This window comes from Undibacterium sp. JH2W (assembly GCF_049340425.1).
GTDB lineage: Bacteria > Pseudomonadota > Gammaproteobacteria > Burkholderiales > Burkholderiaceae_D > Undibacterium.
In genome coordinates this window covers 1-57,671 of record NZ_JBMPOT010000006.1, presented here as the reverse complement: position 1 = coordinate 57,671, position 57,671 = coordinate 1, and the positions used below count along the sequence as shown (strand labels likewise).

Annotated in this window: 47 protein-coding genes and 1 riboswitch (1 of these 48 running past the window's edge); of the genes, 25 read left to right on the top strand and 22 right to left on the bottom strand. The window is 49.7% G+C overall.

Translation table 11 applies throughout. The features are described 5' to 3' along the window. The 5 genes from ACO0LC_RS09880 to metE form a co-directional block, all read right to left on the bottom strand. Positions 1-797: the 5' portion of a CoA-acylating methylmalonate-semialdehyde dehydrogenase gene (locus ACO0LC_RS09880; protein WP_423002496.1), read on the bottom strand. 715 nt of this gene lie to the left of the window's left edge; the window shows 797 of its 1,512 coding nt (coding positions 1-797); it begins with the start codon at positions 795-797; the stop codon falls past the left edge of the window. Between the two features lie 282 nt (positions 798-1,079). Next, a riboswitch (cobalamin riboswitch) is annotated at positions 1,080-1,360 on the bottom strand. 115 nt (positions 1,361-1,475) lie between these two features. Further along, positions 1,476-2,351: a nucleotidyl transferase AbiEii/AbiGii toxin family protein gene (locus ACO0LC_RS09875; protein WP_423002495.1), complete on the bottom strand. Its 876-nt coding sequence runs from the start codon at positions 2,349-2,351 to the stop codon at positions 1,476-1,478. 3 nt (positions 2,352-2,354) lie between these two features. Further along, complete coding sequence (locus ACO0LC_RS09870; RefSeq protein ID WP_423002494.1) at positions 2,355-3,269, bottom strand: type IV toxin-antitoxin system AbiEi family antitoxin domain-containing protein; 915 nt, start codon at positions 3,267-3,269, stop codon at positions 2,355-2,357. A 794-nt stretch (positions 3,270-4,063) separates the two neighbouring features. Continuing rightward, positions 4,064-5,782 carry a serine hydrolase domain-containing protein gene (locus tag ACO0LC_RS09865; protein ID WP_423002493.1) on the bottom strand — a complete coding sequence of 573 codons (1,719 nt, stop codon included), beginning with the start codon at positions 5,780-5,782 and terminating at the stop codon, positions 4,064-4,066. Positions 5,783-6,236: 454 nt separating this feature from the next. Next, positions 6,237-8,540 carry a 5-methyltetrahydropteroyltriglutamate--homocysteine S-methyltransferase gene (metE, locus tag ACO0LC_RS09860; protein ID WP_423002492.1) on the bottom strand — a complete coding sequence of 768 codons (2,304 nt, stop codon included), beginning with the start codon at positions 8,538-8,540 and terminating at the stop codon, positions 6,237-6,239. A gap of 115 nt (positions 8,541-8,655) precedes the next feature. On the opposite strand from metE, the gene ACO0LC_RS09855 reads away from it, so the two are divergent. The 4 genes from ACO0LC_RS09855 to ACO0LC_RS09840 all read left to right on the top strand — a co-directional run bounded on the left by ACO0LC_RS09855 (position 8,656) and on the right by ACO0LC_RS09840 (position 12,120). After that, positions 8,656-9,579: a LysR substrate-binding domain-containing protein gene (locus ACO0LC_RS09855; protein ID WP_423003031.1), complete on the top strand. Its 924-nt coding sequence runs from the start codon at positions 8,656-8,658 to the stop codon at positions 9,577-9,579. Positions 9,580-9,681: 102 nt separating this feature from the next. Continuing rightward, positions 9,682-9,933, top strand: a complete 252-nt coding sequence (locus ACO0LC_RS09850; RefSeq protein ID WP_423002491.1) for a hypothetical protein — start codon at positions 9,682-9,684, stop codon at positions 9,931-9,933. A gap of 60 nt (positions 9,934-9,993) precedes the next feature. Beyond that, positions 9,994-10,926 carry a zeta toxin family protein gene (locus ACO0LC_RS09845; RefSeq protein WP_423002490.1) on the top strand — a complete coding sequence of 311 codons (933 nt, stop codon included), beginning with the start codon at positions 9,994-9,996 and terminating at the stop codon, positions 10,924-10,926. Between the two features lie 174 nt (positions 10,927-11,100). Further along, on the top strand, positions 11,101-12,120 hold the full coding sequence (locus tag ACO0LC_RS09840) for a DUF5694 domain-containing protein (RefSeq protein WP_423002489.1): 1,020 nt from the start codon (positions 11,101-11,103) through the stop codon (positions 12,118-12,120). 141 nt (positions 12,121-12,261) lie between these two features. Here ACO0LC_RS09840 and ACO0LC_RS09835 read toward each other — a convergent pair whose 3' ends face one another. From ACO0LC_RS09835 to ACO0LC_RS09790, 10 genes are all read right to left on the bottom strand, one after another. After that, positions 12,262-13,485 carry a DUF2325 domain-containing protein gene (locus ACO0LC_RS09835; protein ID WP_423002488.1) on the bottom strand — a complete coding sequence of 408 codons (1,224 nt, stop codon included), beginning with the start codon at positions 13,483-13,485 and terminating at the stop codon, positions 12,262-12,264. Between the two features lie 73 nt (positions 13,486-13,558). Further along, on the bottom strand, positions 13,559-13,831 hold the full coding sequence (locus tag ACO0LC_RS09830) for a hypothetical protein (protein ID WP_423002487.1): 273 nt from the start codon (positions 13,829-13,831) through the stop codon (positions 13,559-13,561). A 55-nt stretch (positions 13,832-13,886) separates the two neighbouring features. Beyond that, entirely contained in the window at positions 13,887-14,759 is an 873-nt protein-coding gene (locus ACO0LC_RS09825) for a ChaN family lipoprotein (protein ID WP_423002486.1), read from the bottom strand. Then, positions 14,752-15,591 (bottom strand): ATP-binding cassette domain-containing protein, encoded by an 840-nt coding sequence (locus ACO0LC_RS09820; RefSeq protein WP_423002485.1) that lies wholly within the window; start codon positions 15,589-15,591, stop codon positions 14,752-14,754. The genes ACO0LC_RS09825 and ACO0LC_RS09820 overlap by 8 nt, the downstream gene beginning before the upstream one ends. Before the next feature lie 21 nt (positions 15,592-15,612). Then, positions 15,613-16,710 (bottom strand): FecCD family ABC transporter permease, encoded by a 1,098-nt coding sequence (locus ACO0LC_RS09815; RefSeq protein WP_423002484.1) that lies wholly within the window; start codon positions 16,708-16,710, stop codon positions 15,613-15,615. After that, complete coding sequence (locus tag ACO0LC_RS09810; protein ID WP_423002483.1) at positions 16,707-17,642, bottom strand: heme/hemin ABC transporter substrate-binding protein; 936 nt, start codon at positions 17,640-17,642, stop codon at positions 16,707-16,709. The genes ACO0LC_RS09815 and ACO0LC_RS09810 overlap by 4 nt, the downstream gene beginning before the upstream one ends. Next, positions 17,630-18,742: a hemin-degrading factor gene (locus ACO0LC_RS09805; RefSeq protein WP_423002482.1), complete on the bottom strand. Its 1,113-nt coding sequence runs from the start codon at positions 18,740-18,742 to the stop codon at positions 17,630-17,632. The genes ACO0LC_RS09810 and ACO0LC_RS09805 overlap by 13 nt, the downstream gene beginning before the upstream one ends. Positions 18,743-18,754: 12 nt before the next feature. Further along, positions 18,755-20,953: a TonB-dependent hemoglobin/transferrin/lactoferrin family receptor gene (locus ACO0LC_RS09800; RefSeq protein ID WP_423002481.1), complete on the bottom strand. Its 2,199-nt coding sequence runs from the start codon at positions 20,951-20,953 to the stop codon at positions 18,755-18,757. Positions 20,954-21,381: 428 nt separating this feature from the next. Continuing rightward, complete coding sequence (locus ACO0LC_RS09795; protein WP_423002480.1) at positions 21,382-22,599, bottom strand: hypothetical protein; 1,218 nt, start codon at positions 22,597-22,599, stop codon at positions 21,382-21,384. A gap of 269 nt (positions 22,600-22,868) precedes the next feature. Then, positions 22,869-24,071, bottom strand: a complete 1,203-nt coding sequence (locus tag ACO0LC_RS09790) for an FAD-dependent oxidoreductase (protein ID WP_423002479.1) — start codon at positions 24,069-24,071, stop codon at positions 22,869-22,871. 94 nt (positions 24,072-24,165) lie between these two features. Between ACO0LC_RS09790 and ACO0LC_RS09785 the strand changes: the two genes are divergently transcribed. Beyond that, positions 24,166-24,969: an AraC family transcriptional regulator gene (locus ACO0LC_RS09785; protein WP_423002478.1), complete on the top strand. Its 804-nt coding sequence runs from the start codon at positions 24,166-24,168 to the stop codon at positions 24,967-24,969. Here ACO0LC_RS09785 and ACO0LC_RS09780 read toward each other — a convergent pair. Next, a complete protein-coding gene (locus tag ACO0LC_RS09780) occupies positions 24,960-28,508 on the bottom strand; it encodes a CHASE domain-containing protein (protein WP_423002477.1) in 3,549 nt (1,182 codons plus the stop codon). The genes ACO0LC_RS09785 and ACO0LC_RS09780 overlap by 10 nt on opposite strands. A gap of 790 nt (positions 28,509-29,298) precedes the next feature. Here ACO0LC_RS09780 and ACO0LC_RS09775 point away from each other — a divergent pair. The 19 genes from ACO0LC_RS09775 to ACO0LC_RS09685 all read left to right on the top strand — a co-directional run bounded on the left by ACO0LC_RS09775 (position 29,299) and on the right by ACO0LC_RS09685 (position 45,164). Further along, positions 29,299-30,669 (top strand): hypothetical protein, encoded by a 1,371-nt coding sequence (locus ACO0LC_RS09775; RefSeq protein WP_423002476.1) that lies wholly within the window; start codon positions 29,299-29,301, stop codon positions 30,667-30,669. After that, entirely contained in the window at positions 30,666-30,941 is a 276-nt protein-coding gene (locus ACO0LC_RS09770) for a hypothetical protein (protein ID WP_423002475.1), read from the top strand. The genes ACO0LC_RS09775 and ACO0LC_RS09770 overlap by 4 nt, the downstream gene beginning before the upstream one ends. 3 nt (positions 30,942-30,944) lie before the next feature. Beyond that, positions 30,945-31,229 carry a hypothetical protein gene (locus ACO0LC_RS09765; protein WP_423002474.1) on the top strand — a complete coding sequence of 95 codons (285 nt, stop codon included), beginning with the start codon at positions 30,945-30,947 and terminating at the stop codon, positions 31,227-31,229. Then, positions 31,226-31,801, top strand: a complete 576-nt coding sequence (locus ACO0LC_RS09760) for an aspartyl/asparaginyl beta-hydroxylase domain-containing protein (protein ID WP_423002473.1) — start codon at positions 31,226-31,228, stop codon at positions 31,799-31,801. The genes ACO0LC_RS09765 and ACO0LC_RS09760 overlap by 4 nt, the downstream gene beginning before the upstream one ends. Next, entirely contained in the window at positions 31,798-32,253 is a 456-nt protein-coding gene (locus ACO0LC_RS09755; RefSeq protein WP_423002472.1) for a hypothetical protein, read from the top strand. The genes ACO0LC_RS09760 and ACO0LC_RS09755 overlap by 4 nt, the downstream gene beginning before the upstream one ends. Before the next feature lies 1 nt (position 32,254). Next, positions 32,255-33,889 carry a hypothetical protein gene (locus ACO0LC_RS09750; RefSeq protein WP_423002471.1) on the top strand — a complete coding sequence of 545 codons (1,635 nt, stop codon included), beginning with the start codon at positions 32,255-32,257 and terminating at the stop codon, positions 33,887-33,889. Positions 33,890-34,324: 435 nt separating this feature from the next. Then, positions 34,325-34,600, top strand: a complete 276-nt coding sequence (locus ACO0LC_RS09745; RefSeq protein WP_423002470.1) for a hypothetical protein — start codon at positions 34,325-34,327, stop codon at positions 34,598-34,600. Beyond that, positions 34,593-35,075 carry a glycoside hydrolase family 108 protein gene (locus ACO0LC_RS09740; protein WP_423002469.1) on the top strand — a complete coding sequence of 161 codons (483 nt, stop codon included), beginning with the start codon at positions 34,593-34,595 and terminating at the stop codon, positions 35,073-35,075. Before ACO0LC_RS09745 ends, ACO0LC_RS09740 begins: the two co-directional genes overlap by 8 nt. After that, positions 35,068-35,490, top strand: coding sequence for a hypothetical protein (locus ACO0LC_RS09735; RefSeq protein ID WP_423002468.1), 423 nt, complete (start codon positions 35,068-35,070; stop codon positions 35,488-35,490). The genes ACO0LC_RS09740 and ACO0LC_RS09735 overlap by 8 nt, the downstream gene beginning before the upstream one ends. Positions 35,491-35,564: 74 nt before the next feature. Beyond that, positions 35,565-35,810: a hypothetical protein gene (locus ACO0LC_RS09730; protein WP_423002467.1), complete on the top strand. Its 246-nt coding sequence runs from the start codon at positions 35,565-35,567 to the stop codon at positions 35,808-35,810. Between the two features lie 200 nt (positions 35,811-36,010). Further along, positions 36,011-37,594, top strand: coding sequence for a pesticin C-terminus-like muramidase (locus ACO0LC_RS09725; RefSeq protein ID WP_423002466.1), 1,584 nt, complete (start codon positions 36,011-36,013; stop codon positions 37,592-37,594). A gap of 2 nt (positions 37,595-37,596) precedes the next feature. Then, positions 37,597-38,109, top strand: coding sequence for a hypothetical protein (locus ACO0LC_RS09720; protein WP_423002465.1), 513 nt, complete (start codon positions 37,597-37,599; stop codon positions 38,107-38,109). Between the two features lie 669 nt (positions 38,110-38,778). Next, entirely contained in the window at positions 38,779-39,177 is a 399-nt protein-coding gene (locus ACO0LC_RS09715; protein ID WP_423002464.1) for a hypothetical protein, read from the top strand. A gap of 156 nt (positions 39,178-39,333) precedes the next feature. Next, complete coding sequence (locus ACO0LC_RS09710; RefSeq protein ID WP_423002463.1) at positions 39,334-40,335, top strand: hypothetical protein; 1,002 nt, start codon at positions 39,334-39,336, stop codon at positions 40,333-40,335. A gap of 125 nt (positions 40,336-40,460) precedes the next feature. Next, positions 40,461-41,009, top strand: coding sequence for a hypothetical protein (locus tag ACO0LC_RS09705; protein WP_423002462.1), 549 nt, complete (start codon positions 40,461-40,463; stop codon positions 41,007-41,009). Between the two features lie 658 nt (positions 41,010-41,667). After that, positions 41,668-43,404, top strand: coding sequence for a hypothetical protein (locus ACO0LC_RS09700; protein ID WP_423002461.1), 1,737 nt, complete (start codon positions 41,668-41,670; stop codon positions 43,402-43,404). 8 nt (positions 43,405-43,412) lie between these two features. Beyond that, on the top strand, positions 43,413-43,817 hold the full coding sequence (locus ACO0LC_RS09695) for a hypothetical protein (protein ID WP_423002460.1): 405 nt from the start codon (positions 43,413-43,415) through the stop codon (positions 43,815-43,817). Between the two features lie 99 nt (positions 43,818-43,916). Beyond that, a complete protein-coding gene (locus ACO0LC_RS09690) occupies positions 43,917-44,321 on the top strand; it encodes a hypothetical protein (RefSeq protein ID WP_423002459.1) in 405 nt (134 codons plus the stop codon). 291 nt (positions 44,322-44,612) lie between these two features. Beyond that, the gene (locus ACO0LC_RS09685) at positions 44,613-45,164 is read left to right on the top strand and encodes a hypothetical protein (protein ID WP_423002458.1); all 552 of its coding nucleotides are present in this window, start codon (positions 44,613-44,615) and stop codon (positions 45,162-45,164) included. A gap of 166 nt (positions 45,165-45,330) precedes the next feature. Here ACO0LC_RS09685 and ACO0LC_RS09680 read toward each other — a convergent pair whose 3' ends face one another. Genes ACO0LC_RS09680 through ACO0LC_RS09670 form a run of 3 tightly spaced genes read right to left on the bottom strand, consistent with a single transcriptional unit; the run spans position 45,331 to position 48,414 of the window. Beyond that, positions 45,331-45,927 carry a hypothetical protein gene (locus tag ACO0LC_RS09680; protein ID WP_423002457.1) on the bottom strand — a complete coding sequence of 199 codons (597 nt, stop codon included), beginning with the start codon at positions 45,925-45,927 and terminating at the stop codon, positions 45,331-45,333. A gap of 40 nt (positions 45,928-45,967) precedes the next feature. Next, positions 45,968-47,383 carry a peptidylprolyl isomerase gene (locus tag ACO0LC_RS09675; RefSeq protein WP_423002456.1) on the bottom strand — a complete coding sequence of 472 codons (1,416 nt, stop codon included), beginning with the start codon at positions 47,381-47,383 and terminating at the stop codon, positions 45,968-45,970. Between the two features lie 8 nt (positions 47,384-47,391). Then, positions 47,392-48,414: a phospholipase gene (locus ACO0LC_RS09670; protein WP_423002455.1), complete on the bottom strand. Its 1,023-nt coding sequence runs from the start codon at positions 48,412-48,414 to the stop codon at positions 47,392-47,394. Positions 48,415-48,961: 547 nt separating this feature from the next. On the opposite strand from ACO0LC_RS09670, the gene trmB reads away from it, so the two are divergent. Then, positions 48,962-49,678 carry a tRNA (guanosine(46)-N7)-methyltransferase TrmB gene (gene trmB, locus ACO0LC_RS09665; protein WP_423002454.1) on the top strand — a complete coding sequence of 239 codons (717 nt, stop codon included), beginning with the start codon at positions 48,962-48,964 and terminating at the stop codon, positions 49,676-49,678. Between the two features lie 29 nt (positions 49,679-49,707). Here the strand turns inward: trmB and ACO0LC_RS09660 are convergent, their stop codons facing one another. The 3 genes from ACO0LC_RS09660 to ACO0LC_RS09650 form a co-directional block, all read right to left on the bottom strand. Continuing rightward, positions 49,708-53,562, bottom strand: a complete 3,855-nt coding sequence (locus tag ACO0LC_RS09660) for an EAL domain-containing protein (RefSeq protein ID WP_423002453.1) — start codon at positions 53,560-53,562, stop codon at positions 49,708-49,710. A gap of 286 nt (positions 53,563-53,848) precedes the next feature. Next, positions 53,849-56,362, bottom strand: a complete 2,514-nt coding sequence (locus tag ACO0LC_RS09655) for a DEAD/DEAH box helicase (protein WP_423002452.1) — start codon at positions 56,360-56,362, stop codon at positions 53,849-53,851. Further along, positions 56,349-57,137 carry a fumarylacetoacetate hydrolase family protein gene (locus tag ACO0LC_RS09650; RefSeq protein ID WP_423002451.1) on the bottom strand — a complete coding sequence of 263 codons (789 nt, stop codon included), beginning with the start codon at positions 57,135-57,137 and terminating at the stop codon, positions 56,349-56,351. The genes ACO0LC_RS09655 and ACO0LC_RS09650 overlap by 14 nt, the downstream gene beginning before the upstream one ends. Positions 57,138-57,671: the final 534 nt, after the last annotated feature.

Here is a 57,671-nt window from a genome sequence, read left to right as displayed (position 1 = left end):
GCATCTGGCAGGACGATGGCGTGGTTCTTGGCACCCATCATGCACTGTGCACGTTTGCCTGCCAGTGTCGCGCGGTTATACACATGCGTGCCTACGCGGGTAGAACCGACGAAGGACACCGCCTTGATATCAGGATGGTCGCAAATCGCATTGACGATGTCTTCACCACCATGCACCACATTCAGTACGCCAGGTGGTACACCAGCTTGCATAGCCAGTTCAGCCAGACGCATGGTGACCATGGGGTCTTGTTCGGATGGTTTCAGGATGAAGGTATTGCCGCAGGCAATCGCCATAGGGAACATCCACAGCGGTATCATCGCCGGGAAGTTGAAAGGGGTAATGCCAGCGCACACGCCCAGCGGCTGGTTCAAAGTATAGGTATCAACACCGCTGGCGACGTTATTGGCAATTTCGCCCATTTGCAGGTTGCCGATATTGGCGGCATGCTCAACCACTTCCAGGCCGCGGAAAATATCGCCTTCAGCATCGGCCAGGGTCTTGCCCTGTTCGGCTGTCAGCAGCGCAGCCAGCTCGGCCATGTTTTCACGTATCAGTTGCTGGTATTTCAAAAAGATACGGGCGCGTGTACCTATCGCTGTCTTGCGCCAGGTCTTGAAAGCGGCCTTGGCAGCATCGACTGCAGCCTGCATTTCATCTGGCGTGGCAAACGGCACATGGGCCAGCACCTGTTGCGTGGCCGGGTTGATCACATTGCGCCATTGCGTGGATTTGGAGTCTATCAGTTCGCCGTTGATGAGCAGTTTGACGTTGGGAACCTGGGTAAGAGTTGCCATGGTGATTTCCTGTACCTTCCTGATTGTGCACGGACAGACGGCGGGCTTTGCCCGCAACAACGGCCGCACTGATGCCTGAAAACAGAATGGCCACTGCATACAAAAACTTGCCGCAGCAACGATCCTGACCATGGGCATACACCGTGTGGGCGCACACCCGCCACGCACCTTCCGTACGTGACCAGACCTTGGGAAAACAGTGAAAGACCAGTAATGAAGATAAGCACACGCCCGCCATCAGGCGTGCCATGCCATATCCCAAACATAGCCTTCCGCAATGTTTTTCTCAGCGATCAACAGGCCGGTATCCGGGCTTGCAAGTCTTGTTACATCGCCTTCCCAGTCATGCATGACCAGTGGCGTGGATGATGTAACCGCACTCGCTTACCGTTGCGGAGGCAGCAGGGGCTTGGAACATATTTACTATCTTAAGCGCGAGCGTAAATACGTTTTTAGGTCTTGATAGCTACTGTCACTAGCCAGTGACAACGATCAGGACGACCACTTTCCCGTTTAACACAACCCAAGAGATTGGGGTGTGCACCTGTTATTTTTAGAATAGCACAAGAATTGACGTTAACGTAAACGTTAATTGGTGAAAAAAATTCAAGAAGAGGAAGTGATAGACAGGGAGTCAATATAGTATGCGCGCTGACTCAAGATCAATTTTCGATCAGCTTAACTATTATCAGCCCATGGTAGCGTCTCATAAAATTTTTTGAGAGCATCAAATGCCAAGTTGAAATCTGGCAAAACACCATCAATTTCATCTTCCAACTGTAGATAGCGTTGTTTACTTCTTTCTTTAATCTCCGGATTGCTCATGGAATTTTTGTTAACTATTAGGTCGCGGTCTTTTGATTTTGAAATCAAGAGACTTAACAAGTATGTATATTCCTCTGGATTAACTGGATATTCGGTCAAAATGGTATGCAAATCAAAAATATCTTGCCCTCTTGGTGATCCTTTGCGACGCCCCCCATTACCTGAAGTTTGTTGTAGAAGAGCTCTAAATTTCTCTGCAATAACAGTTAACTGACCATATGTTCGAAGATCCTCACCTCCTGCGTCAACAAGGCCGATATCGCCGACCTTTTCGTTAAAACTGTAATCAATCGATACGACCTTCGCCGATGAGCCGGCATTCAATTTTGCCATTTCATTTTTTTGACTCTTCAAAGCATATCCGATATTAAGATGCAAAGTCTGATAATTACCCTCAGACCCAGGTTTAAGTTCTCTTTTCTGTATTCGGCATGCTAATCCAAAGGGTAAAATTTCTGCGGAAATCTTTATAGCATTTTCTAAATTTCGGATAAATTCATCCTCTCCATTTTGAAACTCTTTGTAATGCTTGGGAGTGGAAAAGTCTATATCCTTTGTATAGCGACCTGTTCGATAAATAATTGCAAGCAAAATACCGCCCTTCATGATCATTTCTGGCTGTAATTCATGATGAGATGAAATGGCGTGAAGAACAATATGAACTACTCTGCGAAAATTTAATTCAGTATTGTCTTTCGATAAATTTACCCACTCTTCAATCTGATTCATAACTTAATTGCTCACATTAATTGACAGACACCATTTCTCTGAAAAAGTAGACCAATATGGCGCCGATGGATCAAGAACGCGGGATCCTCCACGCTGAGCGAATTGAATCCATGACTCGATTTTAGGATTGCCAATGATGTTACAGCGCTCTTCAAGTATGTAGCCAGCACGGACCTTTTCAATTTTTTCTCCATGGCGATCTATTTCAGAAATGATGAGAGGGAGATAAGTTTTAGCTTGTTCCGTGAAGACATCAATTACATGGTTCATTCCGCCGCATAATTCTGACTTACGTAGCATATCTAAAAATGTTCTCCCAATACTTGACACTCGTATTGGTCTGTCTGAAGGGCTGATGTAGGCACCCTGATCAGCAAGTTTTGTTACCAAATAATTGACATTCGATTTGTTGAAATTGTCGAAAGAGTGCCTATTAAGAACAGGAAAGGCCAAATTTTTGAATAGCTCATAGTTTTCGCCTAGGTCTTTGACCATTTTTGCTTCCGCTCTTTCTTTCCAAATGGGTGTTGTTGGTGTCGTTAAAAATAATCTTTTGGGGAATCTATCGGTTAAGCCGTGATATGACATTGCTGATAAGTGTGAGATGTAGCAAAACGAATCAAGACCGCAAGCAAGATCAAAGGGATCTTTGAATGGACTAGCCGTTAGTAAAAAACAGTTTCTGGGGAAATCATTCCTTGCTTCTAATATCCCATTTTCCATCATGGAGTTGCGAAATTTAACAATATTGTCGCGTCTTGGTGCTTCAGCGCGAATGTTTTTGATTTTATCCCCCGCATACTCTTTGCGCGCATACAGGCGTAACGCTGCCACGCTTAGGTCATATAGTGACACGACTGGGGAGCGATGCTCTTTCAGTAGATAGAGACCTAATGCGCCAACAATTGACAGTTGCATAATATAATATTTAAATTAAACTATAAAAGTAATGCTTACGTCCTGAGGACGTAAGCATTACTTTTAACATAAATATTTTTCTTTGTCAAGATTGGAGTAATTAATTTAAATGTTAGGTTGTGTTAAATAAAAATAAGTTTTAATTTTACTTATTCCGATGTATAATGCGTCCTCAGGACGCATTATACATCGGCTTGTAATGTTGATTGTTTAGTTGTCAGATTTCATTTTCACCAATTAGCATAGTCTGGGTAGCATAGCCCGGCAAGATGGTTTCTGGGATGAATGGTGATATAGGTAGAGTATCCTTAATTTGCCTGGTCTGATTGCGATAACCCTAGTTAACATAAAATATGGTATAGGGCTTTAGCGAGGCTGACACCAACTGTCAGAGATGTATAAAGCAAGTATAAAACTGTTGTTGGCAAGTCGTGCAAGGATGTGATCCATATAATCAATTTGAACCAGCTATGCTGGCATAGAGCCCTATGCCAGCTTGATCTTGGCTGGTAGTTTTAGTAATAATTTGATGCTCATCATCATCCACCTCCGTAGTCGCTCTTAACAACTTGGCAGCCTATGCCATGTTCTCCAGTAGTGCAAATCAGCAATCTATGTCCGAGCGAAAGGTCTCTATGGTGAACGTCCGCATTCATGGCGGCTATCCAGGGCGGGATGTCGTGGAATCCTGAATGGCACATCTGTGTAATTATTCCTGAGGACAGCAGAACTCAGCTTGAAGGTGCGTGCTACCAGTCAAAATAGGCAGTCAATCTTGCTGTTTCAGCGTAAGCCTATTTCCCACCGACACGCTGCATCTTTATTTCATGCCCACCCTGGCGCAAGATGACGTTTTCTGCGAGCGGCCCTTGGGCATCAAATTCCAGGCTTGCATCAACCACGGTGAGCTTGAATTTATTGACATCGGTAGCCACAATCTCGGCACTGGGTTGGCCTTTGGCCTGGACTTCCAGGCCGCCCTTGGCGGTACGCCTGATGTCGACACTGAACGCTGGGCTGGTGTATGAACCGACAAGTCGTGCGAGTTGTACTTCGCTTAATGTGGGGGCTGCTGTTTCTGCTGGCAGGTCACCCTGACGTGCCCATAGCTCACTTGCAGAACTGCCTTGTGGGTAAAAGTTGAGACCGGTAATTTTTTTCTGTCCATCGCGTACCAATTCCATCCAGGTGAGCGCATCTATGTCAAAGCCTAGTCGCTCCTGCGTTGCGGTAATGAGTGCCAGGTCTTGTCCGCCCTGGCGTCGGGAATAGAGTTTTCCATCCTGGAATTTGATGGCGCGTGTCACGCCATCTTTGGCGTAGATGCCTTGCACATTTTTCATGCTTTCTTCTGTCCATTTTTCACGCGTGAGAACAACAAAGGGATCGCCTATGACTTGCGCCGCCAATTGCATCAAATAAGGCTTGGGAGGGCCTTCAAGGTTATTCAGTTGCACGACCGTGGTGCCACTGTCCGGTATATACGTCAAAGCAGTGACGAAGCCATTAATGCCGCCGTTATGCCACAAGGCAGCATGACCGCGCACCTGATTGTTAAGTATGCCAAAGCCGTAACGTTCTTTTGCTGCCGCCCCTTGTGGCGTCGTCATTTGCTGATACGATGCTGTCGACAGTATGTGCCCGCCATGCAGGGCTTCGTTCCAGTGCCACAAGTCATTGACCGTGGAGATCAGGGCACCGGCACCTTGCGGTACGGTCATGCTCATCGGGCTGGCAGGGGCATAGCCCCCCTGGGCGTTTTTCTGGTAGCCACGCACCAGCCCAGGCCAGACTTGCTCCGGGTTTTCCCAGCCAGTATCCTTGAGATTGAGTGGCTTGAAGAGTAATTCGTCCAGCGCGAGATTCCAGCTTTTTCCGGTAATTTTTTCGATCACGGAACTCAACAGAATATAGCCAGAATTGGAGTATTTCCATGAAGTACCTGGTGCAAAGTCTGCCGGTAATACGCTGATCAATTTGACCAGGTCTTTACTGGTGGTATCTATCCTTTGGGTTGTCTCTGCAAAATTGGGAGCGTTGGTGAGGTCGCTGACACCCGCTGTGTGATTGAGTAACTGCAGCAAGGTGATTTTGCTGGCATCAGGAAAATCGCTCAGGTACTTGGATAAGGGATCGTCCAGCCTGGCTTTACCTTGATCTACCAATTTTAATAGCGCAACGGCGGTGAACTGCTTGGTGATGGAACCTATCCGGAATTTCTGCTCAGGCTTCAATGCCAGACCTAGTTCCATGTCAGCCATGCCTCGTGCTGAAGTGCAAATAAGCTCACCTTTGCGCGCGGCAAGTACCACGGTGCCTGGCCCAGTATCAGACATCCCTTGCAGTATGGCGTCACATTGCCCTGCCAGCGACTTCATGCCTGGTAGTACCGACGTAGCCGCAGCCGTTCCTGCATAAGCACTTGAGCCCGCAAGAGAAAATGCAATCAGGCTAAGTAATATTAAGGATGTGGTAGCTGGACGGGATGATGCTGGCTGACGGTATGCGCGCATGATGGATTTTTCAAAAAGGGGTTGATGAATGAAACGACAGCATAAGGAATTGGCAAGGAAATTACCTTGGCAAAGCGACAGAATCCATTGTTGCAGTCATGAAACGCAATATGTGCATGCTCAATCGACCATGGCGTAGGGTGGGGGCTCGCGCTGATCGGACCGGATCACTGATTCTGGCGCTATTTTCGCTCTCAGCGATTTGCAGCTTGTACCGTGTTTTCACTCAGTATCTGAATGAATGGTTTGCCGCATGCTGTGTAGATATTGACTTGAACTAGCTTTTTTCAGTTAGATTTTGTTTGCAATTTTCCTGTCACTCAACACTATCATTCAGCGTTCATGTGCCCATGATGTAAGGCGCAGGACATAAGTTGTAGAGCACAAAGGCACAAGCTCACAATAAAGTGAGCATGTGCCCGTACATCAATTCAAACCAACTTACTAAGACCTATCAACAGCAATCCTGATGCTCTTCATCATCCGCTGCCACAGTCGCTCTCAACAACTTGGCTGCCTGCACCATGTTTTCCAGGGCGGCTATCGTCTCTGGCCAGTCGCGGGTTTTGAGGCCGCAGTCGGGGTTGACCCAGAGGCGGGCGTCGGGGAGTACGCTGCGGGCTTTTTGCAGTAGCCTTTGCATTTCTGTGACCTTGGGTACGCGTGGTGAGTGGATGTCATACACGCCGGGGCCTATGTCATTCGGGTAGGCGAATTCGCCGAAGCCGTCGAGCAATTCCATGTCCGAACGTGAGGTTTCTATGGTGATGACGTCAGCATCCATGGCGGCTATCCAGGGTAGGATGTCGTTGAATTCTGAATAGCACATGTGGGTGTGGATTTGCGTATCATCCCTGACGACGGCAGAACTGAGTTTGAAGGCGCGCACTGCCCAGTCGAGGTAGGCGGACCAGTCTTGCTGTTTCAGCGGCAGGCCTTCGCGGAAGGCGGGTTCGTCTATTTGTATCATGCCTATGCCCGCTTTTTCAAGGTCGGCGACTTCATCACGCAGGGCCAGGGCGATTTGCAGGGCGGTGGTGGAGCGGGGCTGGTCGTCGCGCACGAAAGACCATTGCAGCATGGTGACTGGGCCGGTCAGCATGCCTTTCATGGTTTTGTCAGTCAGGCTCTGGGCGTATTCGCTCCAGCTGACTGTCATGGCTTCCGGGCGATAGACATCGCCATAGATGAAGGGTGGTTTGACGCAGCGTGAGCCATAGCTTTGTACCCAGCCATTCAGGGTGAAGCCATAGCCCCACAGTTGTTCGCCGAAATATTCAACCATGTCATTGCGTTCTGGCTCACCGTGGACGAGTACGTCGATGTCGAGCTTTTCTTGCTGTTCTACGACCAGGCGGATTTCTGCGCGCATGGCTTCGAGGTATTCGAGATGAGACAAGTCACCACGCTTATAGGCGGCGCGGGCCTGGCGTATGGTCTTGGTTTGCGGGAAGGAGCCTATGCTGGTCGTAGGGAATAGGGGCAGCGCAAAACGTTTTTGCTGTTCGCTGATGCGGCCTGCAAAAGCATTATGGCGGGTGACATCCTGTTCTGTAACCGCAGCCAGGCGTTTTTGTACAATGGGGTTGTGGATGCGTACTGAGGTGCGTCGACTGCTGACAGCCTGCTCGGCAGCCTTGAATTGCTGGGCGACGCTGGCGGCATTGCCATTCAGGGCTTGCTTCAGGGCGGTGATTTCATCGAGTTTTTGGGTGGCAAAGGCCAGCCAGCTCAGGGTTTCTGCATCGAGTGCGGTTTCTGCTGCCAGGTCTACTGGCACATGCAGCAATGAGCAACTGGCGGCCAGCCACAAGTTGTCGCCCAATTGCGCATGGGCAGCTTGCAAGTCGGCCAGCAAGGCTGTCAGGTCGGCGCGCCAGATATTGCGGCCATCAATGACACCGGCAGACAAGACACGGTCTTGTGGCCAGTTGACCAGCAGGGCAGGTAATTGCTGGGGTGCACGTACCAGGTCCAGATGGACGCCAGTAACAGGTAAGGCATGCAGCAGGGCGGCACGTTCCTGTACTGATTCAAAATAAGTCGACAGCAAGATTTTTGGCGTGTTTTGTGCCAGGGCATTGTAGGCCAGCACAAAGGCATCCAGCCAGGCATTGTCGAGGTCCAGTGCCAGGATGGGCTCATCTATCTGTACCCATTCCACACCTTGCTCTTGCAGGCGTGCCAGCAGGCGCTGGTAGGCGGGGATGATCTTGGGCAGCAAATCCAGCTTGATCGTCAGGCCGCTCTTGATTTTACCGAGGTAGAGCAAAGTCAGCGGGCCAACCAGGGTAGCTTTGGCCTTGTGGCCCAGGGACTGGGCTTGTGCCAGTTCTTCAAACAGCCAGTCTACCCCGCCATCAAAGCTGGTATCTGCAGTCCATTCTGGGACGAGGTAATGGTAGTTGGTATCAAACCATTTGGTCATTTCCATTGCGAAATGCTGGGGGTTGCCGCGGGCCGCGACGTAGTAGTCTGCCAGACTCAGTTGCCTGGCATCAAAGCCAAAGCGTGCAGGCAGGGCACCCAGCAGGGCCAGGGTGTTCAAGACCTGGTCATACCAGGCAAAATCGCCGACGCTGACAAAATCCAGGCCAGCCTGCTTTTGCAAACCCCAGTGGCGGGCGCGCAAGTCGCTGCCGGTTTCGTGCAGGGTGGCTTCGGTGATATCGCCGCGCCAGAAGGATTCTTGTGCGAATTTTAATTCTCTTTGGGCGCCTATGCGGGGGAAGCCCAGGGTGTGTGCTGTGGTTGTCATTTTCATTCTCCTATCTTGGTTTTAGTATGATGGGTTAGAATTAACTATGATTCAAACGACATATTTTAAGAATCATCTTGAATTTTATTCATAATGGAGCCTGCAAGGCTCAGAGATCATGCAATCCATACTAGAGCTACGCCACCTGAAAACCCTGCATGCCCTGCGCGAATCCGGCAATTTATTGCGGGCTGCGGTCTTGCTGAATCTCACCCAGTCTGCCCTGTCGCACCAGATCAAGTTGCTGGAAGAGCATCATGGCATGCCGCTATTTGAGCGCAAGACCACGCCCATACGCTTTACACCAGCCGGTGAGCGCCTGCTGCAACTGGCCGACAGCATCTTGCCGCAAGTCGCCAATTGCGAGCGCGACTTGGCGCGCCTGGCCCAGGGCGTGGCCGGGCAATTGCGTATTGCGGTCGAATGCCATACCTGCTTTGACTGGCTCATGCCAGCCATGGATGTATTCCGCCAGCGCTGGCCTGAGGTGGAGCTGGATATCGTGTCCGGCTTCCAGGCTGACCCTGTAGGGCTGCTGTATAGTCACAAGGCGGATGTGGCGATTGTGTCGGAAATGGATGCCGATGAAAGCGTGGCTTATCACCCCTTGTTCCGTTTCGAGATCATTGCCTTGATCGCCAAAGACCATGTGCTGGGGACGCGGGATTATCTGGTGGCACAAGACTTTGCGACTGATACTCTGATTACTTATCCCGTGCCAGATGAAATGCTGGATGTGGTACGTCAGGTCTTGAAACCAGCCGGCGTGGATACTGTCAGACGCACCACCGAATTGACAGTCGCCATGCTGCAACTGGTGGCCAGCAAACGCGGCATCGCCACCTTGCCGGTGTGGGCCGCACAAAATTATGTGAACCGCGATTATGTACTGCCCAAGCGTATTACAGCAGATGGCTTGACTGGCAGGTTGTATGCGGCTTGCCTGCCGGATTTGTCTGCCAAGGCTTATCTCAGTGATTTTGTGACGACGATACGGGAGAGTAGTTATTTGAATTTGCAGAGTATAGAGTTGATTTGAATTGGCGGATCCAAGCTCGAAGCGCATCGATGCACTGATGCACCCACGTATCGAAATTTGCAAATCGACTATAATAAAAATGTTAGATACAGGAGTTTTATCATGACTGCCAAAACGTCTGGCCGCTTTAGCTCACCGACTCGCTTGGATGGCGAGACTACTATCATTGGGGCTACTGCAAAACAATGGGATGAGGCCTTGACTGGCGACATGAAAAATTCCCTCGACATCATCAAAGAAAAAGTACAAGCCCTGAAGCATGAAGATGTTACAACCCAGATAGCCATGCAGCAAATGTCATCTGGCGATCTGGCGAGTGCAATTAAGCATCGCAAAACACCCACTGCGGCTTGAGCAAACAGCACCCAATAAACTACCTATCAACAAACAAGGCTGCTGACTGCTTTTTTTATGATGACTACTCAACATCGCTTGAACCAAGATACACCTTATGTGATGGTATTTGCTGGCCCCAATGGTAGTGGGAAGACCACGCTCATCGAAGAAGTGAAGAAGACAGGCTTGGCTGCACTTGGTGACATCTTTGCGACCCCACATTATTTTATCAACCCGGACCAGTTTGCCAAAGACATGGCGGGCGATTTTGCTACCCAGGATGAACGTGACTGGGCGGCGTTCAATGCCGCCGTTTCCATGCGCACCGCGGCAATAGAAAAGCACCAGACATTTGCATTTGAAACGGTGATGTCGCACTCATCCAGAATCAATGAGTTGGTGAAACTGAAAAACCAGGCGTACCGGGTTTTACTGATATTTATCGCGACTGATGATCCTGAAAAAAATGTGGCGCGGGTCACGAATCGTTTCAAAACAAAAACCACGACCGGGCATTTTGTCGCACCTGATAAAGTGAAAGAGCGTTACCACAGGACGCTGGCGCTACTGCCAAAAGCCGTAGAAATCGCCGATGCTGCTTTTATCTATGATAACTCTGTGGATTTTGAAAAAGCCAGTTTGCAGGCTGTGACTGATATGGATACATTTGCGCTTGATGATCAGGCCAGGTCATGGACAATGAAAAAATTAGTCGCCCAGCTGCAATCCAGGGAAAGGCAACAGTGTGAGATAGACCATGAATTTGCGCAAGCAGGCCAAGCAGCTTTACACGATGCCGATGTATTGAATGGGCAGTACACTGGTCGTATTACCAAGATCACTGAAGATTATATTGTTCAGTTGGATAACAAGTCGGGTCATGTGATTATCCATGACCGTTTGATGTTGGATACTTCAAGAGAAACAGCGTCGGATTATAGTATTACTGATGAATTGCGTATTATTTATAGCGCTGAAAATGCGCCAGAAATTGTTAAGCTTGATCATTAAGCATACTTGAGTTTCTGGTTATGCTTTGATTTTTGCATTCCATGCAGCGATAACTGCATTCTGTCCATTTCTTCTTGTTCATACCTAAGGCATACCCTACATTCTCAAGATTTATTCGACTGGAGGTAAGGTATGGGGCTATGGGTAAAACGGATTCTGTTTGCAAGTGTAGCGATGCCGGTTCTGGCACAGGCGCAGCTTGATCTGACGACGCTGGATCGTGACATGGCGGGGCCGCGTGCCCAAGTGCTGGTGTTGGGGACTGTGCATTTGCGTGGCATGCCAGCCAGCTTCAAACCTGCGTCGCTGGACGGTGTGCTCGACAAGCTGGCGAAATTCAAACCAGAGATCATTACGATAGAAACTGAGTCTGGTGAAGAATGTGATATGGCCGCCCGTCATGTCGCCAGATATGGTGCTGACTATTGCGCATCGGTCGAAGCAGCCAGGCTGGCGACGGGCCTGGATGCGCCTGCGGCGATGGCTGAGGCGGACAAGTTGCTGAAAGCCTGGCCAAAGCAGACAATGCAGGTAAAGCCAGCGCAACGCCGTCGTCTCGCGGCCTTGTTCATGGCTTCGTATGATACGGCATCGGCCTATGTGCAATGGCTGCAATTGCCAGAAGCGGAGCGCCATGCGGGCGATGGCTTGAATGAGGCGCTGGTAGAAAAGCTCATGCAGGCTGGAAAACGCAATAATGAAAACTACCTGATCGCTGCGCAACTGGCAGCACGCCTGGGTTTGCAGCGCGTTCATGCCGTGGATAACCATACTGGTGACCGTATTGATGTGGCCGATATCAAGGCTTTTGTACGCTCCATTGAATCTGCCTGGGCGGCAGGTAATCAAGACCAGAAACTGCGTAAGAAGCGGGAAGAGGAATTGATGCTGGCCACCGACCTTTTGCCTTTGTACCGCTATATCAGCGAACCAGAAGGCTTGCGGATTTATGCCGAGACGAATGTGGTACCGGCTATGCGCGCCAAGTCTGCAGAAGGTTATCCGCAGATCTGGGTGGCTGGCTGGGAGATACGCAATATGCGCATGGTTGCCAATATCCGTGAAACTTTCCGTGAGCGCCCGGGGGCACGTGTGTTGTCTGTCGTCGGTGTTTCACACAAACCCTGGTTTGATAGCTGGCTGGGGCAAATGCAGGGGGTGGATATCGTGAATGTTGCGGATGTCCTGAAGTGAGGTGCTCATTGCAGTAAGTGCTGGTTTTTCGTAGGAGCGGCTTTAGCCGCGAATGTTCTGCTGCGTCGGCTGTGCGTGATGTTGGCATTGCTGCATTTGCTGTTCGCGGCTGAAGCCGCTCCTACAGAGGGAATTACGTTTTTATTGACTGGCCATTTCTGTATTTACTGTTTCATCTTCCGAGAATTTTTCCAGTCCGCGTGCCAGTGATGAGACGCTGGGGTTTTCTACGAAGACGCAGCGTTTGCCGGTGCGTTTGCAGAAATCCTTGACGCGCCAGTAAGCGGTGTGGCTGATGCAGCCGGTCTGGCAGATGACGAGGTCGGCGGCGGCCAGGCTGGCGTCGAGCAGGCTTTGGTTGTCTTCGAGGCCGCCATCATGGTGGGCGAAGCGGCCTCCTATGCGTTCTATGAGGTCGCGGTAGGTGGGTACATTGCCGCTGCGGCCACCTACACACAGCACGGTCTTTTGCTTCAGGTGCAGGGTGATGGGGTAGACTTTTTCTTCTGGCTGTTGCCTGCTTTGCTCGGCTGCCTGCTCTTGTATGTCGGCGGCGGCTTTGCTGGCTTCTGCGAGTTTTTGTTTCAGCTCGCGCACCTGGTTTTCTGTTTCGGTCTGGCGCTCAGCCATTTGCTCGATTTTCTTGAGCAGGCGCTGGCGGGTTTCCAGTTCAGGGATTTCTGCTTTTAGCGCGGCGAAGTCGCAACTGAGGAAATGGATGCTGCTGTCCTTACCTATGCTTTCTGCACGCAGTTGTATTAGCTGGGTATTTTGTTTTTCTATTTCGCGGGTTTTTTCTGCCAGGGCGCGGTTATGTCTTTCTTGCACGCGGCCCAGTTCGCGGGTCAATAATTTGTTTTGTTCAACCAGGGCATTGAAGCGGGCGATGTCTATGCGTACGCTGGCACCGGCCTGGTGCTGCAGCATATGCATGTCGCGGCATAAGCCGTCTTGCAAATCAGCGTCGCAACGTGGGTGTGTCAGTGCGGCCCAGAAAGCACCGGCGACATCGCCTTTGTCGATGGCGGCCAGCCACAGGCGGGTGACGGCTTCTACTGTTTTTGCCGCACGAAATTCCTGTATGGTGCGGGCATAGCGCTGTTCCAGTTCTTGCTGTATGGCTTCTGACAGACGGTTGCGGCGGCCACACTCAGCAATCGCGCCGACATGGATTTCATAGTCTTCGGCTATGGCCTGGCCATTCATGGCCTTGTTGACGATACGTCGCAAGGTCGTCAGTGGGATGCAGACACCGACGACGGGGCAATGGCATTCATGCGTCAAATCCCAGATGCGGCGACGGCGTGAACCTGCCGGTGTCGCTTCTGGTGTTAATGCAATACTATGTTTGTCATGTTCACACATACAGTACTCCTCTTGATACTTCCGACCAGGTGATGTTGCATAAATTTGCTTGATGATTTGCCTAATGATTTGCTTAATGCATTTTTTTGCCCGGTGCTATTTCAAAGCCGGTGACGTGAGGCGCTTCCGGTGTTTTGGGCAGGCGCGCATCATAGCTTTCTATATTTAACTGCGCTTCTGCCAGCATATAGGCGAGCACGCGGAAAGCCTCGACATCAAAGCGCAGGGACACATGGTTCAAAGACAGGTGGACTACCCCGCATTCAGGGCAGATCATGACTTCGCCGACTTTACTTGTAGCCAGGCCGAGGTGCTGGCAAGCGTTGGCTGATGACTGATGTTTCATGTGTTCCTCTGCGCTAGGCTTAAGTTGGGTTCTAGGTTGGGTTCTAAGCTGGGTTCTAAGTTGGATTTTTTGGTGCTTGAATACTCAGGCATGGATCGGGACGGGTATGTGTCTTGACGACATGGCTGACGTCATAGATGGATGCAGTGGACGCAGTGGATACGCTTCCTGATTTTCTGTCATCTGCTTCTACATAAGTTTCTACATAAGCATGGATTTGCAGGCCGGCTTGCTGACTGGCAGGCAGCCATACAGGCACACCAAGGTCACGCCTGACGTGGCCATTGCCAGCCAGCAGGACGACACCACGGTCAGCATTGTCAGCGACGACCTTGGCCATCACGACATCACGCGCGACTTGTGCCCTGACCATGCTGGGGACGATATTGTCTGGCATCTTGCCGCAATGGCCGCTTTCCATGGCGGCGCGCTGGCCATCGACTACCACGGCAGGCAAGGGCTGGTCGAGCTTGAAGCCGGTGATGGTGTTTTTGTCGAGCACGGCGGCATAGCCTTCACGCATGACACGGGCAGCATCGCTACGGGACAGATTGGCAGCCAGCAGCGGTAGTTTGTAATCGATGGCGAGCTGGATGACGGGGCGATAATGCGGCCATTCCCAGCGCTTGTTGCCGAGCTTGCTGATGATGCAGTCTGCATCAGTGCAAGTTGCCTGTGCCTGGGTGAGTTCGGCCTGGTTTTCGCGGTCGAATTGTTCCATGGCGATGGCGGGACGCCATCCAGCGATGACCAGTTTTTGCAGGTCGGCATAGCGTTGCGCATGTCCGTCTGGGTTGTCATGGACTTCGCCCAATAACAATATCTTGCTGCCGCTGACTGGATTTTCAGCCTGAGTCGCGCATGCTGATAAAAGGCTGGCTGTGGCCAGTGCTGTGGCTGCACTTGCTAATCGAGATAATTTACGCATTGCTACATTGATCCATTTTTTCGTATGCGCTTTTCCTGGCGCGGGATGAAGCACGTAAGGGAGTGACCAGCAAATCGCCTTCTTCATTATGCATGCAGGTCAGGGCGATATCGTATAAGTCTTCCAGCGCCGGTACTGCTGCGCGGTTGCTGGCGATGTCGGCAACGAGCTGGCCATTCTTGACTAACAGCAGGCGCTCGAATGCCTGCATCGCATGGTTGATGTCATGCAGGATGGCGACGATGGCATGCTGGCGTTCTGTCGCATATTCTTCGAGGCTGGCGAGCAGGTCAAATTGCAGGCCGGGGTCGAGTGCTGCCAGCGGTTCATCGACGAGTATCAGACCATCACGCTGGTCCCACAGCTGGGCAAAGATGCGTGCCAGTTGTATGCGTGCCTGTTCGCCGCCAGAGAGGCTGTCAAAGCGGCGGCCCAGCAAATGGGCGGCATGGGCCATGGTTGCTGCCTGCCTGACGATGTTGGACAGTTCAGGGTCATGCGCACGGCTGACGCGGCCGAGGCTGATGACCAGATCAGTCTCCAGCCCAAAGGCGACATCACTGTTTTGCGGCAGGACAGCGCGCAGGCGGCTGAGTTCCATCAAGGACCAGCTTGCCAGCGGGCGTGACTGGAAAGCGATGTTGCCGCTGCTGGTTTTCAATTCACGGGACAGCAGTTTTAACAGCGTGGATTTACCTGCGCCGCTGGGGCCGAGTATGGCGACTTTTTCTGCCTTGCCTATGCTGATGTTAAAGGGCCCAAAGTCTTTCTTGCCCAGCCTGGCGTAGACGGCGTCAAGCTGGAGAAAATCCTGTTGTGTGGTGGTTTTCATTAACATGATTGTGTAGACGATTCAGGCTAAGCGACCACGTGCATTACGCAGCAGGATCAGGAAGAAAGGGCTGCCCAGCAGGGCCGTGAAAATACCTACTGGTACTTCAGCCGGGATGGCGATGCAGCGTGCCACGGTGTCAGCCAGCAGCAAGAGCAAACCACCCATGAGCATGGAGCGTGGTATCACCTGTCTTTGATCTGGCCCACCCATGGTGCGCACCAGATGCGGGGCGACCAGGCTGATGAAGCCTATCATGCCGCACCAGGCTACGGCAAACCCGGTCAGTACAGCGACCAGCACAATGACCTGGGTGCGCAAACGGCGTACATCAATGCCGACGTGGGCAGCCGCAGCTTCGCCCAGTGCCAGTGCATTCATGGCGCTGATCATGCGTCTGACCCACCACCAGGCTGGTAACAACAGCATCAATAGCAAGCCAGCAGCCAGCCAGTTGGCACCTGCCAGTGAACCCAGGGTCCAGAAACTCAGGTTACGCAATTGCTCGTCCGTTGCGAGGTAAGTGCACAGGCCCAGTACGGCAGCGCTCAGGGCATTCAAGGCTATACCTGTCAGCAGCAGGCCAACGATGGAACCAGGAGAAATCCAGCGCGCGACGCGATCAAGTGCAAAGCAAACCAGCAGCGCACCGCTGAACGCAGTGACCGGCAAGATCCACATGCGCCAGGACATGGGGATAGGCAAGTGCATGCCTGACAAGACAACGATACTCAAACCCGCAGCCGCGGCCGCACCGGCAGTAATGCCCAGCAAATTGGGATCTGCCAGCGGGTTGCGGAACAAGCCTTGCGTCAAGGCACCTGACATGCCGAGTGCTGCACCCACCAGCACGGCAAACAGGGCACGTGGCAGGCGGATATTCCACAAGACATAGCTGCTGCCTGTCAAAGTCTGGTCATCGTTGAAAGCTAGCAGGGTCCGCCAGTCTTGCAATGTGACAGGCACGGCACCGAATTGCACACTCAGCAGCAAAGCGGCAAGCAGGGAGATACCCAGCACCAGCAGCAGGCCGGGCCTGCCGCCTTGCAAAAGCTTTGCCTGCAAACCTTGGTGTAAACCTTTTCGCAATTCACCAGACACGGCTACTGAGGTCTTCATGCCTGCATGGCCTTGATGATGGCGCTGTCAAGCTGGCTGATAGACGATGGCAGTCGTGGCCCAAAGCCCAGCATGAGCATGGCTTCTTGTGACAGCACGCGGCGCTTGCGGCCTGCCGGTGTTTGTTCCACACCTGGCAATTTCAGCACAGACTCTATACCGCCCGAGGCTTTGAGACCCTGGTCAGTCACGAGGATGATGTCAGGCTGGGCGGCGATCATGGCTTCTGGTGTCAAAGGCTTGTAGCCACTGAACCCATTGCCGCCATTCGCCGCCGTCAGGGCATTGCTGGCACCTGCATATTCAAGCACGGCATTGGCAGCGGTTTCACGACCTGCCACCATGATCTGGTTAGGTGCATGAGCGAGGATGAACACGGCTTTGGGGCTCTTGCCTTTGCGCTGCTCTATCGGCGTGCGGACCCTGGTCCATTCCTGCTGCAGGCTTTGCATCAGGGTAGCTGCCTGGGCTTGTGTGCCAGTCAGTTCACCAATTTGCTTGATGCGATCGAGCACGCCTTCAAACTTGTGATGCGCAGGCAAGACCGCCAGTGGTATGCCGGAGGATGTCAGCTGGCGTATCACGGCAGGCGGGCCTGCATCTTCGCTGGCGATGATTTGCGTTGGAGCCAGGGCCAGTACACCTTCTGCCGACAGGGCACGGGCATAACCGACGTTAGGCAGTTTTTGCACGCTCTCAGGGAAGTTGGAGGTGGTATCGACTGCGACCAGGTCATTGCTGGCATTCAAGGCGAAGATGATCTCGGTGATCGCGCCGCCTACGCTGATGATGCGCTGCTTGCCTTTGCCGGTTGCGGCTAGGGCAAAGGATGGCAGCAAGCTGGAGCCAGCCAAGCCCGCCAAACCTGCCAGTTGCATCAAAGCCTGCCTGCGCAGGCGATTGTGCTGGGTTTGCGGACTCAGGCTGCGCATGTCTGGCTTTCTGACAAGAGGTTGTCGATCAGCGCGCGCCATTCGCAGAGTTCTGGCTTGCCGGGTTTGCGTTCGCCAAAGAACATGGCGATGGTTTCGCCATCGGCATCAAACAATTCCAGTGAAGTGACGAGGCCATCCGTGGTTGGCTTTTTGACGACCCATGCACTGGCGATATGGTCTTCACGCAGATGCAGGTTGAAGCGTGGGTCAAGTACATTCACCCATGGGCCCATTTTGGCAATCTTGCTGACCGGGCCGGAGTGGATTTGTATCATGCCTGCATTGCCAGTGAATACCATGATAGGCACGGCTTCGGCAGCGGCTGCCTGCAACAGGTCCTGGCAGCTGCTGATATCGATTTGCTGGACGAACTGCTCATCAGCCAGGCGCAATGCCTGGGTGCGTGTCACGGCAAATTTTTTCATGAGACCAAAGAATTCATGGGTATCACGCAGTGATGCCCATGCCTGACGGAAGCCGGTGACATCAATATCCTTGTCAGCCAGTTCCAGCAGTTTTTTTGCGGCGTCTTTTGTTTGTATACCGGTTTGCTGTTCAACAGCAGTAAAACTGGCGACCAGGGCTTCATAAGCCTCTACATTGCTTTGTGGCTTGATAAAGATCTTGTGAATGGCCGTGCCGATCGCATCATAGAATTGCAGGCTTTTTTGCTCGCTGCGTTCTTCAGCACTTCCTGTTTGCTCAGTGACGGCAAAACCAAACGCCCATTGCTGATAAAAAATTCGCAAATCGATTTCACCTGCCAGCACCAGGCCGACATGGTGGTTGTGGCTGATTTTTCTGTAGCTCCCAGTTTTTTCATGGACGCAAGAGGGATTGCGTGTCAGGGCCATGACTTCGCCCAGGCTTTCTACCGCGGCGATGATTTCTGGCCATTCTGCGCGCAGGCAGGTGGCACGCAGCAGGCAGTTGCTTTCTATAGCTGCTGTGCCTGCGTGGGCAGCGATCAACTCGCCTTCACTGATCTCCAAAGTTTCTGCGATGTCACGATGTCTGGCTTTTTTCTCACGGCGCATGCTGGCGAATTCTTCACGTACTTTAGCATTTTGCTGCGGGTTCAAATGTTGGGCTGGCATGACGATTCCTTCTTAAAAGTCGTAACGAACTGATACCTGGGCATTCCGGCCAGGGGCGGTGTAAGCATCTTTGACGTTGGTGTTGTCAGCCAGGCCGCGTACATCAGACCAGGCCCAGTATTTGGTATCAAAGACATTGTTGAGGTTGGCATTGACTGTCAGGTTTGGCATGGGCTTCCAGTACACACCGAGGTCAACGACGTGATAAGAACCTGGTGCAAACTGTGTTGTCGCTGCTGGTGCGATTCTGTCGAGCTGCTTGCCTTGATGATGCTGGAATTGCGCACGTGCCCCCCAGGCTGCTGTGTCATAGCGCAGACCTGCCAGGAATTTCATCGGGTTGATGGTGTCGAGTGGCGTTTTTACGCCAGCAACTTCGCTGTCTCCCTTGGTGTAAGAGACACCGGCAGTGGCTTGCCAGTTGCTGTCAATTTGCAGTTCTGCACGGGCTTCTGCACCACGGATCTGTGCCTTGGCCAGGTTGATGTACTGGAATACCAGTGGGTCAACTGCAGTGCCTGTGCCACGCACTACTTGCTGGCTGATGAAGTCTTTGTAGCTATTGTCGAATGCGGCGAAGGAATAACGCAAACCCTGCACCTTGCCACGGAAGCCAATCTCAACGCTGTCGGCACGTTCTGCTTTCAGTTGCGAGTTACCTATGCTGGTGTAGCCAGATGCCAGATTGGTAAAGCCATTGTTGACCTGGTCAGGAGTAGGTGCACGGAAGCCCTTGGCGAATTGTGCATAAGGTGCAAAGGCAGCGTCGAGTTGCCATACCAGACCCAGGCGCGGTGTGACTGCACTGTCAGACAGGGTCGCGACTGCGCCGCCTGTGTAACCTGCACTCGATGGTGCAAGTTTGTAATGGTCATAACGCAGGCTGGGGATGATGCTCAGCTTGCCTGCTTCGATTTCATCCTGGATGAAGGCGCCTGTGACGGTGTAAGTCGTATCAGGGAAAGGCTTGGCCGGGAAGCTCTCGCCAAATGGGGCCACCGTGCCATCGCGCAGGCCGGTGACTTCAGTGCGGTTCCAGTCAAAGCCATAGCTGAGTTTTTGTTCAACAGCACCGGAGAAATTGCTTTCCATGATGTTGGACAAGCCGATGATCCTGGTGTTGTAGTGATTGTCGCGAGTGCGGTCAGCGGCGGTGTTCCTGTCTTCGGCAGAGTATTGGCTGACCTTGGCATCTTGCCAGTACAGGCGAGTCTCGGCATTGTGCAACCAGCTGGAATTCAGGTTTTTATAACTATGAGCCAGGCTCAGCTTATTGCGCTCTACCTTGTCGCGGGTATCGAGGTCCAGGGTGCTGGTAGATGCCAGTGGCGGGATGGCGCGGGCAGAGTAAACTTCAGTATCCTGCGTGCGTTTTTGAGCTTCTACACTGGCTTCGATTTGCTGATTACCATCGATTTTGAAGATTGCTTTACCCAACAGGTATTGGGCATTGAAATCAACGGGATTTGGTTTGGTGCGGTTGACGTTTTTTGCGTCATTGTCGGCTCGGTTTTCTGTTTCATTACCACGGCGGTCGCTGAGCAGCAGCAAACCTTGCCAGCTGCCATTGTCGCCAGCGATGGCGGCAGTATTGCGCCATGAACGGTCCACAGTGGCATAGCCAGAGCGCACGAAGCCGCCAAAAGACTGGCCTTTTTTGAGCAGGTCAGACGGGTCCAGGGTGCGGAAGCTGACTGCACCAGCCAGACCATCGCTACCGAATTGTGTGGAGGTAGGGCCACGCAAGACTTCTACTGTCTTGATGCCATCGAGTTCAAGGAAATCACCACGGCCTGTTGCAAATGCGCCAAACGAAAAACTACCCGGTACACGCGTACCATCCACCAGCATCAAGACCTGGTTACCTTCCAGACCGCGGATATTGATGCCTTCGTTACCAGCGCGACCAGTGGAGCTGCCAGCCGCTGTAAAGCGGGTAGGGGCGGCGCGTACACTGATATCGAGTTCATTGCGGAACAGGTCCTTGATATCGCGCCCACCTTCTTGCTCTATCTTGGCAGCAGGGATGACGGTGACGGTATTGGGCACGCTATCGACTGTCCTGGCTGTACGCGTAGAGGTAACAGTAATATCTTTGAGGGTAGTTGCTTCTGTCGGTGGGACTGGGCCGGGAGTTTGTGCAAAAGTAGTTGCCGGAGCCATGCCCCATGCCATACCCAGCGCCAGGGCGATTTGCGTCTTGCTTAGCATCGTGTTTCCTAATTAGAAAATTGGACACTGGCTAGCGGCGACTGGCTGGTGCGTATCATGTCAACTCCATAGCCGACACGGACATCGCACCGTGCTTGAGGCTGGGAGCATCGTAAAAAGGGGAGTTTTTACGACTAATATATTTTAATCGGGTTTATTATAAATGAGAATCATTCTCAGTTGCAAGTGCAATTGGAATTTTCTTTTGCTTGATTTTGAGCTAGAGAAGACGGACATTCCATGTGTAAAAATAGGAAGGAAGTAAGTAGGTTGCGTTGCAATGCACCGGTTGTGGTGGTAAAACGAGAGTGGTAGTAGTGCAGAAATCGGCGCGTTACAACGCACCCTACAGGCTGCAGACCAATGATTATGCTGACCATGACGCGTAGCGAAGCGTCATGGTATCTATGCGGGCTGGATCAATTTCTTTAATGTGCTGATGCAGGCACGGCGCGGAATGCTGCGACTTGATTTGACATGATTTTTATTTCGGGAAGTACATAGCTGGAGTTCGTGGCGGTGAATGTGTAGCTTTGGTAGGCCGCAGCGGCGTTGGCGTTGAAGGCGGAATTGGGGATAGCTGTCAGTGTATTGTATTGATACACATTGTATTTAACCCCGGCGGTCAAACCGTATACGGTTGCGATCAAGCTCAATGGGGCTGCTGCTGGCGCGGTATTCGCCCCTTTGGTGATTGCCGGGTTTTCGTAATTCAAGTCGGTAGCCAGGCGTACTGGTACGGTTTCGTGATTCAGGTCGATGACACCGGTGATTGCGACGGCGGCATTTTGAGTGCTGCTGTTGCTATGCAAGGCAAGTGAGTATGGTGGTGCAGTTGCGGCGTTCGCCTGGGTGCGTGTCATCTGGAATTTGTCGAAGCCATATTGGAACAGATAAGCAGCGGCGACTGGTGGTGCACTGGTCTGATTGGGGTAGTTGATATTGTTGGTGCCGCTGTTGTCGCTGAGCTGCAAAATATCGTCGGCATAATAAGTCTGGTTCAAGCCGGGTACCAGGGGGTGGTTGGAGGCGATGCCATTGACGGGCACGATGTGGTCGTAGCTGGAAAAGCCAGCAGAGGGATTGCTTCCAGGCTCATACCAATTGACATAGACACCCATGATCACTGGATAGCCTGCCAGGACATAGCCCTTGACCCAGGCCAGGTATTGGTTGGTGGTGACTGTGTTGGCCTGACCATTCCATTCAATGGCATTCAGATGCATATTGGCTGCTGCCGTCAAATCATTGACAGCAACGAGTAGCTGGCTACTGACGTCGTTTTGATTCACGCCCGGTGTGGCGGCAGCCCGTGCGGTGTATTGCGATACATACTGGCCATAATACAAACCGGCACTGATGAAGGCGACTTCACCACAATAACCATAATTGGCATTCCATTGATGGCGTGGTGGGATCGCCAATGACATGGCGTAGGTAGCGCCGCTGGGCGGCTTGGGGGAGTCAGCAGGCACCGGCCCATGCAAGATTACCGGGACAAGACCGGCACTGATTTGGTTTTGACTGCTGGTATCTGGCGCAATGCTGACGGTACCAGCGCTGTTGCTACTGCTGCCGCCACCGCATCCAACTAATATCGTTCCGAATAAACTGACTAACAGGACGCTGGTGATTTTTTTATTCATGATGTCTCCGTATTGTGCGTGAATTTTTTCATTGCACTTTTTTTACAGCATATGCAAGCAATTGCGCGGTAGCGATTATGCAATGTTTTAGCTGTTTAGTGAGAAAAAATAAACGCAACAGAATGCATTGGAGATAAGCCATGTATTTCTTTACTGGTGTTAAAACCGAAGTAGCGTTAAAAAAAATGCAGCAGCGCGGGCATTGCTGATGCTTAAATTGAGGTGCTTGAATTGCATGGCTGGCCTGGATGTTTGTTTGATGGATGATTTCAGTTTGCTGACTTGTCTTTGCTGCCAAATAATTGCTTGCTGCCTTTTTGTGAGGCCAGCAGGGCGGCAAAGCTGTGTTGTCTTACCTGGTCTTCATAGCTTCTGATGGCGTGTTCTGCTGTGCTGACGCCTATATATACCTGCTGGATAGCGGTTACCAGGGCGGCGGCATCATGCAGGGCGGAATTGGCACCCAGACCGCTGGCGGGGCTCATGGCGTGGCTGGCATCTCCCAGGGCGGTGATGCCATGCGTGTTCCATACGGGCATGTCGCTGGCTGTCCTGATGGGTAGCAGGGCCAGTGCTGCTGTGGGTGTCAGTTGGAATAGTGCTTGTAATCCTGTGGCCCAGTTTGCTGTCGTCTGCGTCAGGCAGTTGTGTATGGCGAGTGAGGTCGCGGGGAGGCGCTGGTCATTGTGCAGGCCAAAGCTGGAGCGTTTGCCTATCAGGGCCCAGTAGATGTAATCTGCTCTGGGGCTAATGCTGGTGTCGTCTGCTTGCACATCATCGCGGAATAACATGGTATCTACGACGGCTGCTATTTCATGGGCAAAGATGATGGAGGTGCCGGTTTGTAATTGCACGGCTACTTGCTGGCGCACATCATCGCTATATGCGGTTTTGCCATAGATGCAGATGCTGCCTGTGTCTTGTGGGACCAAGTCGGGAAAGCGGATATCACGGACCCTTGAATGCACGCCATCGGCGGCAATGAGTATATCGGCCAGGCTGCTGCTGCCATCTTCAAATTGGGCGAGGATTTTGCCATCGGCCTGTTCGCTGTAGCCAATCAGGTTTTTATTGAAGTGCACATGCTCTTGTACGCCACTCAGCAAGACTTGGCGCATGCTGAGGCGGTCGGCTTTTAGATCTGGCACAGTATCTGCGCCAGCTTTGTCATGCTGCCAGTCTTTTACCCATTTGTCTGTCAGAGTCTCAAGTTGTGGATTGAGGGTGTTGACCTGAGCTGAAGGCAGGGCGCAGGTGTGCTGGAACAAGTCATACAGCGCGGCGGGCAGGCAGGAGGCAAGTGCAGTCTGGCCAAGCTGGTCTATACGCAGACGATAACCCTGGCTGCGGCTGTCAGGTGCGGCATCTTTTTCATGGACTTCAAAACTGATGCCATGTTTTTTCAAGCCTAGTGCCAGGCAAAGGCCGCCTAGTCCGGCGCCTATGATGCAGATGTGGAGAGGAGTCTTCATTTTTTATCCAGGTTGATTTGTCTTGCGCCAATTATTGGACAAAAGAGAGAATGCCTGATAACGTTGTTTTGACAATAAATAATGAATTCTTGCCATGAGATTAAATTCTGTTCCTGACTATAGTGACTGGGCTGATGGCCCACCCTTGATTGCCTTGCGCAGCGAGAATGGGGCGGATGCCGATCAGCAGTTTTTGCTGGGAACGCGGGAATATGACTGGCACAGCCATGTTCGCGGGCAGGTGTTTTGTGTGGAGAGTGGGCTGGTACATGTGCGCACCAGGCATGGGTCGTGGTTGCTACCGCCTCACCGTGCCGGCTGGATACCGCCAGGGCAAGCGCATCATGTGAGCGTCAGTGGGGCCATGAGTGGTTGGAGTGTCTTGTTGACTGTGGCAGCCTGTACCGCTTTACCGGCCCAGCCCTGTGTCATCAGTATTAATGCGTTGATGCGCGCCTTGGTGGCGCGTGCGGCGAGCTGGCCTGCGGTAGAGGAGCTGAGTCGGGAGCAGACGGCGGTGATCACGGTCTTGCTGGATGAGTTGCGTCAGGCACCGCATGAGGCCTTGCATTTGCCCATGCCTGCCAGCCATCGCTTGCGAGAAGTGACTACGGCGATACTGGCACAACCGGGGGGTAGCCTGGGTTTGCCTGAGCTGGCCAGCCTGGCCAGTATGTCTGTGCGCACACTGAGCCGTTTGTTCCTGGCTGAAACAGGCATCAGCATAGGGCAGTGGCGTCAGCAGGCGCAGCTCTTGCATGCGCTGGAACGTTTGGCTGCAGGTGAAGCGGTGGCTACGGTTGCGGATGCCCTGGGTTATGCGACACCGAGCAATTTTATTGTGATGTTCAGGCGTCACTTTGGGCAAGCGCCTGGCAAGTATTTTAGTCAGGCTTGATGGGTTTCTTGCTGGCTACCGGTTTCAGCATCGACTGGCAGGATAAAAAAGAATTCACTACCCTGACCTATGACGCTGGTGAAGCCGATTTGCCCGCCATGGTGTTCTATGATGGCTTTGGAGATGCTGAGGCCCAGGCCAGTGCCACTTTTTTTATGGAAGTCGGAAGTGATTGCCTGGGCAAATTTCTGGAAGATGCGGTCACGGAATTCATCGGCTATGCCTATACCCTGGTCTATGATGGCGACCCGCAGTTGTCCAGCCTGGGAACTCAGGAGCACATCGACGCAAGCCCCCTGGGGTGAAAATTTGGCGGCATTTGAGAGCAGGTTGATGAGGACCTGGGTGATGCGGTCGGTATCTATCCTGACGAGGTCTTCTTTAACCTCTGTCTGGAGCCTGAGGCTGACCTGGTGTTGTTCTGCATAGGCGCTGGTAGCGGCGATGGCTTGTTCCAGTACGGGGATCAAATGTACTTGAGAAAAATTGAATTCCATCTTGCCTGATTCTATTTTTTCGACATCGAGAATGTCATTGATCATCCTGACCAGGCGCTGGCAATTCTTGGTGGCGATGTCGAGGATTTTTTCGGCACTTTCAGGCATTTTCCCTAGCGCGCCTCCCATCAGCAAGCCTAACGCGCCACGTATGGATGTCAGTGGGGTACGCAATTCATGCGAAACGGTGGATATGAACTCGTTTTTCATGACTTCGACTTTTTTGCGTTCGGTGATATCGTAGGCAATATTGAGGAAGCCGGAAATTTCTCCCTGGCTGTCTTTGAGCGCTGTCACCGAGAGCATGACAGGCAGGTGGCTGCCATCTTTGCGCCTGTATGTCCATTCGCTTTCATCTGCCATGCCATGCAGTGCACGCAGGGCAAACACGGCAAACCCTGCTGTTACGGGAGTATCAAATTCCAGACTGAGTTTGGTGGCGCGATTCGTCAGTTCGGCGGGTTCATGCAGGCTGACTGGGGTTTGCAAGCCTATCATTTCTTCTGCGCTATAGCCGAGCATGAGTTCTGCGCCTTTACTCCAGACTTGTATCAAGCCTGTAGTGTCGGTGGCGATGATGGAAAAATTGGCGCTGTCCAGGATGGCATTCTGCAGGGCGGTGGTCGCAGCCAGTTGGGTGTTCAGGGCGAGGATGGCTTCTTCGGATTTCTTGCGTTGGCTGATGTCAGTACCTACTGTGCAGACGCCGTAGATTTCACCCGACTCATTACGCAGGGGAGTGAGCATGAGGATGTGGGTGGTGTTGATACCAGCTGCTGTCACGGCGATTTCTGTGCGGCGTATTGTCCCGGTCTGGATGACTTCATCCGACATGTGCATGTATTGCTCAGCTTTATCCCTGGGGAATAGGTAATACACACTGGTGCCAACCAGGCTGGGGATATTGGCAGGTTTGAAGAGCCTGTCATATTCTTTATTGGCGTAGAGATAATTGCCATGCTTGTCGCGCAGGCAGACGGCTGATGCGGTGCTGTCCATGACTGCTTGCAGCAGCATGAGGTTTTCATATTGGGCAATTTCATCACGCTTGCGCTGGGTGATGTCGGTTCCTACACCGCAGGCTCCAAAGACTTCGCCATCGGCATTGATGAGGGGAGAACGGACGACGAGGTAAGTATGCATGCCATCTTTTTGTTGCACCATGGCTTCGGTGCGCAGGGCTGTCTTGGTGGCGATGACGGTTTGTTCTGCACTACGGTATTTCCTGGCCAGCTCAGGCGGAAAAACATCTTCTATGGTCTGGCCTATTAATTGTTCACGTTTCATCTGGAAGACGATTTCGTATTCCTTGTTGATGTAGAGATAGCGTCCATCAAGATCACGCACGTGGATATAGGATTCTGTGCCTTCCATGACGGTTTGCAGCAGCAAGCCGCTGCGTATTAATTCTTCTTTGCTGGCTTGCAGTTCCAGTGTGCGCTGCCTTACTTTATGCTCAATATGAAAGGCGTTGCCACTGACGACCAGCAAATACACGCTGATGAGGCTGCTAAAGAATAGCCCGCCTATCAAGGTGGCCCAGGCGGACCAGGAATGATGTAACTGCCAGTAGGCAGGAGAGGGCTGTGCCAGGAATTCAAATTGATGATCGCCAAACTGGATGAGGGTGCGAAATCCAGGGGCTTTCGGCTGCTGGCCCAGGGTGTTGTAGACATCGGCTTTGTCGGGGGGACTATTCAAATCACGCAGGCGGAACAGGACCTGGGCGCGTATTTCATCGGAAAAAACATGTCTGACCAGTTCATCGACTTGCAGCACGCTCAGCACGACACCACGAAAAGCGGCACGTCTTTCTTCCAAGGTCGAAGGCGAGCTGTTACGCGTATAGACTGGTGCAAAAATCAGACTGCCAGTGACATCTTTTGCCCTGTCCGTCCGAATGATGCTGAGTGGCGACGTGGTGCTGAGATGGCCAGTGTCCCTGGCTCTTTCTATGGCGGCCCTTCGACCTGGTTCTGAGTAGAGATCAAATCCCAGGGCCGGGCGATTACCCATATAGGGCTCGACGAATTCAACCGGCAGATAAAACTCACGCTCTTTTGCGGGACCGAATAGTTGTTTGTTGATGCTCTGACTGATGCTGAAAGTGGTATGGCCTTCTGCCTTGAGTCTGGCTTCATAGGCTGGCCTGTCACGGAGCATGACCAGGGGTGCCCAATCGACGGCGATGATGGTGCTTTCTCTCTCCAGGGTAGTGCTGACAAAGCTGTGGAAATCGGTCCTAGTGACATGATCTGAGCTGGCAAAGAAGCGTTCCATATTGCGCAGCAGCTCGCTCTGGAAATCAAATCTTTGCTGTATGGCTTGCACCATGCGGTTCGCTTCAGTTTTAAATTCTTGTTTTTGTCGCTCAATTTCCGAATCGCGCACATACAGAAAGACGGCAACCACGACGGATAGTGTCAATAGCAAAGGCAGCCCCACGTTGTAGCGGCGTGATTGCCAGATGGTACGCGGTTGGCCTATCAATATCATGACGAGCGGAGCGACGATGAGGACACCGAGGATGTCACCTATCCACCACGTAAGCCAGTTACCAAACATGTCGGCAACTGGCAACAAACCTAGGCCGAACAGGGAGATAATGCCCACACTGGAATTGACCAGGCAACCAACCGGGCCGGCCAGTAACAGGAAGAGGGCAACATGACGTTCATCATCAAGTGCCGCGGGGTAGCCAATAAAGCGTTTTAGGAGATAGGTGCTGGCCATTGCCTGTAACATGGCGCCAGTGGCAACCAGGAGCGCAAGTTGTATATTGGCTGCAGTGAGTTGCCCCTGGCTTTCCCAGCCTATCCATAGATTGAAAATACATGAGCCGAGAGCGACGCCAGGCAACAGGCGGTAACCGCGTGTTAATACAGCGGTAACGGCAATCCCTGCCGGTGGAAAGACGGCAATGGCATAACCGGGAGGAATTGCCAGCAACAAGGCTATACGTCCAAACAGGATGTAGACGAAAACCAGTAGCAGATTCCTCAATACCAAGGATAAGACATTGTTCAAGGATGATACGGGCAAGATACCTGGCTCCCTAGAATGAACACCTTATAGCGAAAAATTTGCTTTGAATAATTATATGACTGAAAGCAAGCCATTGTGATTTTATTCATCATGGGCTTGGTAGATTTAGTGTTGACTGAGCCCTTGTCTTTTTGTAAGCTTGCTTGGAAAGATATCGAAAAAATTGATAAGGAAGAAAAATTTGAACTGATTAAATAATCAGTATATAGTGTTGTTCAGGGCGAGTTGCGCCCTGTTACAGGACACTAGCATCCTCCCAGATAAAAACCATAAGCCCTGCTTTATGAAAAGCGGGGCTTATGGTTTTTAATCGATTGTTTTTATTACTTATTTTAATTTTTTAAAATTTGTATCTGGCTTGTTTCTGAGTTGTTGTTTTTTGCTTTTACTGCCTGCAATAAATCAATAAGAAAAATTTGTACTGATTAAATAATCAGTGTATAGTGTTGTTCAGGGCGAGCTGCGTCCTGTTGCCATTTTGTAGTATCCCTCAGATAAAAACCACGAACCCTGCTTTGTAAAAAGTGGGGTTTTTGGTTTTGAGCGGCAGGATTTTTCTTAAATATCTGCTCTGTGTTTTCAGGAAATTTCCTGGTAATGTTCAAGCTTAAGAAAAATTTGCACTGATTATATAATCAGTATATAGTTCTGTTCAGGGCGATTTGCGTCCTGAAGAATTTGATTTGTTAGATTTAATCTGGCCCCGCTACTGTAAAGCAGCGGGGCTTTTTGTTTTCTGCGCGTTGTTAACGAATTTTGTGGATGAGCGCAGAAATTCGACAGAATTGTGCTGCACGACATGCTCGTGCTGGCGCTCAGGCTTTTATATCTGTCTGCCTCGAAGGCCTATGCTGCGACTTATTCCACTGGTTCCGTGATACACACTGATATCTCGCATGCCACACCACGCACAGGAGTTGTGAACCAGTGGACACATGCCTTGTTATCCGGTTTGCCTGTGGTGAATACAGGTGATACCTCCAAAGTGCCTATGACCTGGGACTTGAATGTGGCTAACAAATTTATTGATCTGGTCAACTGGCCAGCCAATACCTATTGCAAGTCACTGCGGACTTACAAGAATTTTTTGGTGGCTTTGAATGTGACTGTTGCAGGAACAAATAAGCCTTTCTTGGTGAAATGGTCGCATCCTGCCGACCCTGGCGCATTTCCGTCCACATGGGATGCTGCAGATACCACCAAAGATGCCGGTGAGGCTAATCTTGCCGAAGCCATCAGCCCTATCGTCGATGGCTTGTCATTGCGGGATTCCTTCATCATCTACACTGAAAATTCTACTCATAGAATGGATTATGTTGGTGGACAATCGGTATTCAGGTTCTCAAAAATAATGGGCATGTCTGGTATGTTGAACCGTAACTGTGCAGTAGAGTTTGATGGCTGGCATTTTGTTGTTACAGGTTCAGACGTCATTGTGCATGATGGGCAAACAGCGACATCGGTATTGGATAAACAGACACGCAGATCATTCTTTCAAAATATTGATGTCGCGAACCGGGGTTTGGTATTTTGTTTTAAGAATCCTTTCCTGAATGAGATTTATCTGGCTTATCCATCCATAGGTGCAACGGCATGTGATACGGCCATGGTATATAACTTCGTTGATAAAACAGTTTCATTCCGTGATTTACCTGGCATCAATCATGCCAGTTACGGTTCAGTGTCAACTGATCTTGGGGGAACCTGGTCGCAAGACGCTGATTCATGGGATTCTGACTTGACCTTCTGGAATGGCCCAGACTATACCCCGGATTCCGCCCGCGTCCTGATGGCATCCAATGACATGAAACTATATATGCTGGATGCCTCTGCAAGTTTCAGTGGCAGCATACCACCAGCTTTTCTTGAACGTCGTGGGCTGTCGTTTGATACACCGGAAAGTATTAAATTTATCAAAGGCATCAGAGCCAGAATATCCGGCAATCCCGGGCAAACCGTGATCATCAGTGTAGGTGCCGCGACCTCACCGTATGCAGATCCAACCTATACGGATGTGACCTACACTATAGGCTCAAGCGTAGCCAGTGACCTATTCGTTTCAGGGCGCTATATTGCAGTGAAATTTGCTACAGGCACTTCATTTCAATGGCGGCTCGACTCTTTCGATTTTGATGTTGAAACTGTGGGGGCATGGTGAAAGCCACTAATTTGGGGAGCGCTAATTATGTTCCCGCGACATTACCAACAGACGCTGCCGAATTGCAGCGTTTTTTTATATCTGAACTGCAAAGAATATCAGCTGCTATTAACTTGATAGGACTGGGGCATCTGGAAAAAACAACGACGGCTCCAATCAAGCCCAGGGACGGCGATATTCGCTATGCAGATGGTATATCGTGGAATCCTGGGGTGGGCACTGGAATTTATTACTACAAGGGTGCAACATCGGCCTGGGTACTTTTAGGATAAAGAATGGATACTTTACTTGGCAATACTCAAGGGAGAGCCCGTATAGGGTTGTTGAATCAAATTGAAAGACGTGACTCACAATCTACTCCAAACGGATTGCAATTGGCTTTGCAATTAATGCAAAGTCCAAATGCAAAAACAGCACAAGGGATTATAGAAACGCTTCATAAAATGCAAAACCCAGAAGCTAAGAAATTTGAAAAATTATTATCCGCTGCGCAAGGAAATCCCGAAATTTTAAAGAAAATGGCTGAGTCGGTAATTCAACAATTAAGTGGAGATATATGAGTATGGAAAATTTTATGTGTATAGCTCAGGGGGCTGACATAACACCGCTAGCTTTAGCAATAAAAAGACGTCCGGAAATTTGGAAAGAAGACACCTATTTGCGGGATTATCCACAAGGACCATTTGGGGAAATTGAATCAATTATGCTTCGTTTTCCTGTGAAAACCGTTGCAGAAACAGAAGAAGAATTACAGAACGCACTTAGCAAATATGATCAGCATGAAAGCATAGATTACCCAGCATATAAATTACTGCCAGAAGCCAAGGCATTAATAATGTCACTAATGGCTCGTGTAGGTGGCGAAAGGCTGGGAAGATGTATGATTAATAAAATAAAACCTGGCGGAAAAATATTTCCACATGCTGATACACCTTCGCATGCCGAATATTATTCCAGATTTCACATTGTGCTTCAATCCGCTCCTGGAGTAGTGTTCCGCTCAGGAAATGAACAAGTCTATATGGCTATCGGTGAAGTCTGGTGGTTCAACAATAAGCTTGAGCATGAAGTAATAAATAATAGCGCAATTGATAGAATCCATTTAATCGTTGATATCAGGACCTCCAGATGATTACTTGTCATGTTGAATCATTTACAGAAATGCTTGCGGAGTTAAAAACACTGCTTCCATTGCATTATGAGGAATTGGCTCTTGATAAAAAGCACGTACCACTGTCTCCTCAATATGACATCTATAGGCAGCATGAAGAATCTGGAAAATTGCTATTTGTAACATTGCGCGAAGCTGGTGAAATGATTGGCTATTTTATCGGGATGGTGTCGCCAGGACTTCATTACAGTACATGTTTGACTTGCATTATGGATATCTTTTACGTACGCAAAGATAAACGTATGGGAACTGCAGGGATCCGTCTATTCAGATTTGTTGAAAAAGAATTGCGTAGGCGTGGCGTTCAAAGATGGTTCATGGGTTCAAAAATTCACGCTGATGCAAGTGCTCTTTTTAAAAGGATTGGTGCCAGACCGGTAGAAATATTTTATAGCAAATGGTTAGGAGATTAATATGGTTGCAGCAGTAGTAGGGTTAGCAACGGCGGCCTCCTCAATTTATTCCGCCAGCAAATCTGGTGGAGGAGGGCAACAAACACAAACAACTCAACAGCAACTCGATCCGCGCATTACGGCGATGCTGTTTGGATCTGGTGAAAAAACCTTAAAAACAGGTGCCAAGCCAACTGGCACGGATGAAAATGGCAAACCAACTTATGCTGAGTCTGACTATAATCAACCGACTCAAGGCTTGTTGTCACGCTATCAGGGTTTGCTTGATAAACCTCAAAATCCTGGCTTGCAGTTATCTGGTACTGCTGCGGATAATTACGTCGGCGCAAATAGCGCATATGATTTCGGGCAGCAACGTATGACAGCGCTGGGATTGATGAATGATTCGTTTTCAGCGCCGCAGATGAATGCCGCCCAGGGTTATGGCGCACAAGGTATCTTTACCAACCCGATGATGGCGGCGCAAGGCTATGCGCCAAATGGCTACAATGCCGAACAGGCGCGTGTCTTTACGGCAGCACCTGCAGCACAGATCAATGCGCCAAGTCAAAATGATTTGAACTTGAATCCAGCTCTGGGTAATATCATTAATGGCGATCTGGGAAATAACCCCTACCTTGCTGGTGCAATTCAAAAAGGCTTGAATCAAAGTTCAGCAAACTTCCAGAATCTCAAGGATGACATGCTGACCAGCTTCCAGCAAGACTTGCTGCCATCCATTCGAGGTGATGCCATCGTTAATGGCCAATATGGCGGCTCACGCCAGGGCCTGGCGGAGGGTAAGGCAGCAGATTCCCTGACACGTAATATGACGCGTGCATTGTCTCAGGTAGGGCAAAATCAAACTGATGCTGCAGTGCAAGCGCAGGCGCAGCAGTATGCGCAGGACCGCCAAAACCAATTGTCCGCAGCCATGGGACTATCAGGTCAGCAATATGGAGTATCCGGCGCGAATGCTGCTGCTACAAACCAAGTTAATCTTGCCAATGCTGGCATGATTAATCAGGGTAATCAATTCAATGCCAACTCAGCAAATCAGGCGCAGCAACAAGCTTACCAAGGTTTGCTGAGTACCTTGATGCAGAATTCGCAATTCCAGCAGCAGGCAAATTCTACAAATTACCAGGGAAATCAGCAAATGAATTTGCAGAATCTGGGCAATCGCCAACAAACTAACATGCAGAATCTGGCGAATCAGCAACAAGCCAATCAATACAACACTGGCATGCAATTCAATACTCATCAATTGAACAGTCAGAACAGGGCAACGGGTGCGGGGCTACTTGGTAGTGTGCAAAATAATGCCTATAACCAGGCTCAGAATGCCAACGACTATCTGATAAATCAAGCAGGTAAAATTAATGGCTTACTTACCCCATATATTGGTGCAAATAGTGGCTCAATATCAAGTTCATCCCTTTATCAAAACCATGGGACGAATGTGCTTGGTGGCGCTTTGGCGGGAATGCAGTTGTTCAAGCAATTTGGTAGCGCGTTTAACTCCGGCAGTACAGACAGAAACCAAGGCGCTAACAACCCTGGCGCTGATAGTAATGGCTGGGTTGATTGGTCTAAATTCAGCAATAGTGATAATCCTGGTGCTGGTGCCAACGGATGGGTTGACTGGTCAAATTAGAGGAAGAGATATCGAGCTGCCGCACATATAATTGAGCAGCAAGGATAGTCCGCAATCTAAAGAGATACCACAGTCAATCCTTCTCCACTTTTTCTTTGCTGGCGTTGATTTTGCCAAATTTCGTTGTAGGCATTGAAGGAATTGGGATTTTTATAGAAAAAATAGACAAATCCTGTTTTTCGCCCTTAGCTGTAGTTTCATCTAAAAATTAACCCGCTCAGGCGGGTTTTTTTACTTTTAATGGGTTTCGTACACATTGTCATTCCGGGCATGAGAAATCGATTAAAAATTGAATGATATCCAGTTCTCATTGGCCTGCATTTATTAGTGTGTCGCATCGGCCACTTTTTTAGATCACTATTTATGCCTTGTCTCCAAGATAGCAAAAAATTCATCATCAAATTTTTACAAAAAATAGTTTAAAGAAAGCCCCGCATGAAAATACCTGATCACGCCGAAACTGCCGCCAGCCAGGTGGCAGAGGCGATCACCAACAACCCGAAAACTGCATTGGCCGTACCGGCAATCACCACTGCAATCGCGCCCCTGACCTCGATTGCTGAAATACAAGGCTATCTGTCAATAGCTTCGATGGTCGTTGGTATCGCCATTTCACTCATCCTGTTGCGCCAGCGCTGGGTCAGCCTGAAAACCGCAGAAATTGAAAGGCAAGAAGCAGAACAACGATGGAAAGAACATCACCATGAATAATTTTGAGCTTTGTATCAGTCCCATACTGAAAAATGAAGGTGGCACCAGCAATCATCCCTTGGACGCTGGCAAACTCACGCGGTTTGGTATCAGTCAACGAAGTTACCCCAAGCTCGATATTGCAGCACTTACGGCAGAGCAAGCCAAGGCACTCTACAAACGCGATTTTTGGGATGCCAATCAGCTGGACCAATTACCGTTAGCTGTTGCCTTCGAATTTTTTGACTGTGCAATTAATTGCGGCGCAGGTACGGCAGCAAGATTGCTACAACGTGCTCTTGGCATAGCCGAAGACGGCATCGTTGGACCTATCACCCTGGCAGCTGTTGGAAAAATCAATGCCGACAAACTAGCCAGGCGCATGCTGGCTCACCGCATACAGTTCTATACCAAACTATCCAATTGGCCGACTTTCGGTGCGGGTTGGGTCAATCGCCTGGCAAACAATGTTTTATGGGAGACCGATCATGTTTGAAAAAGTCAATGCAATCGTTAATCTTTTTCGCAAAGGCAGCGAGGTCAGCAATGTCGAACTTTGGAAAAACGGTGGTATCTCAGTCGCCGCCCTGGCAGCAGCATTGGGTGCGCTTGCTCAATTCGGTGACGCAGTTGGTATCCATTTGGCCATCACCTCAGAACAGCTCAATGGCCTAGCTATTGGCGTCGTCAGTCTTGTTGGCGTTGTGCTCCCTGTCATTACCTCTAAAAGAGCCGGCCTATTGCCAGCAAAGGCAGGGCAACCCGCTCCAATCGAAGATCATAGTTTCATCGGCAGCGTGCCAGCAATACCCGCAACTATGGCAACAGGCGCACTGCAGCACCAGTATGGCACCGCCATTGTTGACAGCGACAACCCGCTTGCCGGGCTCGACACCACATTCCGTGGCTGACTCGGCCCGCGACTACGACAACTCAATCGACGGCATCACCCTGAAATATAAATGTCAATTTTAAAGGACAAACCATGCTGCAAATAGCCGCAACCATATTGCAAGTCATCAGTTTTCTTGCTGAACACAAAGAGCAGGTCAAGAAGCTGATACTCGACATAGAAAGCCTGATCCCTGCGACACCAGGCAATAGCAAGGCTCTGATCATACGCAATTTCATCGCCACCAGTCTGAATGTGGAAGCGCAAATTGAGCAAACCTGGCCTTTCGTCAATGGCTTGTTTAATGAGCTGGTCGCTACGACCAAACGTCCGAGCTAAATCCTAACAGTGATGTGAGCATTGAGACCGGGTTCCGGTTCACAGATTGCCACCCTCACTACGTAAGAAAAATTCTCTACCGCCGTTTTTACAAATATATGCCAACAGGCAGCACTCTGTGCGTCTGCTCTGTTGGCACTTTTCACCTAAACCACCTGTGATATGCAAGTGCATGCCACAACCAGTATCAAGAGAATGACATGGTATATAAACTTTACGAAGATGATTCTGATTTTTTTGATCTGTATAAAAATTTAAAGCTTGATGAAGATAATAGTTGCTTGAATGAAATGAACACACACAGGTTTGACCCAGGTATGCTATCTGGCTATGCAGAGACACAGCCTGACTTTGGTGAAAGATTGCCCCGCTCTGACAATGGCAATGCACTGTTTCCTGCCATATTGCGTGACCGGGGAGCGATAGATGACGATGCTGAGTGGGCCAAGTCCAACTTCTTGCGTTCCGAAAAATCTGGATATGAAACAGGGGACTTTGACACGCGAGACCTGAATGGCGCTGGTGACAGCGTGTCAACCCTGTTCAAGAAAAACTATGGTTATACACCAAGTGCCGGTGAGTTGAATCAGTATGCCAGTCTGATCAAATCATCTGCGCCTGATGAATTCTCTGCGAATATAAGGGATAGTGATGCTAACTTACTTTCACGCATGCATACAGATCAACTAAATGAGATGGAAGGAACGCCTCAGGCAAGAGGGCTGCTATCGAAATTTTCCGGAAATGACAATGATCGTGAAGAGGCCGGATTCGACAAATTGATAAATGGATACTCAGAGAAGGAGGACTCAACTGGAAACTCGGAATACGATCAATCCAGACCGGGTCAGGATGATATGAAGAGGGAAATAGACTTGCTCAACAGACGCACGAACACACTCGCGAGTGATTCAAAATCAGGCGTTATTTCTTCCAATGGCAGAGATTATTATTTGACGATGCGTGATCCGAATGGTTTAGGCATTTATCAGAATATGGATGTGGGGGCTTCACTTCCTGAAGGCCGGCGTTCTGATCAAGGTACCAATGTTGAAGCGATGCAAAAAGTGGTTGTTACTGGAAAGCCAATGTCGGATCAGGAGAAAGAGAATTACGACAGAGAGCAAATGCAATTGTCCATGCAAAAATATAGACCACGCGAGCAAGCACAGTCAGGAAATAATTCAAATTCTCTGCTTAAAGTTCCGGCCGGGCAAATTACATTTAATGCAGAGGGGAATGATGTTCCAAAGTCCCAATTTTTTACTCGCACATTACATCACCCAACAGCCGGTTCCGGTGTCACTATTGGACGAGGCTACGATATGAAAGAGCGTACTCCAGAACAAGTAAAACAGGATTTAATATCTGCCGGACTGAGCCAGGAGCAAGCAGAAAAATATGCTAGAGGAGCGACACTGAAAGGTGAAAAAGCTGAACAATTTGTAAGAAATAATCGAGCGGCATTTGAGCCTTTGCCGCGTGATGTTCAAAACAATTTATTTTCAAATTTCACTTATCCAACTTACGTAAGTGCAGCAAAAAGAAATTACCAAAAATCCATTGCTGGCAACCCAAGCGCAGTGCCATGGAATGATCTGGACGATAAAGTGAAAGATATTGCGATAGATTTTCAATACCAACAAGGTCGTATATATAACAGCCAAATGTCTGCCATCCAATCAAATAATCGCGATATCCTTGTTAGAAGTATAATAGATGATCCCCGGACACTTAAGTATGAACAGGGTAGACAACGTTCGGCATATCTCAGGAGAAATTGAAAATGGATGAAGGGCGCAAGTTAGTTGTTACATCGGTAATTGGAAAGATGGCATTGAGTTTTTTTCTGTTGGGCCATTATGGTTTGAGTATGGCAAAAGACAAGTTGGACGAACTGGAAGGAACTTATTCAAGCCCAAGCAGTGAATGTTCAAACTTCAATGCAAAAAAAAATAAATTTGCGTCTTGCAAGAAAGAATTCAATGACTGCCTGGTGATTAAGAAAATTAATCAAGAAAAGGCAAATGTTGAAATCTTTAGCACGCAAGGTTTGCAGCACACTTGCTCTGTAAAATCCGAGGCAAAAATAGTCAATGGAGAACTCGTCTTATTTTTTGACGAAACAGAGGATTCTCAACGTCTGCATTTTATTTCAAATGGGGCCGGAATTATCCTGAAGCAGGATGTCCCTCCTGGGCAGCACAGCGAGAATTGTGGTGCACACGCAAGTTTTGACGGGTTAAAGTTTAAAAAAATAAGTAAGGCTGTAAAAGCAAATAGTTGTTTTTCGGGATAAATGTAGTGGGGGGGATAGAATGAATATTATCCCCCCTTTCATGCTTACTCCTTATCGCAGCTGTCATCAAAAATAAATATCGTGATGAGGTCTGTATTCCTGATTTCTATTCACTCAATTCTTGATTAAACCTGCATTCAAAAACACGTTTTCAGCTGGTATATTTTTTCGATCTGACGTCGATAGAAGATACAAGCTTCATTTTTGTATTTTAGCGTTCTCAACTACTGTGCAAAAATACTGCTAAAGCACTAGTGTGGTGCCGCAATTATCGACAGCAACAATCCGCTTGCCGGGCTCGGTGGCATCTTCTTGGCTGGCCCTGTTTTTGGCAGATATTAAATCAATCAATGGCATTGCTATGATGCGTTCTCAGCGACAGCTGACATTGGCAAGGTGACCCTGAGTATACCTAATTCCACTGCCACAAGCCTGAGGGTGGCAGCAAAGAGTGGGCAAACCCGGCCTTTTGCCTGCGGCCTATCTAATGACCTGGTCGCGCCTTTCAAATGGCTTGACTAAATAAAATATTTTCAAAGTAAGACCAGAAAGAGGCTACCCGAGCTTGGGTAGCCTCTTTTTTTTATCAAAAATTAACGCTGTATTGATAGCTATACATAGATCCAGAAAAGGACAGGTATTGCAATTTCATTTTATAAGGAAAAAACAATGGCAAATTTCCAAAGAATTTTTGGCGATGATGGACTTCCATATCTCATCGATGCATCACGCGTAGGAACGAATGAAAGTAATTCTCCATGGAGTATTGGTAGTGATGATCTTGAACTCAGGTCAGAGCCACCACCATTTTTTCGTGGCATTGATATGGATTTTGGTTATGGTCAGGACATGGCACGTTTCAGAGAGGATACAGCGAGTCGCCTTGGATCAATGGGCGCGTCATCTGATTTAACTGATTTGACGAGATCGAATTTTCTGCAAGCAGAAAAAGCGGATTATCATGATGGTGATTTTGACCGTTATGGTTTTAGCGCATCGGGTAATAAATTCGACCAGGATACTCAAGGTATTCAACAGAACCCTGCCTATTTGAAGGGGGCCAGGTGATTGGTTCGAAGTGAAAACTCAAAATTCACGTCAAATTCACCCTCGCTAAAAAACACTGACGCATTACTTCCCTATGATACTGCTTTAGATAGTGGCATTGCCGTGATTGATCGCGGGGCTGATAACCGCGGCTTGCTCAACCAGGCAGAGATACGCATGCTCCCGCGTTACTACTCAAATTTTCCAAGTCAGAAACCCGGTCAAGTATATAGCCCGCATCTCGATTGGAATGATGTCTCGGATTTTTATGGCGATAAATTAAATGCGTTTAAAAATGGAATTTCTGATACGTTTGAAAACATACCAAAAATTCCATCGGCGATAGGTGCCATATTCAGTGACCCGCGTTCTGTATTTGTGGATGGTGGAAAACGCATGCAGGATGAGCAGCGACGTGCCTTCATTGATGCAAGAAATGGAGACTTTAGAGCGGCCGGAGAAGTAGAAGGAAAACAATTGGGTTCAGCACTTGCTGACAGTGCTATTGGCTGGGGTGTGGGAAAGACACTAGGTTTTGGTGTGCAGTCAGTCAATGCTATACGGCGCGCCAATATAATTGCAGCGCAAGAAAAAAAGATGATCGATGCCGAAAGAATTACAAATAATTTCGGAGCAGATAGTGGATATGAGCCATATGAATATTCATTGTTTGCTACACCTGGTACCAAGGAATTGACAGCAAAGATTACAGACCCTCTTTTGCTATATGGTCATGTTGGATATAGCTTTGATCGCGGAAATACAATACATGGTCAAGGCCCGAACATTGTGAGTAGTATGGAGAATGCAGGGGCAAAATTACGCAAAGGGGAAGTTTTCCCCGGCATTATCAATGATGACAAATTATTTTTTCAAGAAGCGCTAAAAAGTGAGCTTCAAGCTCGTGGTAGATTGGGTAAACAGACTGTATATAAACTGGATTTGCCTATCACGCGTCCGCAATTGGAATTGGCACAACAGCTCCATAATTCACGTGGCGTTGGAGTGCCGTTACCTGAATTTCCTTATTCATTTAAGCCTGGAGGCGTTGGTCAACCTCCATATAATTGCGCAACATATCCGGCAAGCTTGGGACTACCGATTCCTGAAAATTCAGGTACACTCTTGAAGTATATTCCCAAAATGATTGACTCAGGCGCCACACCTTGGAAAGAATAAGCTAAGTTTTTTTATCGTGAATAAAGTTGAAAAAAGCTAACATGGAAAAAAATGGAGTGTATGTAACGGCTGGTATAAAGTATGCCTTTTAAAGCAAATATTCGTATTTTGTAGGAGCAAGATTAATGTTTCTATTTATTAATTCTTTCAGGAGTTTGCTCAAATACAATGATCTCGTACTCGCGAGGCTTCCACATGTGGGGAACAACGAGAGTATTCTGGAGCTGGGGACTGTCTACAGAACTAAATATTTGTTCAGGCATCGTTATTTTAGCTTCGGGCATGAGCAATTGGAAGTCCAAGGCTGTGGTAAAGCTGGATGGAGGGAATTGCCGAGTTATAGTGGTGAGCTGGGATTATTTTTTCTTCATAGAACTGGCCATGATACAGTCCGTGCAAACTACCATATTCCTGTAGAAGTACACGAGGACGGTGTTTGGTGTTTGATACATCAGACACCCGTCTGGAAATACAGAGACGTGCCTATACTATTAAAATACAAAAGCAAGCCAGATTTCTCAAGACTTGATAAAGATGGGCAACCGATTCATTTTTGGGTTAAGTTCTCAGCGCTTGAAGCCTATCTCAAAAATATGATAGTGGATATCGACAAAAAGAGTTATGAAGAATTCGATATTCAGCCAGTGAAATCATGGCTAGGGGCGGAAGTGTGATGTTTCGTGCCTATTTCCAGTCAGCTTCTGGCGCTTACTCTTTATCGTAACTGTCATCAAAAATAAATATCGTGATGAGGTCTGTATTCCTGATTTCTATTCACTCAATTCTTGATTAAACCTGCATTCAAAAACACGTTTTCAGCTAGTATATTTTTTCGATCTAACGTCGACAGAAGATACAAGCTTCATTTTTGTATTTTAGCGTTCTCAGCTACTGTGCAAAAATACTGCTAAAGCACTAGTGTGGTACCGCAATTATCGACAGCAACAATCCGCTTGCCGGGCTCGGTGGCATCTTCTTGACTGGCCCTGTTTCTGGCAGATATTAAATCAATCAATGGCATCGCTATGATGCGTTCTCAGCGACAGCTGACATTGGCAAGGTGACCCTGAGTATACGTAATTTCACTGCCACAAGCCTGAGTGTGGCAGCAAAGAGTGAGCAAGCCCGGCCTTTTGCCTGCGGCCTATCTGATGACCTGCTCGCGCCTTTTAAACGGCTTGACTAAATAAAGTATTTTCAAAGTAAGACCAGAAAGAGGCTACCCGAGCTTGGGTAGCCTCTTTTTTTTATCAAAAATTAACGCTGTATTGATAGCTATACATAGGTCCAAAAAGGACAGGTATTGCAATTTCATTTTATAAGGAAAAAACAATGGCAAATTTCCAAAGAATTTTTGGCGATGATGGACTTCCATATCTCATCGATGCATCACGCGTAGGAACGAATGAAAGTAATTCTCCATGGAGTATTGGCAGTGATGATCTTGAACTCAGGTCAGAGCCACCACCATTTGCTCGTGGCATTGATATGGATTTTGGTTATGGTCAGGACATGGCACGTTTCAGAGAGGATACAGCGAGTCGCCTTGGATCAATGGGCGCGTCATCTGATTTAACTGATTTGACGAGATCGAATTTTCTACGTGCAGAAAAAGCAGATTATCAGAACGATGACCTCGACAGGCGTTACGTGAGCAGGACTGGCGACACGATGGCAGCATTATTCAAGAAGGAATTTGGTTATACGCCAAGTAGCGGGGAGTTAATACCTTTTGCAAATATGAATGAGATAGCTAATTCTCGACTATTACAAATAAAAAAAAACGATGCGAGTAATTTTTTAACACCTGACTTGAGTTTTGACAAATTTTGTATCTCACCGAGACCAATTCAATCCAGAGGCTTATTAAATAGATATGAGGAAAATAGTGATGAAAATGACTTCTCTGGAAAAAAACCTCAATGGGCGTCTACCAGTGATAGTGATGGTATGAGCGATATGGATGACCGTAACTTATACGGTAATCTGGAATTGGGCAGCGATTCTGCTGATAGTTGGGCAACACCAGACGCAAATGCACCGTTTCAAAATGGCGTTGTACTTGACAAACAATCAGGCCGGAGAAATTTATTGCCTTCCTATAACCCGGCGGAGTTGCAAAAGGCTGGTTATAAAAGGAATGCAATATTCTTTCAAAGCCCGGAAGACCAAGATGGCCATGTGATTCGAAGCATCGCAGATGTACATAATTTTGAACGTGAACAGGCACGCGCAAGATTAGCTCATGACTTGGACACATCTATTCCCAAGAAATCGATTAATGACTATCAGACTTCAATTGGTTTGCGTAAATATGCGCAGGACATGTATGTGCAAGGAAATATGCAAGAGGCTTATGCAGCGAATCGTCGAATCATTGCATTGCAAAATGAAAGAACTTCTGATGCTCTTAAAAGTGCATTTCCAGGGATTCCGAAAGAAGATGCAGATATGTTTGGAGGAATGATTTTTTCTGAACCACAGATGGTCCAGGCACCGGTCGGATATGGACAGGCAACAAATTATGCAGATACCTTAAGAAAAAATGGGGGCATTACCAATACGCCAAATGCAACAGGCTTTCATAAATCTATAGTGCCAGGTTTCAAAGAATTTGTCGGGCCTATGACTAAGACAGATTTTAAAATATTGTTTGGCGAGGCCAAGCCAGGAACAAACCAAATTATTGGCGGGCATTCGCCAGATGTTTTGAAATCACCACTATATACGATGAATTCAAATAAGGTGATTAATCCAGATGATACAATTTCAGTTGATAAGTTCAAAGGCCCTGTGGTCCGAAAAGATGGAACATATGCTTTGTCAGCAGGAAAATCACCGAACATACATACTATAGCCCCGCCAGATTGGAATAATGTAGAGGTTTTGAGGGCTGGTCAATTGACAGCAAATGCGCCAGGGATACTGCTTCGTGATGTGAGCGGCGTGAAAACCACTTTGCATACTGGTTATTACAGAGGCGTACAGTGGCAAGTGATAAAGGATAATGGCGTTGTTACGTCGTCATTTCCTGCCGGGACACGTCCCATTGTACCTACCGTACCTTAAGGAAAAAAATGGATGAAAATAAAGTAGATTCATTTGAAAAATTGCTAGGAACTGAAACCTCCTCATGGCAGGAATATAGCATGGGGATTGCCTCAGAAGCCTTAACTTCGTTTTCTAAAGATGATTGGGAGGTTTTGTTTGCCGTAACTTTGGCCAAACCGCTTTACTGGCAAGAGCGCTGTGCTGAAGCCATTGGTTGTCTGGAACACAGGGAAGGCCTTGCGATTTTGATGGCTTTGCTGCTGTCTCCATCCAAGGACATCGCAGTGACTGCAGTCATTCAACTTGATTACACGTCGGCGCAATTGCCACGGAGATTCGAGACTACCCTAAGGAATTTGCTGGTGTATGTAAATGAAAATAAGATACCGCTCGATGATGTGATAAGGGATTTGATTGATCGTTTAAATTGAATTGCAGAAGAACTTCCGATGAACGGTGTTGATGCAGGCTAGCTTTATTTGCGCAGTGTGATCGCCCGTTTATCCGTAATGGTGATCTTAAGGAAAAAAATGGATGAAAATAAAGTAGATTTATTTGAAAAATTGCTAGGAACTGAAACCTCCTCATGGCAGGAATACAGCCTGGGGATTGCCTCAGAAGCCTTAACTCTGTTTTCTAAAGATGATTGGGAGGTTTTGTTTGCCGTAACCTTGGCCAAACCGCTTTACTGGCAAGAGCGCTGTGCTGAAGCCATTGGTTGTCTGGAGCACAGGGAAGGCTTTGCAATTTTGATGGCTTTACTGCTGTCCCCATCCAAGGATATTGCAGAAATTGTAGTTGTTCAGCTTGATTATATGTCGGCACAATTACCGCGAAGATTTGAGGCCACTCTAAAGAATTTACTGGTTTATGTAAATGAAAAAGGGAGTCCGCTTAGTGATGAAATAAGAGGTTTGATTGATCGCTTAGTTTAAATTGAATCGCAAATATCTGGAGCGCAGATAAGAAAATCGCAAGACTTGAGTAAGAAATCAATTAGCGCATTGTTCTTACGTTAGACAGATTTAATACAAGTGGCAAGGTATCACACCAGAAAACTGACCTGTGAAGGTGACTTGGATGAAATCCATTGGGGCGGATTCATTCAAGGTGGCACACTACTTATGAAAATAAGTGCTGGTATATTCAGTATTTACGTTACCTGAAAAAATCTGATCAGAGTTTTGAATTTTTAAATGCAGGGTAGAGAACTCAGAATATAAAACATGAATATGAATATCGCGATGATCAAAAGAAACACATTGATGCTATCAATGGGATTATTTTTCTCACAGTCTATATACGCGATAGGCATTCTTGATGGCGTTGCAAAAATATTTCCTGGAAAAACTCCCTTATTATTTACTACTGGAGTTTTATCCAAATCAGATGAAGTTCAGCTTGAATTTTTTGGCAAAGACGGGAAGGAACAGTGCTGTACAAAAGCCTTTATTGAAAAAGAAATTCGGGTAGGACCAGATGACTTTGTTACTGATGCGATGGAGCATCGGGATATGCATGTGTATGGCTTGAAACTTAGTAAATCTCTAGCCTATCCAGATCCATTTATAGGGATTGCTGTTATTGGGAAAAATGTGAATGTACAAGCCAAGGGCGCGCAATATCTAATCACCGATGAAAAATTGACTTCAACAGTGTCAACTTGTTATAGCCAGGAAGGAATGCACGTGATCAGACGTGAGGGCAAGAAGAAGTTGAGTCATTTCTATATTCCTCTGGGATATGATGTTGAGCCGACTTGTCCTAAAAAAATGTAGATGCAAGGTAGTTACTTTGTAACTCCGATTTATTTTCTGTTCTGTGAAATCTGTAATCCAAGGGCCTTCGCTTGCCACTGATCGTATTCATTGCAGATTGAGACTGCATTCGGTATCTCATGCAGGAATAATGCATGCATATTTTTCAGCACCACCTTTTAAGAAGTTATTTCAAATTTGTTTTGGTAACATTCCCGCTTTGCAATTCAGGATGCTCGTTAAGAAGCTGGCCCTGCATGGCAGTGATGCGTCGTAATTTTTCTTCGCCTTTGGCAATATCTGCGGCTGCAATACCCATGTCGTGGGCGCGGGCAATCGCTGCGCGCAGTCGTGGTATTTCTTCATCTGCTGCCTGTACATAGGCGGCATACAGACGTGTGTTTTGCCTCGCTTCGTATTGCTGATAGGCTTTGGGATCTGCCAGCTCGGCGGCGCTGGGCATTTCTTGCGTGACTTGAGTATGCTCTATGGGGGGCGTACGCGGGTCGCCATCGCGGGTAGCGGCCAGGCTTTGGGCGGCAGAAAGTAGTGGCCCGGTGGCCAGTAAAGGCACGAATTTTCTTTCGTCATTGCGTTCAGGGAAAGGCGGCGGCCATGATGCCGTGCTTTGTTGCGCGGGTTTTCCAAGCGCAGCCGTGCTGGATGAAGCGGCAGCGGTTTGCAGAGGGATTTGCTTGTCCTCGGTTTGCGGCCACAACAGCCAGACGGCGGATGCTGTCGACGTTACGATTGCCGTTGCGATGAGTATGCTCTTGTTTATCATGACCCTGCCTCGCTGGTTGTTTGCTTAGATTATTGCTCAGTTATTGATAATGCTGTGCCTGCCTGGTTTCTATCTTTGCGCTCTTACGCAATTGTGCTTGCAAAGTGGATAACTGGCGTATGGCTTTTTCTTGCGCTAACGCCAGGCTGGCCTGGTAACGCACGGTTTCTGAGGCCGGGTCCTGGTAGCCTTCAATGCGTTTTTCTACCAGTACGATTTCCCAATAGGCTTTTTCATTGGGCGCGACAGCAGCACGTATGGGCGGGGATACCTTGCCGGGCTCCTGCATGTAGGCCAGTTGTTCCAGCCATGATAATTGTCCCCGGTGGGCAATGATGCCCAGGTCGCCACCTTGCTGGGCATCTGCTGCGGTGGAATACTGCCTTGCCAGGCTGGCGAAATCACCGCCGCGCTGCACCAGTTCAGCGACTTGCCTGGCCTGCGCTTCATTGTCGAGGCGGATATGGCGTGACTTGACTGACACGATGCGTTTGAATTCTTCCTTATGGGTGCGAAAGTATGCGGCAACTTCTTTGGGCTTTACTTCAGCGGCGAGCTGGTTCAAGAGCCTGCTTTCCGAATCGGTATCGGCACCTATGCCATGCAGGCTCATGATGGCTCGCACGGTATTTTGCTCTTCCACTGCCTGTCTCAAATCCCTCAGTGCCGGTTCACCAAAACGCTGGCGTGCCCAGTCCAGCACATACAGGTTGGCCAGATAGAGTTGCGCCTGTTGGCGTATGTAGTCACGGTTACGATTGAAAAACTCTACTCGTCCTTGTACATTCTGGCGACGGAACAGGGCATACAGGCTGATAGTGGCAGCTGGCGCAAAGTTGCAACGCAGGACCAATACATGGTTCGCCGCCGCCTGCTGTGAGGGGTTCAGGCTATAGTCAAACATGACCCTGTTTCTGGGGCCGAAAACCTTGCTCAGTTCATCTTCTTCCAGCTTGCCTTGTTCCTGGATCAGTGCATCGAGTCTGCCACCGGGGAGTTTGCCGATGGCGGCTTCCAGATCCTGGCGATAAACGGTGCGCAGATAGCCGCTCAACTGGTTGTCCAGCATCACGTCCGCTTCAAACGCCACCCGCCGCGATGGCTGCAATTCTTCTTCGCTAAACTGGGCACGGCCTGCAACAGCCAGCAAGCGATTATTGACTATGTTGTCGAGAATATCGGCCTGCCTGGTTTTTGGTTTTTCCAGTTGCGTCATGTGGGCGAGCACGTCCAGTGTCAGTTTATATATAGGGGCACCATTCAGGCGGGCCACCAGGTCGGACTGAAGAGCCGCCTGGCTGGCCGCCGCAGTTGGTGATATGTCTGCCGCCATCGCAGCAGCAGACATAGCCAGACACAGTACAGACAGGCAGCTCTTCATGCCCATGAAACGTAAGGTACTGAAGATACCCATCAAGCCCATTTTTACTTGCAAGCTGCTGCCTGGTCTGTACATGGTCTGCCTCAGCTATTCAGACGGTTGGCGGCACGGTTCAAGACATGAACCATCATGGCGATGGCGTGTGGCACCACCAGGCGGCCAACCCGAATGCGGTCATTCTGATCAGTGGAGGAGAGTACGATGCCGCCGTTTTGATAAGAGTAAGTGCCACCCTGTGTCAGCAATTGGCGAATGTCGGTGGCATTTGCTGCCAGCGGTGTGAAGTCGGCCATGGCTGATGCGACCAGGGCTGGATCATTCAGTTTCTGACTGTCGTAATAGCTGTTGACCCATTGCTCCCAGCCTGAGTGATTGCGGGCCGATGTGGTCCAGGTATGATGGGGTTGCAGCAGGTCGGTGGAGTGCATGACAAAACCCAGGCTTTGCAGGCTGGGGCTGCTCAGAAACTGCTGGAACCAGTACTGCGCCAGATTGTCTATAGGCTGGAAAGGGATTTTTTCAAAGTCAGCATATTGGGCTGGTGTTGAATAACCACCCAGGCGGTAATGCGCTTCAGTCACGCCATAGGTATTGTATTTGCTGCTGTCGCCGAACCAGCCTTTCATGCCGCCAGGGCCGTCATCAAGATAGTCACCGACCAGCCATGACGCTGCCAGATTGTCGATATCGCCAGCGACGGTCAGCTTGGCATAATTATAGCCACCGAACGGGTTGCCGTGCACATCAGGGCCCGCAGTATGGTTTTGGAAATGCCAGTAAGAAGTGTATTTGACGATACTTTGCGCAGCACCCCAGATCGGTGCCAACTGGCAATCACCAGTGACTGCGCCACAGATATAGGTGTCAGCGAAATCATCGACATCGTAAGCACCCTGGCCCATGGCCGTGGCGAACTGATCCACGGTATAACCAGCTTTTGCCAGGCCAGTGACCAGCGCTTTGTAGTTGGTTTTGTCAGGATTGTTTTTCATGAAAGTCACTGCATCAATGGCGATGCGGCGATGGGTCTCTTGCTGGAAGGCATGTGCAGGGGCAAAACAACAGAGCAAGGCAGCCACGGCTGCCACTTTGAAAACGGATTTCATAGAACTTCCTTGAAGTTTGTTTATGTAAAGGAGCGAAACTCAGACCGCTAAAATGATCGCCGCGACATGCCCCTGTCTCTTGTGCGGGAAACAGTGAGCTGGCAGCAAGCATGCACAAATATTGGAATTTAAATAATTTCAGTGCATTAGCTTTTTAACATGAGGGGAAATGAAAAGCTTATAGTTTTCTCTAGAATGTGACCTCTAGTGTCTCGTAATGAGCACGTCACTTCGATGGGGTAATGATAGGTGTCGTGCTTTAGTCATGGCTGCTAAAAAAACAGGCTAATCCCTGATCTTGAAGGCCGGCCTCATGTTCGCCGGCGTCTATAGAATTTGCCTGGCATAAGATGCAAAAAGACTAAATCCTATGGTGGAATTTCTTCCTGTAACGCTCATCTGGTAAAATACGGCTTTTGCGTAACAAGTGACTTCAAACCGGTGCATTAAGCCACCATGCAAGTCGCAGCGCTTGGGCATTTGCTCAAGCCACAGACTGAGTTTGTTGTCCCACAAGTAACTCATCCCTTCTTTTCTGATTTCCTGTATGTCTGAATCCAAACCTGCTGAAGGCGTAAAGCCGCTGTTTTATGATCCTACTGAGCGCCGCATCCGTAGCTTTGTCACCCGTGCCGGGCGCTTGTCTGATGCACAGGCCAGAGCAATAGAAAACCTGAGTCCGCGTTTTTGCATCCCGTATCAAAAAGCACCGCTGGATGTAGACGCCGCATTTGGTCGCCAGGTACCAACGGTGTTTGAGATCGGTTTTGGCATGGGCGAGACCAGTGCCAAGATTTCTGCAGGCATGCCTGAGAAAAATTTTATCGGCGTCGAAGTGCACACGCCAGGCGTAGGCAGCCTGCTCAAGCTGACGGATGAACTGGGTTTGCAAAACCAGCGCATCATCCAGCATGACGCCTTTGAAGTGCTGACACATATGATCGCTCCAGCCTCTCTGCATGGCATACACGTGTTTTTCCCCGATCCCTGGCATAAGGCCCGCCATAACAAGCGTCGCTTGATACAAGGCCCGCTGGTGGCCTTGCTGGCCTCACGCCTGGCCCCTGGAGGTTATCTGCATTGCGCCACGGACTGGGAAGAATATGCCGTGCAAATGCTGGAGGTGCTGAGCGCTGAAGCGGCATTGGAAAATACTGCCGATGGCTATGCCCCACGCCCTGATTATCGCCCCGTGACGAAATTTGAAAACCGTGGCTTGCGTCTCGGTCATGGCGTGTGGGATTTGGTATTTAGCAAAAAATAAAACAAAACTGCTGTGTGCTTAATACAGGATTAATGCAAGACTTGCAGTGCTGGCCTGGTACGCAAGTCACGCCAGCGCGCTTCGGTCTTCCAGCGTACTGACCAGTCGACAAACTCATCTGCTGGCATGGGGCGGGCTATGCCGTAACCCTGTGCCAGACGGCAACCCAGTTCCAGCAACTTGGCACCATGTGCCATGGTTTCCACACCTTCGGCAATGACCTGGCGGTCGAAGGCTCCTGCCAGGCGTATCACGCCTTCGACGATGTCGAGGTCTTCGACATCGGTTAGCATGTCGCGCACAAAACTCTGGTCTATCTTCAGGGTGTCTACTGGGAGCTTGCGCAGATAGGTCAAGGATGAATAGCCAGTGCCAAAATCATCCAGCGCAAAATGGATGCCCATTTGGCGGCAGCGGTTAAGTATGGCCACTGCTTGTTCCATGTCAGCGATGGCAGCGGTTTCCAATACCTCCAGCTCAAAATTGCTGGCCTGGAAGTAGGGGTGGGCGCGCAAGGCTGCTTGCAAGTAGTCACAAAACTCAGGGGCCAGCAAATGATGTGCGCTGATATTGGCACTGACGCAGATGGCTATGCCGCGTAGCTGCCATTGATAGGCTTGTTGCAGGGCAGCCTTGATGACCCATTCTCCCAGGGATTTTTCCAGCCTGCTGCCATAGATGTGCGGTAAAAATTCGCCCGGCGCCAGTATGCCGCGATTCGGATGCTGCCAGCGTATCAGGGCTTCGGCACCAACAATTTCTCCACTGATCAAATCGACCTTGGGCTGGTAATACAAGATAAATTCATCACCGTCCAATGCAATTTCCAGTCTCTCCAGGATCTGCCTGCGTTGCTGTGCCTTGCGGTCACTTTCCGGGTCAAACAGGTGGTAACGATTTTTCCCGGCTTCCTTGGCCAGATACATAGCATGGTCGGCATGGCGTAGCAGGGTATCGGCATCGACATTATCGTCCGGGTAAAGGCTGACACCTATGCTGGCCGAGATACTGACTGTCGTCACATCTATCTGTATGGGTTGGCTGACACCTATCAATACACGGTCCAGTATCATTGCGCTTTCTTCTGCGGATGAAATGTCGGACAACAAGACAGCAAATTCATCCCCCCCCAGGCGCGCCAGGGTATCGTCGGCACGCAAGACGCGCTTGAGGTTCTCTGTCACGCCTATCAATAAGCGGTCACCGGTCGCGTGTCCGTATTTGTCATTGATGTCCTTGAAGCCATCCAGGTCAAGGAAGCAGACTGCCAGGGATTTATTGGTGCGATTGGCGCGGTTGACTGCCTGGCCCAGGCGGTCCGCCAGCAGGCGGCGATTTGGTGCGCCGGTTAACGGGTCATAATGGGCGATACGGTCGAGTTCGGCTTCATGTGTCTTGAGTTCGCTGATGTCGGTGAAGATGCCAATATAGTGTTGAATCTCTCCTGCCGCATCGCGCACCGAAGAGATGGACAATAGCTCGGGGAAGATTTCACCATTCTTGCGCTTGTTCCAGATTTCACCGCGCCAGAAATCATCTTCCTTGACGGCATTCCACATTTCAGCATAAAAACTGGCATTGTGATGGCCAGAGGCCAGTATCTTGGTGGATTTGCCGCACACGTCTTTTTCGGCATAGCCAGTAATGCGGGTGAAAGCTGGATTGATCTTGGTGATGCAACCCACAGGGTTGACCACCATGATGCCTTCGAAACTGCTGGAAAACACGGTAGCCGCCTCGCGCTGTGTCAGCTCCATCATTTTTTGCGCGGTGATGTCGGTATGGGTGCCAGACATGATAAGGGGCTTGCCCTGCTCATCCCAGGCAACGATTGCCCCCCGGGTTAAGACCCAGCGCCATTCACCGGATTTAGTGCGCAGACGTAATTCCAGTTCGTGGCTGGAAGTCAAGCCCTTGATGTGCCTGTCCAGTGATGCATGGGCGGCGCTCATATCGTCAGGGTGGATATGATCGGGCCAGTGCTCAGGGGTGACCTTCATTTCTCCAGGTGCGTATCCCAGCATAGTTTCCCAGCGCGCACTGACTTTGAACGTATTGCTGAGCAGATTCCAGTCCCAGTAACCAAGGTCCGAGCCCAGCATTACGCGCTCCAGTCTTTGTTCTCTTTCCAGCAATTCGGCAGCAATGATTTTTTTCTCGTTGATATCGGCCAGAGTGCCAACCACACGCAGTGCATTGCCATCATCATCGCGGCTGACCACTCGGCCACGCGCATGGACCCACTTGACTTCAGCTTGCTTGGTGAGCATGCGGTATTCAAAATCAACATCGCCACAATGGGTGTTTTTATAATTTTTTATATGCTGCATGACCAGGGGTATGTCGTCAGGATAAATCTGGCGCTTGATAAAGTCCAAATCCTGGGTGTCTTCACTTTCGGCATAGCCTGTCATTTCATAATAACGCTGTGAGCGATAGACTCTGTTGGTAGGCACGTCCCAATCCCATAGCGCTTCGCTGGTGGCGGCGATCGCCATTTGCAGGCGCTCTTCGCTGGCCTGCAATTGCATGGCGGCGACCTTGCGTTCAGTAATGTCTTGCACACTGCCATGCAGTCTGATGAGTTTGCCCTCGGCATCTTGCAAGGCTTCGCCGCGCGCGATAATCCAGCGGTGGTTGCCATCCGGTCTGACGACCTCAGCGTCACAGGTATAGGGGGAAAACGTTTTGATGGCTACTTCGACTACGGCAGCCAGTCTGAGCCAGCTTTCAGGGGTGAAATATTGCTGCACTTCCGGATAGATCGCTGGTGGCAAGGAGGTGTCCCTGCCATAGATCATATATACTTCTTCCGACCAGGTATGAACATCGCTGCGCACATCCCAGTTCCAGCTACCTACGGCAGCCAGACGCTGCGCGACTTTCATGGCAGCTTCACTGTCTCTGAGTGCAGCCTCGGCTTCCTTGCGTTCAGTAATATCCCGGGCAATACCAAACAAGCCTTGTACATTGCCAGCCTTGTCGAGCATCGGACCCTTGGTCACCATGAAGACCATTGCTTTGCCACTCATGGTGTCTACGTATTCGTCTGCTGTTTGTATCTCGCCACTGGCCATTACACCCTTGTCTACTTCTGTAATCATACGTGCAGATTCGGGCGGGAAGAGAGCATAATCATCATGACCTATTACCTCGTGCAAGGATTTGCCTACAAACTTGGTCGCAGATTCATTGGCCAGCACATAGCGTCCCTTGAGATCCTTGACGAAAATGGAGTCTGAAGTGCCGCGTATGATAGCGTCCAGCAAATTGCGATTGTTTTGCACCTTGCGCAAGGATTGTCGCAAGGCTTCACTGAGCAGGCTTACTGCGATGCCGTTAACGATAAGAAAGCCTAATTGCAAGACATCCTGATTGGTTTTGATGGCCAGGCTATACACTGGCGGAATGACAAAATATGACAATCCCAGGCCAGCGATCAAGGTAGACAGCAATCCGGGCCCCAAGCCCCCCAGCATGGCACTGAGGATGATAGGTAAGACAAACATGATGAGCATGGGCCGGTTTTCGAAGCTGGGGGCGATGGCCAGACGCAATAGCAACACAGACAAAGGCAGGGCGATAGCCAGCAGATAAATTGGCCAGCGTATCTGGCTTTGTGGATGAAAAGCTTCCAATAGAGAACTATCCAATGCTTCTTGTTCATGGGGGGGCAGCTGTGGAACTGCCCGCAAAGCCATGAAAAAAAGGGCTGTTGTGACAATGACAAAGAACACGCCCTTTACCTTTGACAACCAGGTTATGGCCTCGACATTGCTGAAACTGGACAACAGGCTGTCAGACAATAATATCCATGCCAGCGCAAACAGCAGATACAGCGCTGAGACTGTGCTGATATAACGATTGCGTGGCGTAATCATCATAAATAAGCTGCCGTTTCAACTTTACAAAGGTAGATGAAGTCTGGCGTTATGCTGTCTGCTGCTATGCCAGCAAAGCGGAGGTAAATCGGCAAGGCCTATAGCCAGAAATATCGTGACTACTTTAAATGTTGCCTTGAGGAATTTTCCTTAGCCTAACATGTTTGCATGTGGGCTTACTAGTAAGATGTGCTATGTGTGTTTTTTTGTCAATGTACAAAAAGGCAAAATTTGTAAAATTGACATAAAAGCGACTGAAATAGTATTTTTACTAATTCACATGCAGATTTTAACGGTCGTTTGCGATGCTACTTAAGGGCGCTAGCAAGGCTTGCAGGTCTTCTGTGCTGAATTTGCTGGCAAATGCCTGGTCACAGCCGAGTACTCCCTCGGCCAGCGCTGCCTTACGCGCTTGCAAGCCCAGGATGCGTTCTTCTATACTGCCTTCGATCAATAATTTGTAGATGAACACAGCTTGCTCCTGGCCTATGCGGTGGGCGCGCGCATTTGCCTGCTCTTCGACTGCCGGGTTCCACCACGGGTCCATATGGATGATGGTGTCGGCCGCAGTCAGGTTCAGGCCCACGCCGCCTGCTTTCAGACTGATCAACATGATGGGCACTTGCCTGTCCTGGAATTGCCGGACGACCTCGCCACGGCTTGCTGTCGCCGTCTTGCCCGTCAACATCAAAAACTCCAGCTGCATTTCCCGCAGGCTGGAGGCGATCAATTCCAGCATTTCCGTGAATTGCGAGAACACCAGTATGCGGCGGCCTTCTGCCACCAGGGCCGGCAGCATGTCACCAAGCATTTCCAGCTTGGCTCTTTCCATGTCGGGCGGCAGATTGCGGCCTTTCAACAAAGCCGGATCACAGCACACCTGGCGCAACTTGAGCAAGGCATCCAGTATCGTAATCTGTGCACCATCAAAGCCCTTGCGTTGCAGGATGCGCCGCACCTGTTCGTCGGCGGCAACACGCACGCTTTCATACAATTCGCGTTGCTTGCCTTGCAGGCGCAGGCGCTTGATGACTTCCGTACGTGGCGGCAATTCTGTCGCTACTTCATCCTTGCGTCGCCGCAAGATGAAAGGGCGCACTCTTTGCGCCAGCAATTGCGCCCGCAGGGTTTCGCCATTGACCTCTATGGGTTTGCGCCACAGCCGGGCAAAACTGCGCATATCTCCCAGAAAGCCCGGCATCAAAAAATCAAACTGCGCCCATAGTTCACCCAGATTATTTTCCAGTGGTGTGCCTGTCATGCACAATCTGTGTCGCGCATTGATCTGGCGTACTGCATCTGCACTGCGGCTGGCGGCATTCTTTACCGTTTGCGCTTCATCGAGGATCAGCAAATGAAATTCCTGTGCCTTTAACACCTCAAGGTCGCGCCATAGCAAGGGGTAAGTCGTCAGCACCACATCTGCCTGTTTGATATCGGCAAACAAGTCAGCCCGTTCTGGCCCTTGCAACGTCAATACGCGCAGGGCAGGAGCCATGCGTCTGGCTTCTGCCTGCCAGTTAAAAATCAATGAAGTCGGTAGCACGATCAGGGCAGGGATATCCATACGGCCTTGCTGTTTTTCTATCAGCAAGTGGGCGAGTACCTGGGCGGTTTTCCCCAGGCCCATATCATCCGCCAGTATGCCTGCCAGATGTTGCTCGCGCAGGTATTGCAGCCAGGCTAGGCCATGCAATTGATAGGGGCGCAAAGTGACGCCGAGTCCATCGGGCGCGGCCACTGCACGCGGGCTGCCAGCTTTCTTCAGGCGCTGCACCAGGCTGCGCAGACCCACATCACCTTGCAATTGCCAGCCACCATATGAACCTGCACGCGCAGGCTGGCTATCCAGCAGGCTGGTGCGCAAGGCTTCCAGCCGGTAGCTATCCCACGCGGACAAGGGCACGGGGCCTTCGGCTTGTGGCCGGTCGGTCAACAAATCCAGCATATGCAGGACGATGGCTTTCAGCGGTGCTGCCACGGCATCGATGCGCTTGCCGCCAGGAGCGCGTAATTGTATGAGCGCCATGTCATCGATGAGGCGTATCTGCCTGGCATTGAGCCAGCGTGCATCACGTTGCAGCAGATGCGCCAGCATGGGGACCAGGTCCAGCACCTCGCCTTCGATTTCTATCCCCAGACTCAGCATCCATGAGCCTTCACGCGCAGGCAGGCCTAGTGGCGTGATGATCTCGTGACGACCACGCATGCGTGATGCCACCTGCTTGCCAGTAATTGCACCGGTGTTTTCATCAATGATGAGATGCCAGGCATCGACAGGTACGCTCTCATGGGCAAAGCCAGGACGCACCACGACCAGCCAGCCGAGTGCCTGCATCTCAGGCAATTTTTCAGCCCAGAAATCAGCAAAAAATCCTTCCTGCACCAGACTCCAGAGCGGACCAAAATTTTCTGCGATGCGCTCATTGCGCCATTGCAGGCTGGCAGCGGGCAAGGGTTGCAAAGCGATATCCCAGACCTTGTCCAGCGCATCCGCCTCTGCACCCAGATCGCGTAGCAGGCTCAGTGGCTTGCCATCTTCGTCATGCAGCAATTGGGTGGAATGCGGCCGACGATTCAGCAATGCAGTGGGAGCTGGGGTTTGCCAGCGCAAGCCACTGTCGGTGTGGTACAGCCAGTCAATTTCTACCACCGTGACACTACCGCCACGCGGCCCAAAGTCACCACTGGGTTTCATGCCCAATAAGCCATCACCCCGGTGCAGGGTTTGCAGGGTGATGCGCGGGCGGAAATGCCCTGTCACTTCAGGCAAGCCACGCGGTGCTGGTTTATTTTCCTTCAAAACGCGTCCGTATCAAACCCAGTTCGCCAAACTGTACCTGGATATCCGCACCAACATGCACGGATGGGCTGCCTGCATATGATCCGGTAATGACAGCCTGGCCTGCTTGCAAGCCCAGGCCCTTGCTGCGCAAAAATTCTGCCAGCCAGTACAAAGGCAGGCGTGGCTGGTCAGCCGGGTGTTGCCCATGCAGCGTGATGTCGGTTTGGCCAGCTATACTCAGCGTAATGGAGAGTTGGCTGGTTTGTTCTGCTAACTGTGGATCAACTATGGGTCCAAGTAACAAGCCCTGATTAAACAAGCCATCGGCAAAATGGTCATGAAAATTCAGTTGCTCTGCATCTGTATAGCGGCTGTCTATCAACTCCAGTGCCAGCCTGGTTTCTGCCACTGCGGCTTCTACATCTGCTGGCGCGTAGGGCGCGACCCTGGCAGGCAAATCATGAGCCAAGATGAAAGCCAGTTCAGGCTCTATCTTGATCTGGCCGTCCCTGGCCCAGACAGCACAGATTTGTGTGCCGGTGTCATGGACATCATAGCCAAAGATGGGGGCAACTACCCATTTGTAGGGAGCATCAGGCGCATCATGTGCAGGCAAGCCGCATTTCCAGGCCGCGATGGGCTGACTTATGAGCTTGCTGACTTGACACTGTATGGCAAATGCCGTATCCAGATTATCTGGGCGAAGTGCTGCAGGCAGGGCATCACCTTGCCTACCGCTTTGTCGTCTTTCCAGCAATATTTGGGCTGCCTGATGGATATAGTCTGGGTTCATGAGTGTGATGTCATTGACATGATCGAGCAAATGCGAAAGCTGGCATTTTATAGTGCCAGGGTTTTCAATGCTGACTGCAGGTTCGCCAATTCACCTATTTTTGGTTTCATTTATTTATCCCTGTATTTGCTGATGCTCGCGAGACGGAATAGTAAACCCTGACGCGAGGTCAGGCACAAGAGGTGGAATGGATAAGTTGGAGATTGTCAAATGAATATTTTGAATTAGCAAATACTGTGTGAGATAAGCACGGAATTTAAAAGATTGTTACATTTCATGACAAATTCGTTTTAATAAAAATTTTACTTTTCTATAATGTTGTGGTTGGTAATTTTAGCTTATTATTTAAGCAACAACCTCTTTGTGAATTTTGACCGGAGCCCTAAATGGCTAACACAGCTGCTGATATCCAAAAGCTTTACATCGCTTATTTCAACCGTCCAGCGGATCCAAATGGTCTGAATTACTGGGCAGCGCAAAACATGACGATAGGTCAAATTGCTGACTCTTTCGCCAAGCAACCAGAATACGCCA

What these genes read in the sequence shown, in the direction of transcription:
- ACO0LC_RS09875 (WP_423002495.1), bottom strand. Translation starts at nt 2,351, where the DNA reads ATGAATCAGATTGAAGAGTGGGTAAATTTATCGAAAGACAATACTGAA.
- ACO0LC_RS09870 (WP_423002494.1), bottom strand. Translation starts at nt 3,269, where the DNA reads ATGCAACTGTCAATTGTTGGCGCATTAGGTCTCTATCTACTGAAAGAG.
- ACO0LC_RS09865 (WP_423002493.1), bottom strand. Translation starts at nt 5,782, where the DNA reads ATGCGCGCATACCGTCAGCCAGCATCATCCCGTCCAGCTACCACATCC.
- metE (WP_423002492.1), bottom strand. Translation starts at nt 8,540, where the DNA reads ATGACAACCACAGCACACACCCTGGGCTTCCCCCGCATAGGCGCCCAA.
- ACO0LC_RS09850 (WP_423002491.1), top strand. Translation starts at nt 9,682, where the DNA reads ATGACTGCCAAAACGTCTGGCCGCTTTAGCTCACCGACTCGCTTGGAT.
- ACO0LC_RS09845 (WP_423002490.1), top strand. Translation starts at nt 9,994, where the DNA reads ATGACTACTCAACATCGCTTGAACCAAGATACACCTTATGTGATGGTA.
- ACO0LC_RS09840 (WP_423002489.1), top strand. Translation starts at nt 11,101, where the DNA reads ATGCCGGTTCTGGCACAGGCGCAGCTTGATCTGACGACGCTGGATCGT.
- ACO0LC_RS09835 (WP_423002488.1), bottom strand. Translation starts at nt 13,485, where the DNA reads ATGTGTGAACATGACAAACATAGTATTGCATTAACACCAGAAGCGACA.
- ACO0LC_RS09830 (WP_423002487.1), bottom strand. Translation starts at nt 13,831, where the DNA reads ATGAAACATCAGTCATCAGCCAACGCTTGCCAGCACCTCGGCCTGGCT.
- ACO0LC_RS09825 (WP_423002486.1), bottom strand. Translation starts at nt 14,759, where the DNA reads ATGCGTAAATTATCTCGATTAGCAAGTGCAGCCACAGCACTGGCCACA.
- ACO0LC_RS09820 (WP_423002485.1), bottom strand. Translation starts at nt 15,591, where the DNA reads ATGAAAACCACCACACAACAGGATTTTCTCCAGCTTGACGCCGTCTAC.
- ACO0LC_RS09815 (WP_423002484.1), bottom strand. Translation starts at nt 16,710, where the DNA reads ATGAAGACCTCAGTAGCCGTGTCTGGTGAATTGCGAAAAGGTTTACAC.
- ACO0LC_RS09810 (WP_423002483.1), bottom strand. Translation starts at nt 17,642, where the DNA reads ATGCGCAGCCTGAGTCCGCAAACCCAGCACAATCGCCTGCGCAGGCAG.
- ACO0LC_RS09805 (WP_423002482.1), bottom strand. Translation starts at nt 18,742, where the DNA reads ATGCCAGCCCAACATTTGAACCCGCAGCAAAATGCTAAAGTACGTGAA.
- ACO0LC_RS09800 (WP_423002481.1), bottom strand. Translation starts at nt 20,953, where the DNA reads ATGCTAAGCAAGACGCAAATCGCCCTGGCGCTGGGTATGGCATGGGGC.
- ACO0LC_RS09795 (WP_423002480.1), bottom strand. Translation starts at nt 22,599, where the DNA reads ATGAATAAAAAAATCACCAGCGTCCTGTTAGTCAGTTTATTCGGAACG.
- ACO0LC_RS09790 (WP_423002479.1), bottom strand. Translation starts at nt 24,071, where the DNA reads ATGAAGACTCCTCTCCACATCTGCATCATAGGCGCCGGACTAGGCGGC.
- ACO0LC_RS09785 (WP_423002478.1), top strand. Translation starts at nt 24,166, where the DNA reads ATGAGATTAAATTCTGTTCCTGACTATAGTGACTGGGCTGATGGCCCA.
- ACO0LC_RS09765 (WP_423002474.1), top strand. Translation starts at nt 30,945, where the DNA reads ATGGATACTTTACTTGGCAATACTCAAGGGAGAGCCCGTATAGGGTTG.
- ACO0LC_RS09760 (WP_423002473.1), top strand. Translation starts at nt 31,226, where the DNA reads ATGAGTATGGAAAATTTTATGTGTATAGCTCAGGGGGCTGACATAACA.
- ACO0LC_RS09755 (WP_423002472.1), top strand. Translation starts at nt 31,798, where the DNA reads ATGATTACTTGTCATGTTGAATCATTTACAGAAATGCTTGCGGAGTTA.
- ACO0LC_RS09750 (WP_423002471.1), top strand. Translation starts at nt 32,255, where the DNA reads ATGGTTGCAGCAGTAGTAGGGTTAGCAACGGCGGCCTCCTCAATTTAT.
- ACO0LC_RS09745 (WP_423002470.1), top strand. Translation starts at nt 34,325, where the DNA reads ATGAAAATACCTGATCACGCCGAAACTGCCGCCAGCCAGGTGGCAGAG.
- ACO0LC_RS09740 (WP_423002469.1), top strand. Translation starts at nt 34,593, where the DNA reads ATGAATAATTTTGAGCTTTGTATCAGTCCCATACTGAAAAATGAAGGT.
- ACO0LC_RS09735 (WP_423002468.1), top strand. Translation starts at nt 35,068, where the DNA reads ATGTTTGAAAAAGTCAATGCAATCGTTAATCTTTTTCGCAAAGGCAGC.
- ACO0LC_RS09730 (WP_423002467.1), top strand. Translation starts at nt 35,565, where the DNA reads ATGCTGCAAATAGCCGCAACCATATTGCAAGTCATCAGTTTTCTTGCT.
- ACO0LC_RS09725 (WP_423002466.1), top strand. Translation starts at nt 36,011, where the DNA reads ATGGTATATAAACTTTACGAAGATGATTCTGATTTTTTTGATCTGTAT.
- ACO0LC_RS09720 (WP_423002465.1), top strand. Translation starts at nt 37,597, where the DNA reads ATGGATGAAGGGCGCAAGTTAGTTGTTACATCGGTAATTGGAAAGATG.
- ACO0LC_RS09715 (WP_423002464.1), top strand. Translation starts at nt 38,779, where the DNA reads ATGGCAAATTTCCAAAGAATTTTTGGCGATGATGGACTTCCATATCTC.
- ACO0LC_RS09710 (WP_423002463.1), top strand. Translation starts at nt 39,334, where the DNA reads ATGCTCCCGCGTTACTACTCAAATTTTCCAAGTCAGAAACCCGGTCAA.
- ACO0LC_RS09705 (WP_423002462.1), top strand. Translation starts at nt 40,461, where the DNA reads ATGTTTCTATTTATTAATTCTTTCAGGAGTTTGCTCAAATACAATGAT.
- ACO0LC_RS09700 (WP_423002461.1), top strand. Translation starts at nt 41,668, where the DNA reads ATGGCAAATTTCCAAAGAATTTTTGGCGATGATGGACTTCCATATCTC.
- ACO0LC_RS09695 (WP_423002460.1), top strand. Translation starts at nt 43,413, where the DNA reads ATGGATGAAAATAAAGTAGATTCATTTGAAAAATTGCTAGGAACTGAA.
- ACO0LC_RS09690 (WP_423002459.1), top strand. Translation starts at nt 43,917, where the DNA reads ATGGATGAAAATAAAGTAGATTTATTTGAAAAATTGCTAGGAACTGAA.
- ACO0LC_RS09685 (WP_423002458.1), top strand. Translation starts at nt 44,613, where the DNA reads ATGAATATGAATATCGCGATGATCAAAAGAAACACATTGATGCTATCA.
- ACO0LC_RS09680 (WP_423002457.1), bottom strand. Translation starts at nt 45,927, where the DNA reads ATGATAAACAAGAGCATACTCATCGCAACGGCAATCGTAACGTCGACA.
- ACO0LC_RS09675 (WP_423002456.1), bottom strand. Translation starts at nt 47,383, where the DNA reads ATGTACAGACCAGGCAGCAGCTTGCAAGTAAAAATGGGCTTGATGGGT.
- ACO0LC_RS09670 (WP_423002455.1), bottom strand. Translation starts at nt 48,414, where the DNA reads ATGAAATCCGTTTTCAAAGTGGCAGCCGTGGCTGCCTTGCTCTGTTGT.
- trmB (WP_423002454.1), top strand. Translation starts at nt 48,962, where the DNA reads ATGTCTGAATCCAAACCTGCTGAAGGCGTAAAGCCGCTGTTTTATGAT.
- ACO0LC_RS09660 (WP_423002453.1), bottom strand. Translation starts at nt 53,562, where the DNA reads ATGATGATTACGCCACGCAATCGTTATATCAGCACAGTCTCAGCGCTG.
- ACO0LC_RS09650 (WP_423002451.1), bottom strand. Translation starts at nt 57,137, where the DNA reads ATGAACCCAGACTATATCCATCAGGCAGCCCAAATATTGCTGGAAAGA.